At 72.4% G+C, this 56,132-nt stretch carries 56 protein-coding genes (1 of these 56 running past the window's edge); 17 read left to right on the plus strand and 39 right to left on the minus strand.

Features of this window, described 5'->3' with window-relative positions:
• The first annotated feature begins 251 nt into the window (after positions 1-251).
• The 5 genes from DMH12_RS08885 to DMH12_RS08905 are packed head-to-tail and all read left to right on the plus strand — an operon-like array spanning position 252 to position 6,004.
• Positions 252-1,427 carry an ADP-ribosylglycohydrolase family protein gene (locus DMH12_RS08885; protein WP_125491060.1) on the plus strand — a complete coding sequence of 392 codons (1,176 nt, stop codon included), beginning with the start codon at positions 252-254 and terminating at the stop codon, positions 1,425-1,427.
• The gene (locus tag DMH12_RS08890) at positions 1,424-2,587 is read left to right on the plus strand and encodes an ADP-ribosylglycohydrolase family protein (RefSeq protein WP_125491009.1); all 1,164 of its coding nucleotides are present in this window, start codon (positions 1,424-1,426) and stop codon (positions 2,585-2,587) included. Before DMH12_RS08885 ends, DMH12_RS08890 begins: the two co-directional genes overlap by 4 nt.
• Positions 2,587-3,969 carry an ADP-ribosylglycohydrolase family protein gene (locus tag DMH12_RS08895; RefSeq protein ID WP_125491010.1) on the plus strand — a complete coding sequence of 461 codons (1,383 nt, stop codon included), beginning with the start codon at positions 2,587-2,589 and terminating at the stop codon, positions 3,967-3,969. Before DMH12_RS08890 ends, DMH12_RS08895 begins: the two co-directional genes overlap by 1 nt.
• On the plus strand, positions 3,951-5,183 hold the full coding sequence (locus DMH12_RS08900; RefSeq protein WP_125491011.1) for a CaiB/BaiF CoA-transferase family protein: 1,233 nt from the start codon (positions 3,951-3,953) through the stop codon (positions 5,181-5,183). Before DMH12_RS08895 ends, DMH12_RS08900 begins: the two co-directional genes overlap by 19 nt.
• Positions 5,180-6,004, plus strand: a complete 825-nt coding sequence (locus DMH12_RS08905; RefSeq protein ID WP_125491012.1) for a CoA ester lyase — start codon at positions 5,180-5,182, stop codon at positions 6,002-6,004. The genes DMH12_RS08900 and DMH12_RS08905 overlap by 4 nt, the downstream gene beginning before the upstream one ends.
• Before the next feature lie 61 nt (positions 6,005-6,065).
• Here the strand turns inward: DMH12_RS08905 and lgt are convergent, their stop codons facing one another.
• From lgt to hisI, 11 genes are all read right to left on the minus strand, one after another.
• Entirely contained in the window at positions 6,066-7,082 is a 1,017-nt protein-coding gene (gene lgt, locus DMH12_RS08910; RefSeq protein WP_125491013.1) for a prolipoprotein diacylglyceryl transferase, read from the minus strand.
• 109 nt (positions 7,083-7,191) lie between these two features.
• On the minus strand, positions 7,192-7,965 hold the full coding sequence (locus tag DMH12_RS08915; protein WP_185832211.1) for a thioredoxin domain-containing protein: 774 nt from the start codon (positions 7,963-7,965) through the stop codon (positions 7,192-7,194).
• Positions 7,966-8,051: 86 nt separating this feature from the next.
• Entirely contained in the window at positions 8,052-8,867 is an 816-nt protein-coding gene (gene trpA, locus DMH12_RS08920; protein WP_125491015.1) for a tryptophan synthase subunit alpha, read from the minus strand.
• On the minus strand, positions 8,864-10,150 hold the full coding sequence (gene trpB / locus DMH12_RS08925; RefSeq protein WP_125491016.1) for a tryptophan synthase subunit beta: 1,287 nt from the start codon (positions 10,148-10,150) through the stop codon (positions 8,864-8,866). Before trpB ends, trpA begins: the two co-directional genes overlap by 4 nt.
• Before the next feature lie 107 nt (positions 10,151-10,257).
• Positions 10,258-10,425, minus strand: coding sequence for a tryptophan biosynthesis modulator TrpM (gene trpM / locus DMH12_RS08930; protein ID WP_125491017.1), 168 nt, complete (start codon positions 10,423-10,425; stop codon positions 10,258-10,260).
• 21 nt (positions 10,426-10,446) lie between these two features.
• Positions 10,447-11,256 (minus strand): indole-3-glycerol phosphate synthase TrpC, encoded by an 810-nt coding sequence (gene trpC, locus DMH12_RS08935; protein WP_052841514.1) that lies wholly within the window; start codon positions 11,254-11,256, stop codon positions 10,447-10,449.
• Positions 11,257-11,373: 117 nt separating this feature from the next.
• A complete protein-coding gene (locus tag DMH12_RS08940) occupies positions 11,374-11,826 on the minus strand; it encodes a DUF2752 domain-containing protein (RefSeq protein ID WP_125491018.1) in 453 nt (150 codons plus the stop codon).
• 93 nt (positions 11,827-11,919) lie between these two features.
• Positions 11,920-12,171: an HGxxPAAW family protein gene (locus DMH12_RS08945; RefSeq protein WP_122614899.1), complete on the minus strand. Its 252-nt coding sequence runs from the start codon at positions 12,169-12,171 to the stop codon at positions 11,920-11,922.
• Positions 12,172-12,279: 108 nt separating this feature from the next.
• Complete coding sequence (locus tag DMH12_RS08950) at positions 12,280-12,921, minus strand: TIGR02234 family membrane protein (RefSeq protein ID WP_125491019.1); 642 nt, start codon at positions 12,919-12,921, stop codon at positions 12,280-12,282.
• 84 nt (positions 12,922-13,005) lie between these two features.
• Positions 13,006-14,496, minus strand: coding sequence for an anthranilate synthase component I (locus DMH12_RS08955; RefSeq protein WP_185832214.1), 1,491 nt, complete (start codon positions 14,494-14,496; stop codon positions 13,006-13,008).
• 20 nt (positions 14,497-14,516) lie between these two features.
• A complete protein-coding gene (gene hisI, locus DMH12_RS08960; protein WP_125491021.1) occupies positions 14,517-14,936 on the minus strand; it encodes a phosphoribosyl-AMP cyclohydrolase in 420 nt (139 codons plus the stop codon).
• Positions 14,937-15,017: 81 nt separating this feature from the next.
• Here hisI and DMH12_RS08965 point away from each other — a divergent pair, with 81 nt between their 5' ends.
• Positions 15,018-15,653, plus strand: a complete 636-nt coding sequence (locus DMH12_RS08965; protein WP_125491022.1) for a TIGR03085 family metal-binding protein — start codon at positions 15,018-15,020, stop codon at positions 15,651-15,653.
• A 7-nt stretch (positions 15,654-15,660) separates the two neighbouring features.
• Here DMH12_RS08965 and DMH12_RS08970 read toward each other — a convergent pair whose 3' ends face one another.
• From DMH12_RS08970 to hisD, 11 genes are all read right to left on the minus strand, one after another.
• Positions 15,661-16,815 carry an MFS transporter gene (locus DMH12_RS08970; protein ID WP_260474149.1) on the minus strand — a complete coding sequence of 385 codons (1,155 nt, stop codon included), beginning with the start codon at positions 16,813-16,815 and terminating at the stop codon, positions 15,661-15,663.
• A 112-nt stretch (positions 16,816-16,927) separates the two neighbouring features.
• Entirely contained in the window at positions 16,928-17,302 is a 375-nt protein-coding gene (locus tag DMH12_RS08975) for a hypothetical protein (protein ID WP_125491023.1), read from the minus strand.
• A complete protein-coding gene (locus tag DMH12_RS08980; RefSeq protein WP_125491024.1) occupies positions 17,299-17,517 on the minus strand; it encodes a hypothetical protein in 219 nt (72 codons plus the stop codon). The genes DMH12_RS08975 and DMH12_RS08980 overlap by 4 nt, the downstream gene beginning before the upstream one ends.
• A 67-nt stretch (positions 17,518-17,584) precedes the next feature.
• Positions 17,585-18,340 carry an imidazole glycerol phosphate synthase subunit HisF gene (hisF, locus tag DMH12_RS08985; RefSeq protein WP_125491025.1) on the minus strand — a complete coding sequence of 252 codons (756 nt, stop codon included), beginning with the start codon at positions 18,338-18,340 and terminating at the stop codon, positions 17,585-17,587.
• A gap of 16 nt (positions 18,341-18,356) precedes the next feature.
• On the minus strand, positions 18,357-18,752 hold the full coding sequence (locus DMH12_RS08990) for a RidA family protein (RefSeq protein WP_125491026.1): 396 nt from the start codon (positions 18,750-18,752) through the stop codon (positions 18,357-18,359).
• Entirely contained in the window at positions 18,749-19,474 is a 726-nt protein-coding gene (priA, locus tag DMH12_RS08995) for a bifunctional 1-(5-phosphoribosyl)-5-((5-phosphoribosylamino)methylideneamino)imidazole-4-carboxamide isomerase/phosphoribosylanthranilate isomerase PriA (protein ID WP_125491062.1), read from the minus strand. The genes DMH12_RS08990 and priA overlap by 4 nt, the downstream gene beginning before the upstream one ends.
• Before the next feature lie 17 nt (positions 19,475-19,491).
• Positions 19,492-20,142, minus strand: a complete 651-nt coding sequence (hisH, locus tag DMH12_RS09000; protein ID WP_125491027.1) for an imidazole glycerol phosphate synthase subunit HisH — start codon at positions 20,140-20,142, stop codon at positions 19,492-19,494.
• Positions 20,133-20,297 carry a hypothetical protein gene (locus DMH12_RS38980; protein WP_163015643.1) on the minus strand — a complete coding sequence of 55 codons (165 nt, stop codon included), beginning with the start codon at positions 20,295-20,297 and terminating at the stop codon, positions 20,133-20,135. Before DMH12_RS38980 ends, hisH begins: the two co-directional genes overlap by 10 nt.
• Before the next feature lie 3 nt (positions 20,298-20,300).
• On the minus strand, positions 20,301-20,894 hold the full coding sequence (gene hisB / locus DMH12_RS09005) for an imidazoleglycerol-phosphate dehydratase HisB (RefSeq protein WP_055416452.1): 594 nt from the start codon (positions 20,892-20,894) through the stop codon (positions 20,301-20,303).
• Positions 20,891-22,000, minus strand: coding sequence for a histidinol-phosphate transaminase (locus tag DMH12_RS09010; protein WP_125491028.1), 1,110 nt, complete (start codon positions 21,998-22,000; stop codon positions 20,891-20,893). Before DMH12_RS09010 ends, hisB begins: the two co-directional genes overlap by 4 nt.
• A complete protein-coding gene (gene hisD / locus DMH12_RS09015; protein WP_125491029.1) occupies positions 21,997-23,322 on the minus strand; it encodes a histidinol dehydrogenase in 1,326 nt (441 codons plus the stop codon). The genes DMH12_RS09010 and hisD overlap by 4 nt, the downstream gene beginning before the upstream one ends.
• 201 nt (positions 23,323-23,523) lie before the next feature.
• On the opposite strand from hisD, the gene DMH12_RS09020 reads away from it, so the two are divergent.
• From DMH12_RS09020 to ybaK, 4 genes are all read left to right on the plus strand, one after another.
• The gene (locus DMH12_RS09020) at positions 23,524-25,101 is read left to right on the plus strand and encodes an oxidoreductase (RefSeq protein ID WP_125491030.1); all 1,578 of its coding nucleotides are present in this window, start codon (positions 23,524-23,526) and stop codon (positions 25,099-25,101) included.
• Positions 25,102-25,393: 292 nt separating this feature from the next.
• The gene (locus tag DMH12_RS09025) at positions 25,394-26,440 is read left to right on the plus strand and encodes a hypothetical protein (RefSeq protein WP_125491063.1); all 1,047 of its coding nucleotides are present in this window, start codon (positions 25,394-25,396) and stop codon (positions 26,438-26,440) included.
• A gap of 11 nt (positions 26,441-26,451) precedes the next feature.
• Complete coding sequence (locus DMH12_RS09030) at positions 26,452-27,192, plus strand: LON peptidase substrate-binding domain-containing protein (RefSeq protein ID WP_125491031.1); 741 nt, start codon at positions 26,452-26,454, stop codon at positions 27,190-27,192.
• Between the two features lie 13 nt (positions 27,193-27,205).
• Positions 27,206-27,706 carry a Cys-tRNA(Pro) deacylase gene (gene ybaK / locus DMH12_RS09035; RefSeq protein WP_125491032.1) on the plus strand — a complete coding sequence of 167 codons (501 nt, stop codon included), beginning with the start codon at positions 27,206-27,208 and terminating at the stop codon, positions 27,704-27,706.
• Between the two features lie 151 nt (positions 27,707-27,857).
• On the opposite strand, the gene DMH12_RS09040 is transcribed toward ybaK, so the two are convergent.
• From DMH12_RS09040 to DMH12_RS09055, 4 genes are all read right to left on the minus strand, one after another.
• On the minus strand, positions 27,858-28,544 hold the full coding sequence (locus tag DMH12_RS09040; RefSeq protein WP_125491033.1) for an AAA family ATPase: 687 nt from the start codon (positions 28,542-28,544) through the stop codon (positions 27,858-27,860).
• 34 nt (positions 28,545-28,578) lie between these two features.
• Entirely contained in the window at positions 28,579-29,394 is an 816-nt protein-coding gene (locus DMH12_RS09045; RefSeq protein WP_125491034.1) for an ABC transporter permease, read from the minus strand.
• An 89-nt stretch (positions 29,395-29,483) separates the two neighbouring features.
• Positions 29,484-30,458 (minus strand): ABC transporter ATP-binding protein, encoded by a 975-nt coding sequence (locus tag DMH12_RS09050; RefSeq protein WP_125491064.1) that lies wholly within the window; start codon positions 30,456-30,458, stop codon positions 29,484-29,486.
• Positions 30,459-30,591: 133 nt separating this feature from the next.
• Positions 30,592-31,803 (minus strand): NYN domain-containing protein, encoded by a 1,212-nt coding sequence (locus DMH12_RS09055; protein ID WP_125491035.1) that lies wholly within the window; start codon positions 31,801-31,803, stop codon positions 30,592-30,594.
• A 224-nt stretch (positions 31,804-32,027) separates the two neighbouring features.
• Between DMH12_RS09055 and DMH12_RS09060 the strand changes: the two genes are divergently transcribed.
• Positions 32,028-32,195, plus strand: coding sequence for a hypothetical protein (locus DMH12_RS09060; RefSeq protein ID WP_125491036.1), 168 nt, complete (start codon positions 32,028-32,030; stop codon positions 32,193-32,195).
• 80 nt (positions 32,196-32,275) lie between these two features.
• Here the strand turns inward: DMH12_RS09060 and dnaE are convergent, their stop codons facing one another.
• Complete coding sequence (gene dnaE, locus DMH12_RS09065; protein ID WP_125491037.1) at positions 32,276-35,815, minus strand: DNA polymerase III subunit alpha; 3,540 nt, start codon at positions 35,813-35,815, stop codon at positions 32,276-32,278.
• 202 nt (positions 35,816-36,017) lie between these two features.
• On the opposite strand from dnaE, the gene DMH12_RS09070 reads away from it, so the two are divergent.
• The 4 genes from DMH12_RS09070 (at position 36,018) to DMH12_RS09085 (ending at position 40,823) form a co-directional block, all read left to right on the plus strand.
• Complete coding sequence (locus DMH12_RS09070) at positions 36,018-37,358, plus strand: DUF2252 domain-containing protein (protein WP_125491038.1); 1,341 nt, start codon at positions 36,018-36,020, stop codon at positions 37,356-37,358.
• Between the two features lie 69 nt (positions 37,359-37,427).
• Positions 37,428-38,135 (plus strand): hypothetical protein, encoded by a 708-nt coding sequence (locus DMH12_RS09075; protein WP_125491039.1) that lies wholly within the window; start codon positions 37,428-37,430, stop codon positions 38,133-38,135.
• A gap of 87 nt (positions 38,136-38,222) precedes the next feature.
• Positions 38,223-39,023 carry a DsbA family protein gene (locus tag DMH12_RS09080; protein WP_125491040.1) on the plus strand — a complete coding sequence of 267 codons (801 nt, stop codon included), beginning with the start codon at positions 38,223-38,225 and terminating at the stop codon, positions 39,021-39,023.
• A gap of 114 nt (positions 39,024-39,137) precedes the next feature.
• A complete protein-coding gene (locus DMH12_RS09085; protein ID WP_125491041.1) occupies positions 39,138-40,823 on the plus strand; it encodes an alkaline phosphatase in 1,686 nt (561 codons plus the stop codon).
• On the opposite strand, the gene DMH12_RS09090 is transcribed toward DMH12_RS09085, so the two are convergent.
• The gene (locus tag DMH12_RS09090) at positions 40,808-41,449 is read right to left on the minus strand and encodes a dienelactone hydrolase family protein (protein WP_386934579.1); all 642 of its coding nucleotides are present in this window, start codon (positions 41,447-41,449) and stop codon (positions 40,808-40,810) included. The two genes, DMH12_RS09085 and DMH12_RS09090, sit on opposite strands and share 16 nt — an antisense overlap.
• A gap of 61 nt (positions 41,450-41,510) precedes the next feature.
• Between DMH12_RS09090 and DMH12_RS09095 the strand changes: the two genes are divergently transcribed.
• Positions 41,511-42,635, plus strand: coding sequence for a mechanosensitive ion channel family protein (locus DMH12_RS09095; protein WP_125491043.1), 1,125 nt, complete (start codon positions 41,511-41,513; stop codon positions 42,633-42,635).
• Between the two features lie 22 nt (positions 42,636-42,657).
• Here DMH12_RS09095 and DMH12_RS09100 read toward each other — a convergent pair whose 3' ends face one another.
• The 5 genes from DMH12_RS09100 to DMH12_RS09120 form a co-directional block, all read right to left on the minus strand.
• Positions 42,658-44,244, minus strand: coding sequence for a Na+/H+ antiporter (locus DMH12_RS09100; protein WP_125491044.1), 1,587 nt, complete (start codon positions 44,242-44,244; stop codon positions 42,658-42,660).
• 90 nt (positions 44,245-44,334) lie between these two features.
• The gene (locus tag DMH12_RS09105) at positions 44,335-44,781 is read right to left on the minus strand and encodes a GNAT family N-acetyltransferase (RefSeq protein WP_125491045.1); all 447 of its coding nucleotides are present in this window, start codon (positions 44,779-44,781) and stop codon (positions 44,335-44,337) included.
• Positions 44,778-45,722, minus strand: coding sequence for an RluA family pseudouridine synthase (locus tag DMH12_RS09110; protein ID WP_125491046.1), 945 nt, complete (start codon positions 45,720-45,722; stop codon positions 44,778-44,780). Before DMH12_RS09110 ends, DMH12_RS09105 begins: the two co-directional genes overlap by 4 nt.
• A gap of 43 nt (positions 45,723-45,765) precedes the next feature.
• Positions 45,766-46,359 (minus strand): signal peptidase II, encoded by a 594-nt coding sequence (lspA, locus tag DMH12_RS09115; protein ID WP_125491047.1) that lies wholly within the window; start codon positions 46,357-46,359, stop codon positions 45,766-45,768.
• A 100-nt stretch (positions 46,360-46,459) separates the two neighbouring features.
• Positions 46,460-47,215 (minus strand): TraR/DksA family transcriptional regulator, encoded by a 756-nt coding sequence (locus DMH12_RS09120; protein ID WP_125491048.1) that lies wholly within the window; start codon positions 47,213-47,215, stop codon positions 46,460-46,462.
• A gap of 596 nt (positions 47,216-47,811) precedes the next feature.
• Here DMH12_RS09120 and ileS point away from each other — a divergent pair.
• Complete coding sequence (gene ileS, locus DMH12_RS09130; protein WP_185832213.1) at positions 47,812-50,958, plus strand: isoleucine--tRNA ligase; 3,147 nt, start codon at positions 47,812-47,814, stop codon at positions 50,956-50,958.
• 169 nt (positions 50,959-51,127) lie between these two features.
• On the opposite strand, the gene divIVA is transcribed toward ileS, so the two are convergent.
• The 6 genes from divIVA to ftsZ all read right to left on the minus strand — a co-directional run.
• On the minus strand, positions 51,128-52,333 hold the full coding sequence (divIVA, locus tag DMH12_RS09135) for an apical growth/hyphal branching protein DivIVA (RefSeq protein ID WP_125491050.1): 1,206 nt from the start codon (positions 52,331-52,333) through the stop codon (positions 51,128-51,130).
• A 55-nt stretch (positions 52,334-52,388) separates the two neighbouring features.
• Positions 52,389-52,673, minus strand: coding sequence for a YggT family protein (locus tag DMH12_RS09140; RefSeq protein WP_122614930.1), 285 nt, complete (start codon positions 52,671-52,673; stop codon positions 52,389-52,391).
• Positions 52,674-52,754: 81 nt separating this feature from the next.
• Positions 52,755-53,396 carry a cell division protein SepF gene (locus tag DMH12_RS09145; protein ID WP_064727422.1) on the minus strand — a complete coding sequence of 214 codons (642 nt, stop codon included), beginning with the start codon at positions 53,394-53,396 and terminating at the stop codon, positions 52,755-52,757.
• A gap of 129 nt (positions 53,397-53,525) precedes the next feature.
• Positions 53,526-54,245: a YggS family pyridoxal phosphate-dependent enzyme gene (locus DMH12_RS09150; protein ID WP_125491051.1), complete on the minus strand. Its 720-nt coding sequence runs from the start codon at positions 54,243-54,245 to the stop codon at positions 53,526-53,528.
• 6 nt (positions 54,246-54,251) lie between these two features.
• On the minus strand, positions 54,252-54,980 hold the full coding sequence (gene pgeF / locus DMH12_RS09155) for a peptidoglycan editing factor PgeF (RefSeq protein ID WP_125491052.1): 729 nt from the start codon (positions 54,978-54,980) through the stop codon (positions 54,252-54,254).
• A protein-coding gene (ftsZ, locus tag DMH12_RS09160; RefSeq protein WP_125491053.1) for a cell division protein FtsZ crosses the window boundary here: on the minus strand, positions 54,977-56,132 show its 3' portion. Its footprint extends 47 nt past the window's final position; only the last 1,156 of its 1,203 coding nucleotides appear in the window; its start codon lies beyond the right edge, outside the window; its stop codon occupies positions 54,977-54,979. The genes pgeF and ftsZ overlap by 4 nt, the downstream gene beginning before the upstream one ends.

A 56,132-nucleotide genomic window follows, 5' to 3' on the forward strand; every position in this document is an offset into this window, starting at 1 on the left:
CCCGGCGACACCCCGCTCCCCGGCGACCGGCCCTCGCCGGAGCCCGTCACGACCCCGCCTGCGCCGGGCGGCCAAGCCGCCGACGCACTCCGGACACCGCAAGCCGCACCGCTCGCGAGCCCGCCCGACCAGGGCACCCTCGTGCCCGGGGCGGGCACGGAGGTGTGGCCGTGAGCGGGGTCCGGCCCGGCGTGGAGACGACGGTGACCACCGCGTACGTCGAGGCGCCCGGGGAGTCGGCGCCCGCCGGGATGGGCCAGCGCCCCGGGCCCGAGACCGAGGTCCCCCGTGCGGTGCCGGGCCGCGACCGGGTCGAGGGGCTGCTCCTCGGTCTGGCCGCCGGGGACGCGGCCGGCTGGCCCGCCGCCCGGCACCGGGCCGCCCGGATGCCGGAGTGGACGCGCCGCCTCACCCGCGAGCTGGACACCTTCGCCGAGCAGAACGCGACCACCACCCTCCCGGTCCCCATCGCCCTGAACCAGCCCCCCGAGCCCCTGCGCCTCGGCCCCTCGGACGACGCCGAGTGGGCGGCGTTCGCGGCCGAGGCACTGCTGCGGGCCGGCGACGACAGCGTGCTCGGCGACCTGAGCCGGGACCGCCGGATGCGCGCGGCGATCGACCTGACCTGGAACGCCGTCGCCAGCGAGGTGGCCGCGGCGACGGAACGCGCCCCGGAGGCCGAGTCGGCCGTACTGCCGCTGCGCGCCCGCATCTCGGTACGGGCCGGGCTCGGCAACCTCGCCGCGGGCCTGCGCCCGCCCGCCACCGGCCACGACAACCCGCACTACTTCGACGACGCCGCCTGCGTCCGGGCCTGCGTGCTCGCCGTCGCGCACCCGGGCGACCCGCGCCTCGCGGCGGACCTCGCCGAGTTCGACGCCCGCTACACCCAGGACGGCGACGGCGTGCACGGCGCGCGGGCGATGGCGGCGGCGCTGGCCGGCGCCCTCACCGGCGCCGACGTGGACACCTGTGTGGCGGCCGCCCTCGCCGAACTGCCCGAGGGGACGGAGATCGGCCGCAACGCCCGCCAGGCACTGGCCCTGGCGGCGGACGCCGAGAGCACCTTCGCCCTCGTCCCGCTCCTCGAGCACCAGATCGTCGACCACGTCTACAGCTACGGCATCGCCGCCGCCGAGACCGTCCCGGTCGCCCTCGCCCTGGCCACCGCCGCCCGGGGCGTCCTCGCGGAGGCGGTCCCGGCGGCGGCCTGTCTGTCCAGGGTCGCGGACTCCGCCCCCGCGCTGGCGGGCGCCCTCACCGGCGCGCTGGGCGGCGGCACCTCGGTGCCCGCGTCCTGGCGGGACACCTGCCGCACCCTCCCCGGCTGCGTACTGCCCAGGCTCACCGGCACCGACCTCGTCGAACTCGCCGGACTCCTGCACGCCACGCAGCCGACCCGACCCGAAGGAGGACGCACGACATGACAGCCCGCACCCCGCGGCCCGGCCCGGCGACCCTGGAGGAGCGCGTCACCGGCGCCCTCGTCGGCGCGGCCGTCGGCGACGCGCTCGGCGGCCCGGTCGAGGGCTACTCCCCCGAGCAGATCCTCGAACGCCACGGCGGCCGGATCCACGGCGTCGTCGGCCCCTGGAACGGCGACGCCTGGCGCACCGCCCGGCCCCTCGCGCCGTACCACAAAGGCGACGGCCACGTCACCGACGACACCCTGATGACCCACGCGCTGGTCCGCGTGTACGGCACGGTCCGCGACCACCTCGACGCGTACGCGGTCGCCGAGCACCTGGTCCCGGACCTGATGACGCACCCCCGCTGGATCCCGGAGCTGGAGACCGAGGCGCTCCCGCTCCAGCGGATCTTCCTCGCGGAGAAGTGGCTGGTGGCGCGGATCCACTACGGCCACGTGGACCCGCGCGAGGCGGGCACCGGCAACATCGTCAACTGCGGTGCCGCGATGTACATGGCGCCGGTCGGCCTGGTCAACGCCGCCCACCCGGCGGGGGCGTACGCCGAGGCCCTGGACGTCGCGGGCGCGCACCAGTCGTCGTACGGCAGGGAGGCGGCCGGTGTCTTCGCGGCGGCGGTGGCCGCGGCCTGCGCGCCGGGCGCGACGCCGGACTCCGTGGTGGCCGCCTGTCTGTCCCTGGCCAAGGACGGCACGCGGGCCGCGATCGAGGCGGTCTGCGACGTGGCCGCGCGGTACTCGGACTTCGAGTCGGCGCTGGCCCCGCTGCGGGAGGCGGTCACCCCGTACGACACGGTGGGCTCCGACTACCGCGCGCCCTCGCTGGGCGCCCGCCGCCCGTCCCGGCTGCACGCGATCGAGGAACTGCCCGTCGCCCTCGGCATGCTCCTCGTCTCCGGCGGCGACTGCCGGCACGCGGTGCTCGGCGCGGTCAACTACGGCCGCGACTGCGACTCCATCGCCACGATGGCGGGCGCGCTGGCCGGGGCGCTGGGCTCACCGGTCCCCGAGGAGTGGGCCAAGCGGGTCGCGGAGGCCAGTCGGCTCGACCTGTGGGAACCGGCCGCGACGCTGAGCGCGGTCGCCCGGGAGGTCTTCGAGCGGGACCTGGCGCGGCGCCGCGAGCACGAGCGGGCGTTCGGCGCGATCGGGGGTCCGTGATGCTCCGGCTGACCTGGGTGCAGCCCGAGGACCTGATCGGCCACGAGCTGCGCCAGGCGGCCCTGGAGGGCCGCGACGCGTCGGCGGTCGCCGCCCGCTGGGAGGCGGCGGGCGGCGACCCGGCCCCCGACCGCGCGGGCGCGTCGCCCCGGCCCGCCTCCCGCCGACTCCGGCTCCTGGCCGAGGAACTGCTGGACGACCTGGCCGGGCTGGCGAACCCGACCGCCGCCGCGGAACCGACCGACCTCGACCGGATCCGGGCCCTGTGCCCCGACTGGCCGGCACCGGCCGCCCCGCCGGCCTCGTCCTTGTCCCCGGCCCGGCTGGAGGCCGCCTGGCTGGGCCGGGCGGCGGGCTGCCTGCTCGGCAAACCCGTCGAGAAGCTCCCGCTGACCGGCATCCGCCGCATCGGCCGCGCCACCGGAAACTGGCCCCCGACCGGCTACTTCACCGCCCGGGGCCTCCCCGCGGACCTCGCGTCCGCCCACCCCTGGAACCGCCGCTCCGCCGCCACCTCCCTCGCCGAGAACATCGACGGGATGCCCGAGGACGACGACCTCAACTACCCCCTCCTCAACCTCCTGCTCCTCCAGCGTCACGGCAGGAACTTCAGCACCGCCGACGTGGCCCGCGTGTGGCTCGACGAGCTCCCCGCCGGCCGCACCTTCACCGCCGAGCGCGTCGCCTACCGCAACCTGCTCTCCGGCCTGGAACCCCCCGCCACCGCCCACCACCGCAACCCCTTCCGCGAGTGGATCGGCGCCCTGATCCGCGCCGACGTGCACGGCTGGACCAACCCCGGCGACCCGGCCGCCGCGGCCGACCAGGCCCACCGCGACGCCGCCCTGACCCACACCGCGAGCGGCGTCCACGCGGCCATGTTCGCCGCGGCCGTCATCGCCACCGCCGCCACCGGCACCCACGACGTGCACACCTGCCTGCGCACCGGCCTCGCGGTCGTCCCGCCCGGCTCCCGCCTGTCCGCGGCCGTGCGCCACGCCGTCCGCCTCGCCCAGGCGCACGCCGACTTCGACACGGTCGTGGACGAGCTGCACGCCCGCCACTCCCCCACCCACCACTGGGTGCACGCCGTGCCCAACACCGCCCTGATCGCCGCCGCCCTCACCCACGCGGACGGCGACTTCACCGGCTCGGTCTCCCGCGCGGTCTCCGGGGGCTGGGACACCGACTCCAACGGCGCCACCGTCGGCGGCGTCGCCGGACTCCTCGCCGGCTCCCCCGCCGCCCTGCCCGAGCACTGGACGGGCCCGCTGAAGAACCGCCTGGCCACGTCGGTCGGCGACTTCGACGGCACCGGCTTCGACACCCTCGCCCACCTCACCCACCGGGAGGCCACCCGCCCATGTCCCAGCCCGCCGTGAACGCCGTCCCCGGCTCCGTCACCACCGCCTCCGCCCCGCTCACCGGTCTGCGGGTGCTCGACCTCGCCACCCTCTTCGCGGGACCGCTCGCCGCCACCATGCTCGGCGACTTCGGCGCCGAGGTGGTCAAGGTCGAACACCCCTCCCGGCCCGACCCGTCCCGGGGCCACGGCCCGTCCAAGGACGGCATCGGCCTGTGGTGGAAGATCCTGGGCCGCAACAAGCGCACGATCACCCTGGACCTGTCGAAGCCCGCCGGGCGCACCACCCTGCTGCGCCTCGTCTCGACCGCGGACGTCGTCATCGAGAACTTCCGTCCCGGCACGCTGGAGAAGTGGGACCTGGGCTGGGACGAGCTGTCCGCCGTCAACCCCCGCCTGGTCCTCACCCGGGTCACCGGCTTCGGCCAGTTCGGCCCGTACGCCCGCCGCCCCGGCTTCGGCACCCTCGCCGAGGCCATGAGCGGCTTCGCCGCGATGACCGGCGAACCGGACGCCCCGCCGACGCTGCCCCCGTTCGGGCTCGCCGACTCGATCGCCGCGCTGGCGACGTCGTACGCCGTGATGACGGCGCTGGCCGCGCGCGAACGCACCGGCGAGGGGCAGGTCGTCGACATGGCGATCATCGAGCCGATCCTCACCGTCCTGGGCCCGCAGCCCACCTGGTACGACCAGCTCGGCCACGTCCAGCCGCGCACCGGCAACCGCTCGCAGAACAACGCCCCGCGCAACACCTACCGCACCGCCGACGGCACCTGGGTCGCCGTGTCCACCTCGGCCCAGTCGGTCGCCGAGCGGGTGATGCGCCTGGTGGGCCGTCCGGAGCTGATCGACGAGCCCTGGTTCGCGTCCGGTGCCGACCGGGCCCGCCACGCCGACGTCCTGGACGCGGCGGTCGGCGACTGGATCGCCCGGCACAGCCGTGCCGACGTGCTCGCCGCCTTCGAGAAGGCCGAAGCGGCCGTGGCCCCGATCCAGGACGTGCGGGACGTGATGACCGACCCGCAGTACCAGGCGCTCGACACCGTCACCACCGTCGACGATCCCGAGCTGGGCCCGCTGCGCATGCAGAACGTCCTCTTCCGGCTCTCCGCGACCCCGGGCGCCATCCGCTGGGCGGGCCGTCCGCACGGCGCGGACACGGAGGAGGTGCTGACCGAGCTGGGGCTGACCCCGGCGGACGTGAAAGAGCTGCGTGAGGAGGGCGTCGTATGACCGCACCCCCGCTGACCTGGCTGTACGCGCCCGGGGACCGGCCCCGGGTGGTCGCCAAGGCGCTGGCCGCCGGGGCCGACGTCGTGGTGGTCGACCTGGAGGACGCGGTCGCCCCGGACCGCAAGGCGTACGCCCGCGAGGCCACCGCGGAACTGCTCACCGAGCCGCAGCCGGTGCCGGTGCACGTCCGCGTCAACGCCCTGGACGGCCCGCTGGCCGCCGCGGACCTGCGGGCGCTGGCCGCGCTGCCGGGGCTGTCCGGCCTGCGGCTGCCCAAGGTGACGTCCCCCGAGCAGATCACCGGCGTGGCGGCGGCCACCGGCGGGCCGCCCCTGTACGCGCTGCTGGAGACCGCCCTGGGAGTGGAGCGGGCGTACCCGATCGCCGCGGCCCATCCGGCGCTGCGCGGCATCGCCCTCGGGGAGGCGGACCTCCGGGCCGACCTGGGCGTGCACGGGGACACCGGCCTCGACTGGTCGCGCTCCCGGGTGGTGGTGGCCGCGCGGGCGGCCGGCCTGGCGCCGCCGTCGCAGACGGTGCATCCGGACACCCGGGACCTGGAGGGCCTGGCGGCGTCCTGCGCGCACGGCCGCGCCCTGGGTTTCCTCGGCCGCGCCGCGATCCACCCCCGCCAGCTGCCGATCATCGAGCGGGCGTACCTGCCGACCGAGCGGGAGCTGGAGGAAGCGGAGACCGTCGTCAAGGCGGCCAGCGTCCAGCCGGGCGCGCAGGCACTGCCGGACGGCCGGTTCGTCGACGCGGCGGTGGTGGCGACGGCCCGGCGCACCCTGTCGCTGGCCCGGCGGCCCGTCCTGTCCTGACACGCGCCGAGGGCGCCCGGTGAAGATCCGGGCGCCCTCGGTGACGTCGTACGGCGGGCCGTCAGCCCTTCTTGGCGGAGTCGGCGCCGTCCTTCACGTCCCGCGCGTCGTCCGCGTCGCCGGCCGCCTCGTCCGGAGTCCCGGCGTCGTCCTCCGTGGCACCGGACCCGGCGTCCTCGTCGGTGGTGTCCGCGTCCGCCTTCGCGTCGTCCCCGGCGGAGCTTTCGGCCCCCTCGGCACCGTCGGCGCCGTCGGACGGCCCGGCACCCGGCTCGACCACGGCCTCCCGGCCCGGACGCGACCGCGCCGAGAGCACCATGTAGACCACGGCGAGCACGAAGACGAGCAACGCGGTCCAGTTGTTGAGCCGCAGGCCGAGGATGTGGTGGGCGTCGTCGACGCGCATGTACTCGATCCAGAACCGGCCCGCGCAGTAGGCGGCGACGTACAGGGCGAACGCCCGGCCGTGGCCCAGCTTGAAGCGGCGGTCGGCCCAGATGACGAGGGCGGCGACACCGATGCACCACAGCGACTCGTACAGGAACGTCGGGTGGTAGGTGCCCGGGACCCGCCCGTCGGTCGTCGAGGTGATCTCCACGGCCCACGGCAGGTCGGTCGCCTTGCCGTACAGCTCCTGGTTGAACCAGTTGCCCCAGCGGCCGATGGCCTGCGCGAGGGCGATGCCGGGGGCGACGGCGTCGGCGTACGCCGGCATCGGGATGCCCCGGCGGCGGGCGCCGATCCAGGCGCCCAGCGCGCCGAACGCGATCGCGCCCCAGATGCCGAGGCCGCCCTCCCAGATCTTGAAGGCGTCGACCCAGTCACGGCCCTCGCTGAAGTACAGCTGGTAGTCCGTGATCACGTGGTAGAGCCGGCCGCCGATCAGGCCGAAGGGCACGGCCCAGACCGCGATGTCGGCCACCGTGCCCGGCCGCCCGCCCCGGGCGATCCAGCGGCGGTTGCCGAGCCAGACGGCAACGAAGACACCGATGATGATGCAGAACGCGTAGCCGCGCAGCGGGATGGGACCGAGGTGCAGCACCCCGCGCGACGGGCTGGGAATGAAGGCAAGTTCCATGGCAGGGTCGACGCTACCGTGTCGGACGGGAGGCGCGGCGGGCAGCCCGGCTACGGGTCCGTAACGAGCGCGCGCGTCACGGCGCCGCGCCTGCCCACCGCCGCCCGCCCTACTTGTTGGCGTCCTCCACCATCTGCTTCAGCTTGGCCGGGGTCATCGACTGGTCCTGGTAGATGTTCGTGCCGTCGAGGAGCACGGTCGGGGTGCCGCTGAAGCCGCCGTTCTGGAAGGCCTTGTTGGACTTCTCCACCCAGCTGTTGTGCCTGCCGTTCTTCACGCACTCCTGGAACGGGGTGGTGTCGAGGCCGTCGACCTTGCCCGCCAGGTCGATCAGCCGGCCCTCGTCGGCGAAGGCGTCGTCGCTCTCGGGCGGCTGGTTGGTGAACAGCACGTCGTGGTACGGGGCGAACTTCCCGGCGTCCTGGGCGCAGGCGGCGGCATTGGCGGCCTTGCGGGAGCCGGTACCGCCCATGTTGCCGTCGATGATGGTCGCCAGGTGATACTCGACCTTGAGCTGTCCGGACTCGGTCAGCTCGTGGATCGTGTCGCGGTACGCCAGCTCGAAGCCCTTGCAGGCCGGACAACGGAAGTCTTCCCAGACGGTGAGCGTCGACTTGGCGCCGTCCTCACCGACGGGGATCGCGAGGGCGTCCTTGCCCTGCGCGCCCGAGGGCGCCACGACCGGTCCGGCCGAGTCGCTGCCGTCGTCCTTGCCCGCGTTCGCCGCGACGACGCCGATCACCGCCGCGAGCCCCAGGACGCAGACCACGCTCGCGCCGACGATCAGCGCGCGGCGGCGCCTGTCCCTGGACCTGTGCTTCTCGCGCTCGGCCGCCAGCTTCTCCCGGGCGGTGCGCTTTCCCTGTCGGTTCTTCTCGCTCACACCCCGCAGAACGAACCGGGGAGGCGCAGCGCGCCTCCCCGGTCGAAGGTCCACCCGTACGAGGGACCCTGGTCACGTGCCCGTCGTCACGCCTTTCCGCGTACGCCCTTCGCGAGGTCGGCGGCGAGGGCGCGGACGCCTTCCAGGCCGGCCGCGTCGTCGGGGGCGTCCAGCATGCGCTTGACGAACGCCGAGCCGACGATCACGCCGTCGGCGAAGCCCGCCACCTCGGCGGCCTGTGCCGCGTTGGAGACGCCGAGTCCGACGCAGACCGGGATGTCGGTGGTGGCGCGGGTGCGCCGCACCAGGTCCTCGGCCTGCGCGCCGACCGACTCACGGGTGCCGGTGACGCCCATGAGGGAGGCGGCGTAGACGAAGCCGCTGCCGGCCTCGGTGATCTCGGCGAGCCGCGTGTCCTTGCTGCTGGGCGCGACCACGAAGACGGTGGCGAGCCCGTGCTTCTCCGCGTGCTCCCTCCACAGCGCCGACTCCTGGACCGGCAGGTCGGGCAGGATGCACCCGGCGCCCCCGGCCTCGGCCAGCTCGGCGGTGAACCGCTCGACGCCGTAGCGGTCGATGGGGTTCCAGTACGTCATGACGAGGATCGGCTTGCCGGTGGCGGCGTGGGCCTCCCGGACCGTGCGCATCACGTCGGCGATGCGGACACCGCCCTTGAGGGCGATGTCGTCGGCGGTCTGGATGACCGGGCCGTCGAGCACCGGGTCGCTGTGCGGCAGGCCCACCTCGACGACGTCGGCGCCGCCGTCGAGCGCGGCCTTGATCGCCTCGATGCCGCCGTCGACGGTCGGGAACCCGGCCGGGAGGTAGGCGATGAGGGCGGCGCGGCCCTCGGACCTGGCGCCCGCGAGGGTGTCGTTCAGCAGCTGTACGTTCCCGCTCACTTGGCGTCCCCCTCGATCTCCGCGGTGGTGCCGGCCTCGTCGGCGGCGACCTCGGCGTCCGTGTCGTACAGCCCGAAGTAGCGGGCGGCGGTGTCCATGTCCTTGTCGCCGCGGCCGGACAGGTTGACGACGATCAGCCCGTCCTTGCCCAGCTCCTTGCCGACCTCCAGGGCGCCGGCCAGCGCGTGGGCGCTCTCGATGGCCGGGATGATGCCCTCGGTGCGCGAGAGCAGGCGCAGGGCCTGCATGGCGGCGTCGTCGGTGACCGCGCGGTACTCGCCGCGGCCGGAGTCCTTGAGGTAGGAGTGCTCGGGGCCGATGCCCGGGTAGTCCAGACCGGCCGAGATCGAGTACGGCTCGGTGATCTGGCCCTCGTCGTCCTGGAGGACGTAGGAACGGGAGCCGTGCAGGATGCCGGGTTCGCCCGCGGTCAGGGTGGCCGCGTGCTCGCCGGTCTCCACGCCGTGCCCGGCGGGCTCGCAGCCGATGAGGCGGACGTCCGCGTCGGGGATGAAGGCGTGGAAGAGACCGATGGCGTTGGAGCCGCCGCCGACGCAGGCGATCGCGGCGTCGGGGAGGCGTCCGGCCTGCTCCAGGAGCTGGCGGCGGGCCTCGACGCCGATGACGCGGTGGAAGTCGCGCACCATCGCCGGGAAGGGGTGCGGTCCGGCGACGGTGCCGAAGAGGTAGTGCGTGCGGTCGACGTTGGCGACCCAGTCGCGGAACGCCTCGTTGATGGCGTCCTTCAGGGTGCGGCTGCCGGACTTCACGGCGATGACCTCGGCGCCGAGCATCCGCATGCGGGCCACGTTCAGGGCCTGGCGCTGGGTGTCGATCTCGCCCATGTAGATGGTGCAGTCGAGGCCGAAGAGGGCGCAGGCGGTGGCGGTGGCGACGCCGTGCTGTCCGGCGCCGGTCTCGGCGATCACCCGGGTCTTGCCCATGCGCTTGGTGAGCAGGGCCTGGCCGAGCACGTTGTTGATCTTGTGCGAGCCGGTGTGGTTCAGGTCCTCGCGCTTGAGGAAGACGCGGGCACCTCCGGCGTGCTCGGCGAAGCGGGGAACCTCGGTGAGGGAGCTGGGGCGGCCGGTGTAGTGGACGAGGAGGTCGTCCAGTTCGCGGGCGAACTCCGGGTCGGACTTGGCCTTGTCGTACTCGACGGCGACCTCGTCGACCGCCGCGACGAGGGCCTCGGGGATGAACTTGCCGCCGAACGCGCCGAAGTAGCCCTCGGCGGAGGGAACTTGACCCTCGGAGTCGGGAATGAAGAAGGTGCTGGGCATGCGGAAGCCTCACGGTGAGTGTCTGGTGATGACTGATCGCCGTGGGGGCGAGGACAAGTGGTCGGGCTGCCGGCCGTGGACGGCTGGTCGTGCAGTTCCCCGCGCCCCTATGGGACGCGCTGCCATCGCATGCCGTTGACCTGCCCGGGCTCGTCGCCGATGACGTACCGCACCCGGCGGCCGTGCACCCTGCGGGCGGGTGCGCGGCAGCCTCGGGGACGGCAGCCGCGCGCGAGGCGGGCGTACCGGTCCACGGGGGTCATGGTGGCAGTCATCGAGGGTCAGCCTAGCGAAGGTCAGCCGCGGCCGTGGCGCAATGCCGGGTGTTCGCCGGCGGCGACCAGGTCGGAGACCGCGGTCTTCGGGTCGCGGCCGGTGACCAGGGACTCGCCGACCAGAACGGCGTCGGCGCCCTCGTTGGCGTAGGCGATGAGGTCGTGCGGGCCGCGGACGCCGGACTCGGCGACCTTGACGATGTGCGCGGGGATCTCCGGGGCGACCCTTTCGAAGGTGCCGCGGTCGACCTCCAGGGTCTTCAGGTTGCGCGCGTTGACGCCGATGACCTTGGCGCCGGCGTCCACCGCGCGCTCGACCTCGTCCTCGTCGTGCACCTCGACGAGCGGGGTGAGGCCGATGGACTCGGCGCGCTCGATCAAGGACTCCAGAGCCGGCTGGTCGAGCGCCGCGACGATCAGCAGCACGAGGTCGGCGCCGTGCGCGCGGGCCTCCCACAGCTGGTACGAGGTGACGACGAAGTCCTTGCGCAGCACGGGGATGTCCACTCGGGCGCGGACGGAGTCCAGGTCGGCCAGCGAGCCGCCGAAGCGGCGCTCCTCGGTGAGGACGGAGATGACGGCGGCGCCGCCCGCCTCGTAGTCCGCGGCGAGTCCGGCGGGGTCGGCGATGGCGGCCAGCGCGCCCTTGGACGGGCTGGAGCGCTTGACCTCGCAGATGACCTTGACGCCGTCGCCGCGCAGGGCGGCCACACCGTCCTTCGCGGGGCGGGCCTTGGCCGCGCGCTCCTTGAGCTCGTCGAGGCTGACGCGCGCCTGCCGCTCCGCGAGGTCGGCACGGACTCCGTCGATGATCTCGTCGAGCACACTCACGCGAGCGGCCCCCTTTCAGACGGCGAAACCGGTGGTCACTGTGATGGTATCCGGAGCGGGGCACAGGGCTCGCATCCGGCCGCCGCCGGTCCCATTACCTGGACATTCATCGGATGATCAAGGACGGAGCCAGCCACCGAACGGCAGGTTCCGGACAACCGTGAAGACCAGCAGCAACGTCCCGAGCGCCCACAGGTGGACCGGCCCCAGTTCGACCCGCAGCGGCCGGCCGCGTGCCGCTCGGACCACCCAGACGGTCCACAGGACGGCGAACCCCAGATAGCCCAGGACCGCCGTCGCGTTGGCCTGCAGCGCGGCGAGCACGTCCCCGTGGACGAAGGCGTGGGCGCTGCGCAGGCCGCCGCAGCCGGGGCAGAGGATCCCCGTGAAGCGCAGCAGGGGGCAGACGGGGTAGTGCCCGGGTTCGTTGGGGTCCACGGCACCCACGTACGCGAAGGCTCCCGCGACGGACGCGAGTACCGCGGCCGGGACGGCGAGGCGGGCGGACCGGCCCTTCGGTACGGCACCGGTCGGGGTCGGCTGTGCGGTCTCGGCGTCCACGCCCCGCATTCTGCCCCCGGTGGTCCCCACGCGCACGTGAGGGGCGGTCCCGGCACCTTGTGCCGCTCCGCCCCTCCGGTGGGTCCGTGACGCCGTGCGGGGTCAGCCCTTGGCGTCGGCCGTGGCGCGCTCGCCGGCGACCTGGTGCACGGGGTGGCTGTGCTTCGGCTGGCCGAGGCCCATCATCCGCATGATGTAGCCCACCACACCACCGAGGGCGACGACCGCGAGGCCGGCCCAGAAGCCCGCCGGCTGGGCCGCCACCATGAACAGGCCCGCGATGCAGAAACCGATGAAGGCGATGATGACACCGGTCCAGGCGGCCGGGGTGTGACCGTGGCTGCTGCCCGCCATTGCTTGCTCCTCGTTGCTGTGTGCCGTGTCTGAGCAGGACGCTCGTACCCATTGTCCCGCACCCCCGCACGCGCCGTGAGCGGGGGTGCTCCGCAGGGGGGCGGCGCGTCAGGCGCTGGTGGGGTCCTCGCCGCGGTCGATGGCCTTCCAGAGGTCCTCGGGACGGTCCGGGTCCACGGTCTGCGGCTTGCGGCGCGGGCGCGGGGTGCCGTCGCGCTCGTAGCGGCCGGACATCGCGGGCCACTGGCGGCCGTAGCGCAGCGCGAGCAGCCCGGCGAGCAGCAGCAGGGCGCCGCCCACGGCCGCGACGTACGGCCAGGCGGTGTGCGAGAGGACGTCCACGGTGGCCGAGGTGTCGCCGGCGGCCTTCGCGGCCTGGTCGTCCAGCGCGGAGCTGTCGGAGGCGCCGGCCAGAGCGGCGGCGATGGTGCCCGCGCCGCTCAGCGCGAGCAGGCCGGCCACCGCGAAGCGGCCCGCGCGGCGGACGGCGAACACGGCGACGAGCGCGGCGAGCCCCACTATGGCCAGCGCCGCGGGCACGCCCGTGACGTCGCTGCCCTTGGCGGTCAGGGGAAACGCGCCGCCGGCCACCGTCGCGGTGCCCTCCGCCCACTCCTGCCGGGTGGCGAGCAGGGCGACGGCGGCGCCGAGCGCACCGCACAGCAGGGCGACGGCGAGGCTCCGCCGGCCGGCCCGGGCGGGTCCTGCGGCTGGGGTACGGGGGTGAGGAACGGCTGTCACGTACTCCACTATCACCCGAACCCCGGGCGAACCGTCACCCGGGGTTCGGATTGGCCGGCGTGAGAATCGCCCCACCGCTCCGGCGGGTTGGCCCTATTGCGCCAGCCGGTTGGCCGTGTGTACGGCGCGCAGCACCGCCGCCGCCTTGTTGCGGCACTCGGTGTCCTCGGCGAGGGGGTCGGAGTCGGCGACGATGCCGGCGCCCGCCTGGACGTAGGCGGTGCCGTCGCGCAGCAGCGCGGTGCGGATGGCGATGGCGGTGTCGGAGTCGCCCGCGAAGTCGAGGTAGCCGACGCAGCCGCCGTACAGGCCGCGCCGGGAGGGTTCGAGTTCGTCGATGATCTGGAGGGCGCGCGGCTTGGGGGCGCCGGAGAGGGTGCCGGCCGGGAAGCAGGCGGTGAGGACGTCGAAGGCGGTGCGGCCGGGGGCGACCCGTCCGGTGACCGTCGAGACGATGTGCATGACGTGCGAGTACCGCTCGACGGACATGAAGTCGACGACCTCGACGGAGCCGGGCTCGCAGACCCGGCCGAGGTCGTTGCGTCCGAGGTCGACGAGCATCAGGTGCTCGGCCCGCTCCTTGGGGTCGGCGAGCAGTTCGTCGGCGAGGGCCTGGTCCTCCTGCGGGGTGGCGCCGCGGGGCCGGGTGCCGGCGATGGGGTGCACCATGGCGCGGCCGTCCTCGACCTTGACCAGGGCCTCGGGCGACGACCCGACGACGTCGAAGCCGTCCAGGCGGAGCAGGTACATGTACGGGGAGGGGTTGGTGGCCCGCAGCACCCGGTACACGTCCAGCGCGCTCGCGGTGCAGGGCGTCTCGAACCGCTGGGAGGGGACGACCTGGAAGGCCTCCCCCGCGCGGATGCGCTCCTTGATGTCCTCGACGGCCTCCTGGAAGTCGGGGCCGCCCCACAGCGCGGTGTACTCGGGCAGCTCGGACGGCGGCAGCGCGGCCGGGGGCTGGGCGACCGCGCGCGTGAGGTCGGCCTCCATGACGTCCAGACGGGCGATCGCGTCGGCGTAGGCCTCGTCGACGCCGGTCTCCAGGTCGTTGTGGTTGATCGCGTTGGCGATCAGCAGGACCGAGCCCTCCCAGTGGTCCATGACGGCGAGGTCGCTGGTGAGGAGCATGGTCAGCTCGGGGAGCTTCAGGTCGTCCCGCTCCCCCGGGCCGACCTTTTCCAGGCGGCGCACGATGTCGTAGCCGAGGTAGCCGACCATGCCGCCGGTGAAGGGCGGCAGGCCCAGGTCGTGGGCGAGGTCGCGGGGGGTGTGCAGGGCCTCGACGGTGGCGCGCAGCGCGGCGAGCGGGTCCCCGTCGGTGGGGACGCCGACGGGCGGGGTGCCCTGCCAGTGCGTCTGCCCGTCCTTCTCGGTGAGGGTGGCGGCGCTGCGGACGCCGACGAAGGAGTACCGGGACCAGGATCGTCCGTTCTCGGCGGACTCCAGCAGGAAGGTGCCGGGGCGCTCGGCCGCCAGCTTGCGGTACAGCGCCACGGGGGTGTCGCCGTCGGCGAGGAGCTTGCGGCTCACCGGGATCACGCGGCGGTCGGCGGCCAGCTTGCGGAAGGTCGGGAGATCCATGTCGTCCATGGCGGCAGACCCTACTGACCCGCGGCGGGCTCGCCGGAACCCGCGCCGTCGGTGCCCTCGGCCGCCTCGGCGAGGAGCACGTCGGCGTCGAAGCAGGTGCGGGCGCCGGTGTGGCAGGCGGCGCCGACCTGGTCGACCTTGACCAGGACGGTGTCGGCGTCGCAGTCCAGGGCGACGGACTTCACCCACTGGAAGTGCCCGGAGGTGTCGCCCTTGATCCAGTACTCCCGCCTGCTGCGCGACCAGTAGGTGCAGCGTCCCGTGGTCAGCGTGCGGTGCAGTGCCTCGTCGTCCATCCAGCCGAGCATCAGCACCTCTCCGGTGTCGTACTGCTGGGCGATGGCGGGCAGGAGGCCGTCGGCGCTGCGCTTGAGGCGGGCCGCGATCTCCGGGGCGAGCGGGCTGGGCGGCCGGGGGGAGCTGCTGGTCATGCGCCCATTGTGCCGCGCGGGTCGGACACACCCCGGGGCTGTCCATTGGGCGGACCCGTCCCGGCGCCGTAGGCTGGCCGCATGTCGACTTTCGCCAAGCGTGAACGACTTCTGCTCGCGGACCTGTTGGAGACGGCGGGCCCGGACGCGCCGACCCTGTGCGAGGGCTGGCGGACCCGCGACCTCGCCGCGCACGTGGTGGTGCGCGAGCGCCGGCCGGACGCCGCCGGGGGCACCCTGATCAAGCAGCTGGCGTCCCGGCTCGACCGGGTGATGGAGGAGTACGGGGCGAAGCCGTACGAGGAGCTGCTCCAGCTGATCCGCACCGGCCCGCCCAGGTTCTCGCCGTTCCAGCTCAAGCAGGTGGACGAGGCGGCGAACACGGTGGAGTTCTACGTCCACACCGAGGACGTCCGCCGGGCCCGGCCCGACTGGTCGCCGCGCGAGCTGGACCCGGTCTTCCAGGACGCCCTGTGGTCCCGCCTGGAGCGCGCCGCCCGGCTGATGGGCCGGGGCGTCCCGACGGGCCTCGTCCTGCGCCGCCCCAACGGCCAGACGACCGTCGCCCACCGGGGCACGCCGGTGGTGACGGCCACCGGCGAGCCGTCCGAACTGCTGCTGTTCGCGTACGGCCGTCAGGAGGCGGCGAACGTGGAACTGGAGGGCGAGAAGTCCGCGATCGCGAGGCTGCGGGAGACGAGGCAGCTCGGCATCTGATCCGCGCTCACCTCGGCAGTTCGGCGCGCCGCAGGCCCGGCGTGCACAGGGCGACCGCTCCGCCCAGGGCGCAGACCAGCGCGCTGACGGCGAAGACCGGACCGGTGCCCCAGACGCCGACGGCGGCGGCGGACAGCGGCATGCTCAGGGGCGCGATCCCGAGGCTGACGATGCCGGCCACGGCCGTGACGCGCCCCAGGTAGGCGGGGTCCGTCTGCGTCTGCAGCAGGGCCCCGCACATGGCGCCGCTGAGGCCGGTGAGCAGCCCCACGAGCACGGCGACGCCGACGGCCGCGGAGAGGGCGGACACCTGGGCGAGGGCGGCGATGGCGGCGGCACCGGGGATGATGGCCCCGGCGGTGACCAGCCCTGCGCGCGGGACGCGTCCGCGCACCGCCAGCAGCAGCGCGGCCGCCCCCGCACCGGTGCCGAAGCCGCCGAGCACCCAGCCCATCCCGGAGGCGCCCCAGCCGCGCTCGTCCGCGAGCAGGGTGAGGCCGACGTTGAGCGGGCCGACGAAGCCGAGGTCACCCAGGGCGATGGTGATCATCAGCGGGGCGAGGACGCGGTGCCGGCGGATGTGGCGGAGGCCGGCCCGCAGGTCGCGCCAGGCGGTGGTGTCGTTCCGGGCGGTGGTCTCGTCGGGCGGCAGCTCGCGTACCCGTACGGAGACCAGCAGCGGCACGGAGAGGGCGATCAGCAGCCCCGCGCACGCGAAGGCGGCGGCCGAACCGCCCACCGCCACCCCGAGCCCGCCGAGCGGGGCGCCCACCACGGCGGCGAAGCGGATGCCGAGGCCGCGCATGCCCTGCACCCGGGCGAGCTGGTCCTTGGTGGTCATCCGGGCCGGGAGCGCGCCGACCGCGGGCAGGAACACGGCGTCGACGGTGCCGAAGACGACGGCGAGCAGCGCGAGCAGCCAGAGCCCGGGATCGGTCACGAAGAGCACGGCGGCCACCGCGAGGACCGTGCCGCACCGTACGGCGTCGCTGCCGATGACGACCCGGCGCGGTCCGAACCGGTCGGCGACCACGCCGCCGCCCAGCATGAGCAGCGCCCGCGGCACCGCGCTCACGGCGGTGACGATCCCGGCCTGCGCGGCGGTGCCGTTCTGCACGGCGGCCCACGACAGCGCGAGGTAGAAGACCATGTCGCCGACCATGGAGAGCGTGTAGGCGGCGACCCAGCGCAGGACGTTGGGGTCGCGGTGGGCGGGGCGCCCCGTCGCGAGGGACGCCCCGCGGTCGGGTATGTCCGTGAGGTCGGTCACCGGTTCATTCAGCCCAGTCGCGGAGCAGGCGGGCGGTCTCGGGGAGGTCGGCCTCGTCGCTGCGGATGTCGGAGACGAGCTTGGCCCAGTCGCCGGGCCTTGGATCGAGCGGCGTCCCCGAGGCCTCCATGTACGCGCGGATGCAGCCGATGCCGATCGACGCGTTGTAGTCCGTGAACGGCCTGAGTCTCAGAGCGGTGTGCAGGAACGTCGCAGCCCGGCTCGGGATCTCTTCGTAATAAGGCTCCCCCGCCACCCGCTCATACCTGTGCCTCTCGGCCATACAGTGCAACGCGCCCCAGTCCCGGATGGGCGTGTTCGACGGTGAGACCTCCACCTGAACGCAGAGGACCCATCCTGCATCGACGTAGAGCGTCACCGAAGTCCCACCGGGAAGCGCTCCTCGAAGTCGGCCATGATCTCGCGGGCGTACTTGGAGGCCCCCTCCACGAACCGCTGCTTCTGCCGCCGACGCACCACGTCCTCGGTCAGTATGTCGTGCGCCAGCCGCTTGATCGCGACGCCCTGCTCCTTGGCCTCCGCGCGCAGCTCGGCCAGCTCTTCCTCGGTGAACTCGATCGTGATCCCAGGCATATGAGCACGTTAGCCAACTCGGAACCATGATCACTACCGCGCTCACTACCAGGAGCTACACCCCGAACTACCGAACGGGATGCCCCGCCCCGCGCAGCGTGTCCTTCACCTGGCCGATCCGCAGGTCGCCGAAGTGGAAGACGGATGCCGCCAGGACCGCGTCCGCGCCCGCCGCCACGGCGGGCGGAAAGTCGGTGAGGCGGCCCGCGCCGCCGGAGGCGATCACCGGGACGGACACGTGCTTGCGCACCGCCTCGATCATCTCCAGGTCGTAGCCGTCCTTGGTGCCGTCCGCGTCCATCGAGTTCAGCAGGATCTCCCCCGCGCCCAGCTCCGCGGCCCGGTGCGCCCACTCCACCGCGTCGATGCCGGTGCCGCGCCGGCCGCCGTGGGTGGTCACCTCGAAGGTGCCCGCCTCGGTGCGCCGCGCGTCCACCGACAGCACGAGGACCTGGCGGCCGAACCGCTCGGCGATCTCGCGGATCAGGTCGGGCCGCGCGATGGCGGCCGTGTTCACGCCCACCTTGTCCGCGCCGGCCCGCAGCAGCTTGTCGACGTCGTCGGCGGTGCGCACGCCGCCGCCGACGGTCAGCGGGATGAACACCTGCTCGGCGGTGCGCCGCACCACGTCGTAGGTCGTCTCCCGGTTGCCCGACGAGGCGGTGATGTCCAGGAACGTCAGCTCGTCGGCGCCCTCGGCGTCGTACACCTTGGCCATCTCGACGGGGTCGCCGGCGTCGCGCAGGTTCTGGAAGTTCACGCCCTTGACGACCCGGCCGTCGTCCACGTCCAGGCAGGGGATGACTCGGACCGCCAGGGTCATGAATCCACGGCTCCTCTTACTGTCCTCTGAATGCTTCCAGTTCCACCGACACCAGCACCCGCGAGTCGATGAAGCCCTCGACGACCAGCAGGGTCGTCACCGGGCGTACGGCGTCGAACAGCTCCTTGTGGGCGCGGCCCACCGCATCGACGTCGCGCGAATGTGCCAGGCACACACGCGTCCGGATCACGGACTCGATGCCGAGCCCGAACTCACCGATCGCCTCGACCGCGGTGGCGAAGGCCACCTTGGTCTGTTCGTACGGGTCGCCGTCGCCATACAGCACGTCGCCCCTGAAGGCGGTCGTGCCGGCCACGATGACATGATCACCCGCCGCCACGGCCCGTGCGAAACCGAAGGACTCTTCCCAGGGACTTCCGCTCTGCACACGCCGTACGGCTTCGGATGTCATGGCGACACAGCCTCCAAGGCTTCTTCCAGGGTGAACGCCTTCGCGTACAGGGCCTTCCCGACGATGGCCCCCTCGACACCGGCCGGGACGAGACCGGCGATGGCGCGCAGGTCGTCCAGGGAGGAGACGCCGCCGGAGGCGACGACCGGGCGGTCGGTGGCCGCGCAGACGTTCTTCAGGAGCTCCAGGTTGGGGCCCTGGAGGGTACCGTCCTTGGCGATGTCGGTGACGACGTACCGGGCGCAGCCCTCCTTGTCGAGGCGGGCCAGCGTCTCGTAGAGGTCGCCGCCGTCGCGGGTCCAGCCGCGGCCGCGCAGCGTGGTGCCGCGTACGTCGAGACCGACGGCGATCTTGTCGCCGTGCTCGGCGATGATCCCGGCGACCCACTCGGGGGTCTCCAGGGCGGCCGTGCCCAGGTTCACCCGCGTGCAGCCGGTGGCGAGCGCGGCGGCGAGCGTGTCGTCGTCGCGGATGCCGCCGGACAGCTCGACCTTGATGTCCATGGCCTTCGCGACCTCGGCGATCAGCGCACGGTTGTCCCCGGTGCCGAACGCGGCGTCCAGGTCGACGAGGTGCAGCCACTCGGCGCCGGAGCGCTGCCAGGCGAGGGCCGCCTCCAGCGGGGAGCCGTAGGAGGTCTCGGTGCCGGACTCGCCGTGCACGAGGCGGACGGCCTGGCCGTCGCGGACGTCGACGGCGGGGAGGAGTTCGAGCTTGCTCATCTCTACCGGGCTCATCTCTACAGGGTCTCGATCCAGTTGGTGAGGAGCTGCGCTCCCGCGTCACCGGACTTCTCGGGGTGGAACTGCGTGGCCCACAGGGCGCCGTTCTCCACGGCGGCCACGAAGGGCTTGCCGTGCGTGGACCAGGTGACCTTGGGCGGGGCGATCAGCGGGTTGAGCGACTCCTGGGTCCAGTCGTGGACGGCGTAGGAGTGCACGAAGTAGAAGCGGGCGTCCGCGTCCAGGCCCGCGAAGAGCTGGGAGTCGGCCGGCGCGTCGACGGTGTTCCAGCCCATGTGGGGCACGATGTCGGCCTGGAGCGGGCCGACGGTGCCGGGCCACTCGTCCAGGCCCTCGGCCTCCACGCCGTGCTCGATACCGCGCGCGAACAGGATCTGCATGCCCACGCAGATGCCCATCACCGGGCGGCCGCCCGACAGCCTGCGGTCCACGACCCAGTCGCCGCGGGCCGCCTTGAGGCCGTCCATGCAGGCGGCGAAGGCGCCGACGCCGGGGACCAGCAGGCCGTCGGCGTTCATGGCCTTGTCGTAGTCACGGGTGATCTCGACGTCGGCGCCCGCGCGCGCGAGGGCGCGCTCGGCGGAACGGATGTTGCCGAAGCCGTAGTCGAAGACGACGACCCGCTTGGCGGGGGAGGTCAATTCCACACCTCCAGGCGCAGCACGCCCGCGAACAGACACATCGCGGCACCGATGGAGAGCAGCACGATCAGGCCCTTGGGCATCTGCTGCTTGGCGAAGGAGATGATGCCGCCGATGAAGAACAGGCCGACGACGATCAGCGCGGTGGACGTACCGTTCATGGGTTAGAGCGCGCCCTTCGTGGAAGGCAGGATGCCGGCCGCGCGCGGGTCGCGCTCGCTGGCGTAGCGCAGGGCCCGGGCCAGCGCCTTGAACTGGCACTCCACGATGTGGTGCGCGTTGCGCCCGTAGGGCACGTGCACGTGCAGCGCGACCTGGGCCTGGGCGACGAAGGACTCCAGGATGTGCCGGGTCATCGTGGTGTCGTACTCGCCGATCATCGGCGCCATCTTCTCGGGCTCGGTGTGCACGAGGTAGGGGCGCCCGGAGAGGTCCACGGTGACCTGGGCGAGGGACTCGTCCAGCGGGACCGTGCAGTTGCCGAAGCGGTAGATGCCCACCTTGTCGCCGAGGGCCTGCTTGAAGGCGGCGCCCAGCGCGAGGGCGGTGTCCTCGATGGTGTGGTGGGAGTCGATGTGCAGGTCGCCGTCGGTCTTCACGGTCAGGTCGAACAGACCGTGGCGGCCGAGCTGGTCGAGCATGTGGTCGTAGAAGCCGACGCCGGTGGCGATGTCGGTCTTCCCGGTGCCGTCGAGGTCGATCTCGACGAGGACCGAGGTCTCCTTGGTCGTACGCTCCACGCGTCCCACGCGGCTCATGTGTTCTGCTCCTTCTTGACTTCACGTACCGCGTCGAGGAACGCGTCGTTCTCCTCCGGAGTTCCGGCGGTGACCCGCAGCCACCCCGGTACGCCGTTGTCCCGGACCAGCACGCCCCGGTCGAGGATCTTCCGCCAGGCCTCATGGGAGTCCGCGAACCGCCCGAACTGGACGAAGTTGGCGTCGGACTCGGTCACCTCGTAGCCGGTGGCGCGCAGTTCGGCGACCAGCCGGTCCCGCTCGGTCTTGAGCTGCTCGACGTACTTCAGCAGCGTGTCCGTGTGTTCCAGGGCGGCCAGCGCGGTCGCCTGGGTCACGGCCGAGAGGTGGTACGGCAGCCGTACGAGCTGGACGGCGTCGACGACGGCCGGGTGCGCGGCGAGGTAACCCAGGCGCAGGCCCGCCGCGCCGAACGCCTTCGACATGGTGCGGGAGATCACGAGGTGGGGCCGGCCGTCCAGCAGCGGCAGCAGCGAGGCGCCGTGGCTGAACTCGATGTAGGCCTCGTCCACGACGACCATCGAGGGCTTCGCCGCCTGGGCGGCCTCGTACAGGGCGAGGACGGTCTCGGCCGGGACGGCGTTGCCGGTGGGGTTGTTGGGGGTGGTGATGAAGACCACGTCCGGGCGGTGCTCGGCGAGGGCGCGCTCGGCGGCGGGCACGTCGATGGTGAAGTCGTCGTGGCGCGGCCCGGAGATCCAGCCCGTGCCGGTGCCGCGCGCGATGAGGCCGTGCATCGAGTACGAGGGTTCGAAGCCGATCGCGGTGCGGCCCGGGCCGCCGAAGGTCTGCAGCAGCTGCTGGATGACCTCGTTGGAGCCGTTGGCCGCCCAGACGTTGCCCGTGTCCAGCGGGTGGCCGGAGGTCTTCGTCAGGTACTCGGCGAGCCCGGTGCGCAGCTCGACCGCGTCCCGGTCCGGATAGCGGTTGAGGTCGCGGGCGGCCTCGCGGACCCGCTCGGTGATCCGCTCGACCAGCGCCTCGGGCAGCGGGTAGGGGTTCTCGTTGGTGTTCAGCCGTACCGGCACGTCCAGTTGGGGCGCGCCGTAGGGGGACTTGCCGCGCAGCTCGTCCCGTACGGGGAGGTCGTCGATTCCGAACGTCACTTGCTCTCCGGGACCTTCCACTCGAACCTCGCCTTGATCGCCGCCCCGTGCGCGGGCAGGTCCTCGGCCTCCGCCAGCGTCACCACGTGGTGCGCGACCTCGGCGAGCGCGTCGCGCGTGTAGTCGACGATGTGGATGCCGCGCAGGAAGGACTGCACGGACAGGCCCGAGGAGTGGCAGGCGCAGCCGCCGGTGGGCAGGACGTGGTTGGACCCGGCCGCGTAGTCACCGAGGGAGACGGGCGCCCAGGGGCCGACGAAGACCGCGCCGGCGTTCTTCACCCGGTCGGCGAGGGCGGCGGCGTCGGCGGCCTGGATCTCCAGGTGCTCGGCGCCGTAGGCGTTCACGACGCGCAGGCCCTCGTCCAGGCCGTCGACCAGGACGATCGCGGACTGGCGGCCCTTCAGGGCGGGGACGATCCGGTCGTCGATGTGCTTGGTGGCCTCGACCTGCGGCTGGAGTTCCTTCTCGACCGCGTCCGCCAGCTCCACGGAGTCGGTGACCAGGACGGCGGCGGCCAGCGGGTCGTGCTCGGCCTGGCTGATCAGGTCGGAGGCGACGTGCACCGGGTCGGCGGTGGCGTCGGCGAGGACCGCGATCTCGGTCGGGCCGGCCTCGGCGTCGATGCCGATCTTTCCGGTGAAGTAGCGCTTGGCGGCGGCGACCCAGATGTTGCCGGGGCCGGTGACCATCATGGCGGGCGGGCAGGACTCGGTGCCGTACGCGAACATCGCGACGGCGGTGGCGCCGCCCGCCGCGTACACCTCGTCGACGCCGAGCAGGGCGCAGGCGGCGAGGATGGTCGGGTGCGGCAGGCCGTCGAACTCGGCCTGGGCGGGCGAGGCGAGGGCGACCGACTCGACGCCCGCCTCCTGCGCGGGGACCACGTTCATGATCACGGACGACGGATAGACCGACCGGCCGCCGGGTGCGTAGAGCCCGACCCGCTCGACCGGCACCCACTTCTCGGTGACCGAGCCGCCGGGCACGACCTGCGTGGTGTGGGTGGTGCGGCGCTGCTCGCGGTGGACGAGCCGGGCGCGGCGGATGGACTCCTCCAGGGCCGCGCGCACGGCCGGGTCCAGCTCCTCCAGCGCGCGCGTGAGCGCGGCCGCCGGGACCCTGACCTGGTCCAGCCGGACCCCGTCGAACTGCTCGGCGAAGTCGATCAGCGCCGCGTCGCCCCGATGATGCACGGCCTCGCAGATCGGACGCACCTTCTCCAGGGCGGCCGAGACGTCGAAGTCGGCTCGGGGCAGCAGGTCGCGCAGAGCGGGGCCCTCGGGGAGGGCGTCGCCGCGCAGATCGATTCGGGAGATCACGGAACCAATTCTCTCAGACCCGCGTCGGGCACGGTTCGCGCGTATCAATGGCTGATACAGAACGCGGCGGCCCCGCGCGGCCCACGGGCAACTCACCCGAATCGGTGCTCACTTTGAGTGTTCGGAGTGTCACCCAGTGGGCATGAACGGTTGTACGAAGAGTGAGCGACCGACGAGTAGCCGGGGAGGGAGTGAAGTGCCGTGACCGTAGTGGTGGGTCCCCGTGACGGAGAGCTGCCGGACGACCTGACCGCCGCCGAGGCCGGCATGTGGCAGGCCTTCCGCAACGGCAGCGTGTACGACCTCAGCAGCGGCGACGCGCTCGTCGACGACCCGCACGGCGGGCACCCGTGGGGACCGGAGCGGAGCGTGCGGGCCCGCATCGTGTGCTGGCTGCTGCTGGACGGTCCGCCGGCGCTCGCGGGCCGGGTGGCCTCGCTCCAGCTGACCGGCGTGCGGATCAGCGGCACGATGGACCTGGCCGGCGGCACCGTGGAGCCGTACGTGGAGCTGCGGGGCTGCCGGTTCGAGCGGGAGGTGCTGCTGCCGGAGACCCGGTTCACGACCGTGCGCCTGGTGGACTGCTGGGTGCCACGGCTCGAGGCGGCCCGGCTGCACACCGAGGGCGACCTGCACCTGCCCCGCTCCCGCTTCCCCGGCGGCATCCGGCTGACGGACGCCCGGATAGGCACCGACCTGCTGCTCAACCAGGCGATCGTGCACCGCGACCGGCACGGCCGCTCCATCGCCGCCGACGGCATGACGGTCGGGCAGGACCTCCAGGCCGAGATGCTGGAGTCGCACGGCGAGGTGAGCCTGCGCAGCGCCCAGGTCGGCGTGTCGCTGAGCCTGCGCGGCGCCCGGCTCCTCAACCCGTACACGCGGCACGCGCTCAACGCCCCGCAGCTGACGGTGGAGCGCACCCTGTACCTGACACCGGCGGGGCTCGGCAGCCCGCTGCTGCGGGGCACCACGCCGGCGCAGGGCACGCGGATCCAGCGCTTCGAGTGCGAGGGCGGGGTGCGGCTGGACGACGGGCGGTTCGGCGACGCCCTCGACTTCGAGCACGCCCGCTTCACGTTCACCGACGAGCAGGAGCTGTCGCTGCGCCGGGTGCAGACACCCGAGCTGCGGTTCCTGGGCGAGCGGCCGGCGCGCGGCCGGGTGGTGCTGTCGGGGGCGCGGGTCGTCAACCTGATGGACCGGGCGGACAGCTGGCCGGGACCCGGCCGCCTGCACATGGGCGGTTTCGCCTACGAGAACCTGGTGCCGCGCGGGCCGTTCCCGCTGGAGAAGCGGCTGCGCTGGGTGGGCGCCGCGACCGCCGAGTACAACCCGGAGCCGTACGAGCGCCTCGCCGCCGTGCTGCGGGCCGGCGGCGAGGACGAGGTCGCCCGCGAGGTGCTGCTCGCCAAGCACCGCCGGCGCCGCGAGAGCCTGCCGATCGCCGCGAAGCTCGTGGGGTACGCCCAGGACTGGACGGTCGCCTACGGCTACCGGCCGGGGCGGGCCGCGGTGTGGATGGCGGTGCTGTGGGCGGCGGGCACGCTCGCCTTCGCCCGTGCCGAGCCGCCCCCGCTGAAGACCGGCGAGCACCCGGACTGGAACCCTGCCCTCTTCGCCCTCGACCTGCTCCTGCCGGTCATCGACCTGGGCCAGGCCGGCTTCTGGCAGCTCCACGACGCCTGGCAGTGGCTGGCGACGGCCCTGATCCTGCTGGGCTGGATCCTGGCGACGACGGTGGCGGCGGGCGCGACCCGCCTGCTGCGCAGAAGCTGAGCCCTCCGGGGGTGGAGCGGCAGCACGTCCGACGCCCGGCCGCGGCCGCCTGCACCCGACCACGAATGCCGCACGAGCAGCGCGCGACCTCCGCGTGCGGGGCCGCTCCACCTCCGACGCCCCAAAACCAGCGGCCGCCGACGGCGAGAGGCCCCACAAGGGCCACCCGCACCCGACGACGAAAGCTGTACGGGTGGTGCGGGTGGGAACACAATCGGCCGAAGGCGAAGACGAGGCCGAATCCGGACCCACCCCGCACAACCATCCCGCCCGGTCGACCGTCGTAGACACCATGCTGCGCGCGTTCCTCCGGACCGCGGCCGCCCGGGCCCGCGCCCGGAGCACCCGGCCCGACCAAGACGACGACGTGCTCCTCGACGCCCCCGACGACCGCCTCGCCCCCGCCCTCCTCGCGGCGGCCCGCGGCGAGCACACCCCGGCGGCCGGCCTCCTCACCGGCACCCGGGAGCGGGCGGAGTGGGAGCACCGCGACCGGTACACCACGCGTCTCGCCGCCTTCTCCCGCTCCCGTTCCGAGTGGCTCGACACCTGGCGCGCCACCGCCCCGGAGGACCCCGGCGCCCCGCTGGTCGCGGCGCGCCTGGCGGTGGCCCGCCACTGGGACTCACCGGACCGTGCCGAGCTGCTGCGCGGGCTCGTGCCCGCGGTGACCGCGGCGGCCGAGGCAGCCGGACCCGACCCGGTGCCGTGGCGCACGGCGCTGGACGCGGCGCGGGGCGCCGGTGCCGGACACGCCGAGTTCGAGCGGCTGTGGGGACAGGCGGTCCGCCGCTCCCCGCACCACTACGGCTGCCACGTCGCCGCCCTGGAATACCTCGCCGCCGCCTCACCCGGCGCCCACCGCGAATGCCTGGACTTCGCCGAGACGGCCGCGCAGGACGCCCCCGAGGACGCCCTGGTCCGGGCGCTGCCGCTGCGGGCGGCCTTCACCTGTCTGCGGGCCGCCGGCGCCGACGTCGGCGCCGCGACCGGCGCACCCCCGCGTGACCTCCGTGTCCGCCTGGACGCGGCCGCCGACCGCGCGATCGCCCTGTCGGCGGCCCACCCGGCGGCCGACCCGTGGGCGGCGGAGCTGCGGAACCTGCTGGCGTACGTCCTCGTGCGCCTGGACCGGCTCGCGGACGCGGCGGAACAGCTGCGGCTGACCGGCCCGTACGTCACGTCCTTCCCGTGGGACCGGGAGACGGACGATCCGCTCGGCCGCTTCCTCCAGGTGCGCGCCGATGTCCGCGCGGCCGTGGACGCCGCGCCGCGGAGGACGGGTTCGGGCCATCCACGAAGTGGGCGGGGCGGGCACGCCGGTCGCGGCGACCATTAGGCTTCTGCGTCGTGACCACCGTCCGGCTCCCCCTCTTCCCCTTGAACTCCGTCCTGTTCCCGGGGCTGGTGCTCCCCCTCAACATCTTCGAGGAGCGCTATCGCGCCATGATGCGCGAACTGCTGAAGACCTCCGAGGACGAACCCCGCCGGTTCGCCGTCGTGGCGATCCGCGACGGCTACGAGGTGGCCCAGAGCGCTCCCGGCCTGCCCGACCCGACGGCCACGCCGGAACGCGGGCCGGCGGCCGGGTTCGGCTCCGATCCGCTGAAGGCGTTCCACAAGGTGGGCTGCATCGCGGACGCGGCGACGATCCGCGAGCGGGCCGACGGCACCTTCGAGGTGCTGGCGACCGGCACGAACCGGGTGCGCCTGGTATCGGTGGACGCGTCGGGCCCCTTCCTGACGGCGGAGCTGGAACCGCTGCCGGAGGAACCGGGCGACGAGGCCGGCGCGCTGGCCGAGGGCGTCCTGCGGTCCTTCCGGCAGTACCAGAAGCGGCTGGCGGGGGCGCGCGAGCGGTCGCTGGCCACCGGCGCCGAGCTGCCGGACGAACCGGGTGTGGTCTCGTACCTGGTCGCCGCCGCGATGATGCTCGACACACCGACGAAGCAGCGTCTGCTCCAGGCTCCGGACACCGCGTCCCGTCTGAGGGACGAGCTGAAACTCCTTCGCTCCGAGACCGCCGTCATCCGTACGCTGCCGTCCCTGCCCGCGTCGGAACTGACGCGCGGCCCGACGAGTCTCAACTGAGGTACCGGCCCGTATGGCGAAGAAGTCGAAGAAGCAGCAGTCCGGCGGCACCCCCGCGACGGTGGCACTCACGGCGGCCGGGGTGACGTACACCGTGCACGCCTACGAGCACGACCCCGCGCACCCGTCCTACGGCGAGGAGGCGGCCGAGGCGATGGGCGTCTCCCCGGAGCGGGTCTTCAAGACGCTGGTGGCGGACGTCGACGGCGCCCTGACGGTCGCGGTGGTGCCGGTGGCGGGCCAGCTGGACCTGAAGGCCCTGGCGGCCGCGGTGGGCGGCAAGCGCGCGGCGATGGCCGATCCGGCGCTGGCCGAGCGCACCACGGGCTATGTGCGGGGCGGCATCTCGCCCCTGGGCCAGCGCAAGCGGCTCGCGACGGTCCTGGACGCGTCGGCCTCGGAGCACGCCACGATCTGCGTCTCGGCGGGCCGCCGCGGCCTGGAGGTCGAGCTGTCCCCGGACGACCTCGCCAAGCTGACCGACGCGGTCCGCGCGCCGATCGGCCGCGCGTAACCACTCGACGAGGGCGCCGTTCTCGGCTGATCAGACAGAACATGTCGAAGAGCACCCGCAAACGCGGGTGGCGCACCAGGAGGGGACGGGCGGACCACGGCCGCCGCCCCGCCTGGACCGGGCGACGGCAGGAGAGCCGGCTCGGCGGGAGCTACGCCGGCTTGTCCCCGTACGGCGCGGGCCAGGGATCCGGCTCCGGGTCCCTGGGGCCGAACAGTCCCGTCAGTCCCAGGTGGACGACGAGCGCCGCCAGCGACCAGGCCAGCAGCGCGCCCTTCGCGCCCAGCTTCAGCGGCGCGTCGAACGTCACGCCCTTGCCCACGTCCTTCGCGTGCGCGATCACGTCCTGTGCGGGGCCGAGCCACACGCCGACCCGCCACGCCAGGAGCGAGCCGAGCAGTCCGCCGACGCCCAGCGCCACCACCAGCGGCACGCCGCCGCGCCGCCGCAGCAGGAAGGCCACGAGTCCGCTGAGCGCCCCGAACGCCAGCGCGAGCAGCGTGAACGTTCCGTCGACGCCGATCGCCTGCTCGCCCTCGGACTCCTTGAGGAAGACCACCCAGCGCTCGTCGACCACGTCGCCGACCAGCGGCACGGTCGGGGCCAGCTTCCACCACAGCACGCCCAGCAGCGCACCGGAGAGCGCGATCGCCAGCACCGCCACGGCGGCCTGCCGCACTTCGGTCAGCATCCCGGGGCCGTCCTGTTCGCCGTGGTGGTCGTACGGTGCGCCGGGCGCGGTCCCCACCGCGTGCGCGCCGACGGGCGGCGGCACCGGCCCGCCCCGGTACGGCGGGCGTTCGTTCGGCGGGGGTGGCGGATTCAGAGGAGCGGTCACCGTGCCATCGTGCCAAACCCGCCGGTGCGGCACATCACCGGACGGCCGCCCTGCGGTACGCCCAGGTGGCGACGGCCAGGGAGATCACACCGACCCCGGCGCACACCGCGAGGTCCCCGAGGACGAAGGCCCAGTTCGGCCGCGCCCCGAAGGTGCGCGCGAACGCCTCCACGCCGTACGTCGAGGGCAGCAGGTCCCGGACCAGCCGGACCGCCTCCGGCATCCGCTCGGCCGGCAGCACGCCCAGCAGCAGCGCCGCCGACATGCCCAGCTGGCCCAGCAGGGTGGCGAACTCGGGCCGGGGCGCGAGCAGGCCGAGGGCCGCGCCCAGTCCGGCGAGGGCGGCGCCCGCCAGTGGGATCACCGCCACCAGCACCCACAGATGCGTCATCGGCAGCCCGTACAGCACACAGCCGAACACCGCCGTCACGACGGTCCCGGGCACCGTGAAGGACGCGTACGCGCCCGCCGCGCCCAGCACCACGGCGGCCGGCGGCACCGGCAGCGTCGCGTAGTGGTCGAGGCCGCCGCTGGCCCGCAGCTGCCCGAAGTACTGGGCGAGCAGGTTCAGCGCCACGAAGGCCACGACGAGCACCGCCGAACCGGCGACCACGGCCCGGGCCTCGCCGCCGCCGTCCACCACGCCGCGCATCAGGATCATGATGCCGACCGACTGGAAGGTGGCCACGAAGAGCAGCGGGATGCGCGCGACCCGCGCCCGGGACAGCTGCGCCCGGTACACGGCCACCAGGCACGGCCACAGCCGCGCCCTGGGTCCCAGCTCGGCCGCGTCCTGCTCCTCGACGGCCAGGACGCCACCCGGCAGGACATCGGCGGATACGACACTCACGTCGCGCTGCTCCCCTTCGTTGGGGTCGTTGGAGACGGTCGCCCTGACGGGTACGGATGCGGCGGCCGATGTGCTCACCGTGCGTGCGCTCAAGCCCTCACCAGCCCCTGCCGCGCCGCGCCGCCCAGTGCCAGGTACACGTCCTCCAGGCTGGGCGTCGCGAGGGTGAAGTCGTCGAGCGCGGCGAAGGCGGCACCGCCGGTGACGGTGGCGACGACCGCGCGGGCCTCCTCGGGGGCCAGGCGCAGCGTCCAGCGCCGCCCCGACTCGACGACGCGGTCGCGCAGGGCGGCGACCTCCGGGACGTGCAGCGGGGCCGTCTCGCGCCACACCAGGTCCACCCGGACCTCGCCGGCGACCTTCTCCTTGAGCCCGGAGGGCGTGTCGCAGGCGATGACGCGCCCCCGGTCGAGGACGGCGACCCGGTCGAGGACGGTCTCCGCCTCGATGACGTTGTGGGTGACGAGCAGGACGGTGGTGCCGCGCTCCGCCCGCCGCCGGTCGACGGCCGCCCACACCGCGCGCCGGGCCACCGGGTCCATGCCGGTGGTCGGCTCGTCCAGCACGAGCAGCGGGCGCTCCCCCACCAGCGCGGCGGCGAAGCAGGCGAGGCGGCGCTGGCCGCCGGAGAGCTTCTTGATCGGGCGGGCGGCGAGGGGGGTCAGGCCCAGCTCGTCGAGGACCGCGTCCCGCTCGGCGCGCGCCTGTCGCACCTCCAGGCCGCGCAGCCGCCCGGTGGTCTCGGCGGCGAGCGACACGGTCAGCTCGTCCAGGGCGCTGGACTCCTGCCCGAGGTAGGCGAGGATCCGGGCGGCCCGCTCGGGGTGGCGCACGACGTCGTGCCCGAGGATCTCCACGCTGCCGCGGTCGGGCCGCATCAGGCCGGTGAGCTGGCGGACCAGGGTGGACTTGCCCGCGCCGTTGGGTCCGAGCAGGCCGAAGATCTCACCGCGGCGGATGTCCAGGCTCACGTCGTCGGTGGCCCGCACCTCGGGGGTGGCGGGAACGCCGCGCCTGCCGCGCTGGGCCGGATAGGTCTTGGTCAGTCCGCGCACCGCGCACACGGCACCGCCACCGGGTCGTAGTGCCTGTGCCGCGCGCGTACTCACAAGGGACGAGACTACGGGGTCCGTCCCCCCGTCCCGCTCCCGGGTCCGCCCATAAGTGTCGATTCAGCCGGGGAGGCGCCGGAGCGCCTCACTCCGCCGCGGGGGTGCGTTCGGTCGCCGTGCGCACGTCGATCTCCCGCCAGAACCCGGCCCGGATCGCGTACCGGTCGTGCTCGTCGATCTGGTCGTCCTTGTGGGCCAGCAGCCCGAAGCGGGCCGCGTAGCGCAGCAGCTCCCCGTCGACGCGGTGCGGGATGCGCGGGTACATCCCGGAGAGCTTCTGCAGGTGGCCGTGGTCGCCGAGGCGCTCCAGCCAGCGGCGGGCGAAGACCTGACCGACCTCGTACGGGTCGCCGCCGACCGTGGTGATGTCCTCCTCGCGGTCGGCCCAGCGCTGCTCGGCCGTGGTGAGCTGGGCCAGCGTCGGCAGGGAGGCGGCCTCGGACGGCTCCGCGGCGGGCCGGTCGACCCAGCCCTTGTCGGAGGACCAGCGCAGGGTGGCGGTGGTCGGCTGCGGGGCAGGAGGGGCGCCGGGGGCGCGCAGGGCGGCCAGGTCCTTGGGGGTGGGCACGCCCTTGGCGGGCGGTACGCGCTCCTCCGCCCCGTTGTGCCCGGCGGCCGTCGTGGGGTGCTCGGGCTCCTGCGCGGGCCGTTCGGCGGTCGCCGAGAGGGCCGATTCGGGCAGCGGTGCGGAGAGGATCGCGGCGATCTCGGGGCGGGGCACGGGCGGCGGCGCGCAGATCCCGCCGAGTTCCTTGGCGCGTACCGCCTTGGTGATCCACGTACGGTCCAGGACGCGGCGTTCGTCGGCCTCGGCGACCAGGTCCTCGGACTGGTTGTAGTCGCCGTCGGCGGCCTGTACGGCCCACAGGTGGACGGCGACGCCGTGCTCCTTGGCGGCCATCATGCCGGGCAGCAGGTCGCCGTCGCCGGTCACCAGGACGACGTCGGAGCAGGCGCGGTTGCGGGCCAGCTCGGTCAGCTCGGCGTGCATGGCGGCGTCGACGCCCTTCTGCGCCCAGCGGCCGTCACTGCGCGTGAGGGCACCCAGCCGGACGGTGACCCGGGGCATCACGCGCAGCCGGCGGTGCTCGGGCTGCGGGACGCGGTCGGGGGCGCCGTCGAACCAGTAGATGCGCAGCAGGGGCTGCCCGGTGTCGGACTCGGCGCGGTCGCGCAGCCCCTGGATGAGGGCGGCGTGGTCGACGGTGATGCGCGAGCGTGAGGGCTCCCCGGCGAGCAGACTCGCGGCGGCCCCCAGCAGATACCCGGCGTCCACCAGGACGATGCAGCGGTCCACGCGATCCACCCTCTTTCCGGGAGGTTTGCTTCGGGCTTCCTTCGAGTCTGCCCGACGGCGCGGAGGTTAACGGCCCGAACTCGATCTTCGGCGTGGCGTTTCGGCGGACGGGACCCCGACCAGCCGTGTCACGCACGGTAATTGCCCGATATGCGTTCTTTATCGGCCTATGTGAATCTGGTTGCGTCGTTGGCCCCTAGATCCCCCTCAGGAGGTAGATCACCATGGCCAAGAACAAGAACAACCGTGACCGTAAGCAGCCCCACGCCGAGCGCGCCCCGCGGGCCGCCGAGTCGAACGTGCTGGAGCGCGAGGAGCAGCACTCCCCGCAGCTGACGACCCCCGGCGACGCCGCGTCCCGCAAGCGGGGGAAGCGCTTCGGCCACAACTGAGCAACACCACAGCCGCAACTGGCTTGGGGCGCGCCCGGCAACCGGGAGCGCCCCTCGCCCGCTTTCGGGCAGAGCCCCCGTCAGCCCGCCAGGCAGGACGGCCCGAGCAGCACCTTCAGGTCGCCGAAGAGCGCCGGATCGGGCTTGACCCGGTGCCGGTCCAGCCGGAGCACCGTCGTCTTCGTCGGGCCCTGGAGCTTGATCCGCACCTCGCTGTCGCCCCGGTGGTGGGTGAGGATCTCGCCGAGACGGCTGACCATCGGCGGCGTGATGCGGGTGGCCGGGATGGTGAGGACCACGGGCGCGTTGGTGCCCGCGTTGGACAGGTCGGGGACCTGGAGCTCCATCGCGACCAGCCGCGGCACGTCCTCCCGCTTGTCCAGCCTGCCCTTGACGAAGACCACGGCGTCTTCGACGAGTTGGGTGGACACCAGCTGGTAGGTCGCCGGGAAGAACATGCACTCCAGGGAGCCGGCCAGGTCCTCGACGGTGGCGATGGCCCAGGCGTTGCCCTGCTTGGTCATCTTGCGCTGGAGGCCGGAGATGATGCCGCCGATGGTGACGACCGCGCCGTCCCCGAAGTCACCGCCGGTGAGCTGGGAGATGCCCGCGTCGGCCTTGTCGGACAGCACGTGCTCCAGGCCGAAGAGCGGGTGGTCGGAGACGTAGAGACCGAGCATCTCCCGCTCCTGGGCGAGCAGATAGGTCTTGTCCCACTCGTCCTCGCCGAAGACGACGTCGAGTCCGAACCCCGGCTCGTCGGTCTGCTCGTCGCCCATGCCGCCGAAGAGGTCGAACTGCCCCTCGGCCTCCTTGCGCTTGACCGCGACCACGTTGTCGATCATCGGCTCGTACTGCGCGGTGAGGCCCTTGCGGGTGTGCCCCATCTCGTCGAAGGCGCCGGCCTTGATCAGCGACTCGGTGGTCCGCTTGTTGCAGACGACCGCCTCGACCTTGTCCAGGTAGTCGGGGAAGGAGGCGTACTTTCCCTTCGCCTTGCGGCACCTGATGATCGACTCGACGACGTTGGTGCCGACGTTGCGGACGGCGGAGAGGCCGAAGAGGATCACGTCGTCGCCCTGGGCGGCGAAGTTCGACATGGACTCGTTGACGTTGGGCGGCAGCACCTTGATGCCCATGCGCCGGCACTCGTTGAGGTAGACGGCCGACTTGTCCTTGTCGTCCTTGACCGAGGTGAGCAGGGCCGCCATGTACTCGGCCGGGTAGTTGGCCTTGAGGTACGCCGTCCAGTACGAGACCAGGCCGTACGCGGCGGAGTGCGCCTTGTTGAACGCGTAGCCGGCGAAGGGGACCAGGACGTCCCACAGGGCCTGGATGGCCTCGTCGCTGTAGCCCTTCTTGCGGGCGCCCTCCTGGAAGAGGACGAAGTTCTTCGCCAGTTCGTCGGGCTTCTTCTTGCCCATCACGCGGCGCAGGATGTCGGCCTCGCCGAGCGAGTAGCCCGCGATGATCTGGGCGGCCTTCTGCACCTGCTCCTGGTACACGATCAGGCCGTAGGTGACCGCGAGGACCTCCTGGAGGGGCTCCTCCAGCTCCTTGTGGATCGGCGTGATCTCCTGGAGGTTGTTCTTGCGCAGCGCGTAGTTGGTGTGCGAGTCCATGCCCATCGGGCCGGGACGGTAGAGCGCGGACACGGCGGAGATGTCTTCGAAGTTGTCGGGCTTCATCAGCCGCAGCAGCGAGCGCATCGGACCGCCGTCGAACTGGAAGACGCCGAGCGTGTCGCCGCGCTGGAGCAGGTCGAAGGTGGTCGGGTCGTCCAGCGGCAGGGAGAGCAGGTCGAGGTCGACGCCCTTGTTGGACTTCACCATCTTGACGGCGTCGTCCATGATCGTGAGGTTGCGCAGGCCGAGGAAGTCCATCTTCAGCAGGCCGAGCGACTCGCACTGCGGGTAGTCCCACTGCGTGATGGTCACGCCGTCCGTGTGCCGCACCCAGATGGGGGCGTGGTCGACGATCGGCTCGCTGGACATGATCACGCCGGCCGCGTGGACGCCCATCTGCCGGACCAGGCCCTCGACGCCCTTGGCGGTGTCGATGACCTTCTTGACGTCCGGCTCGTTCTCGTACATCGAGCGGATCTCGCCCGCCTCGCTGTAGCGGGGGTGAGCCGGGTCCGTGATGCCGTTGAGGTCGATGCCCTTGCCGAGGACGTCGGCGGGCATCGCCTTGGTGAGCCGGTCGCCCATCGCGTACGGGTAGCCCAGGACGCGCGCGGAGTCCTTGATGGCGTTCTTCGCCTTGATCTTGCCGTAGGTGCCGATCATGGCGACCTTGTCGGCGCCGTACTTCTCCGTCACGTACCTGATCACCTCGACGCGCCTGCGCTCGTCGAAGTCGATGTCGACGTCGGGCATGGACACGCGCTCGGGGTTCAGGAACCGCTCGAAGATCAGGCCGTGCGGGATGGGGTCGAGGTCGGTGATGCCCATGGCGTAGGCCACGATCGAACCGGCGGCGGAGCCTCGGCCGGGGCCGACCGCGATGCCCTGGTTCTTGGCCCACATGATGAAGTCGGCGACCACGAGGAAGTAGCCCGGGAACCCCATCTGGATGATGACGTCCATCTCGTACTCGGCCTGCTTCTGGCGGTCCTCGGGGACCTGGCCCGCGAAGCGGCGCTCCATGCCGCGGCGGACCTCCTCCTGGAACCAGGTGACCTCGGTGAAGCCGTCGGGGATGTCGAACTTCGGCATGAGGTCGCGCTTCTCGAACATGCCGGTGGTGTCGATCATCTCGGCGATCAGGCGCGTGTTGGCGCAGCCCTCCTGCCAGGCGTCGGAGGAGTCGATGGCGTACATCTCGTCCGTCGACTTCAGGTAGTAGCCGGTGCCGTCGAAGCGGAAGCGGTCCGGGTCGGAGAGATTCTTGCCGGTCTGGATGCACAGCAGCGCGTCGTGGGCGGTCGCCTCGTGCGCGTAGGTGTAGTGCGAGTCGTTGGTGACCAGGGGCGGGATGCCGAGCTTGCGGCCGATCTCCAGCAGGCCGTCGCGGACCCGGTGCTCGATCTCGATGCCGTGGTCCATCAGCTCCAGGAAGTAGCGGTCCTTGCCGAAGATGTCCTGGTAGTCGGCGGCCGCCTTCAGCGCCTCGTCGAAGTGGCCGAGGCGCAGCCGGGTCTGGACCTCGCCGGAGGGGCAGCCGGTGGAGGCGACGATGCCCTCGGACCACTGGGAGATGGTCTCCTTGTCCATCCGGGGCCACTTCTGCAGCCAGCCCTCGGCGTAGGCGTCCGAGGAGAGCTTGAAGAGGTTGTGCAGTCCCGTCCGGTTGGTCGCCCACATCGTCTTGTGGGTGTAGCCACCGGAACCGGAGACGTCGTCCCGCTTCTGGTGCGGCTGGCCCCACTGGATCTTGCGCTTGTTCCGCCGCGACTCGGGGGCGACGTACGCCTCGATGCCGATGATCGGGGTGACCCCGGCCTTCTTCGCGGAGTGGAAGAAGTCGTACGCCCCGTGCAGGTTGCCGTGGTCGGACATGGCGATGTGCGACATGCCCATCTCGTTGCAGGCCTCGAACATGTCCTTGAGCCGCGCGGCACCGTCCAGCAGTGAGTACTGGGTGTGGACGTGCAGGTGCGTGAACGGCGGCTTGGACACGTGCGGCCTCCTGGGAAAACTGTTGGCGACGGGCTGCGGTCAGTCCGGGGGTCAGCGTCGAAGTCTATGCCTCGGGACTGACACTCCGAGGCCCCCCACGCGTACCTTCGTGGGCGGGCACTCCCGCACCCCCTCGGACGTTGGGCCGGGGGGAGATCAGCTCCACCCGTCAGGCACCACCCCGCACCAGGAGGCACCAGGCATGTCGGTCCCGCAGCTCAACGAGGAGCACCGCGGCGAGGAGATCCTCGCCGTCTTCGACACCGCCTTCGGCCGGCTGCTGGCCGCGGACCCGGCGGCGTTCCGCGTGAAGTTCCGGAAGATGGCGGCCTCGGCCTTCGCGTTCTACCGGGGCACGGCATGCCTCTTTTACCACGATTTGACCGTGGACCGGGAGTTCGGTGCGCAGGACGGTGGCGCCTACCTGGACGAGCGGACCTCCCGGGTGTGGATCCACGGCGACCTGCACGCCGAGAACTTCGGCACCTACATGGACTCCACCGGCCGGCTGATCTTCAACGTCAACGACTTCGACGAGGCCTACGTCGGTCCCTTCACCTGGGACCTCAAGCGCTTCGCCGCCTCCATCGCGCTGATCGGGTACGCGAAGGCGTTCAGCGACGAGCAGATCACCGAGCTGGTCCGGGTGTACGCGGGCGCGTACCGCGAGCGGATCCACGCCCTGGCCACCGGTGCCAAGAGCGACGAGGTGCCGCCCTTCACGCTGGACTCCGCGGAGGGGCCGCTGCTGGGCGCGCTGCGGGTGGCCCGCTCCCTGACCCGCTTCGGGCTGCTGGACTCGATGACCGAGATCCGCGACTTCGAGCGCCGCTTCGCCCCCGGCGGCGGTGCCGTCGAGCTGGACGCCGCCACCCGCTACAAGGTGCTCGCGGCCTTCGACGGCTACCTGGAGACACTCCCGGAGTCCTCCCTGGCCCGCCCCGACTCCTACCGCGTGAAGGACGTCGTGGGCCGCCGGGGCATCGGCATCGGCTCGGCCGGCCTGCCCTCGTACAACATCCTCCTGGAGGGCAACAGCGACGCCCTGGAGAACGACGTCGTGATCTACATCAAGCAGGCCCAGACCCCGGCGGTCTCACGGCACATCACCGACCCGGCGATCCGGGACTACTTCCAGCACGAGGGCCACCGCACGGTGATCTCCCAGCGCGCCCTGCAGGCGCACGCCGACCCGTGGCTGGGCTGGACCGAGCTGGACGGCTCCGGCCAGCTGGTCGCCGAGGTCTCGCCGTACGCCGTCGACCTGGACTGGGGCGACATCGACGACCCGGAGGAGATCGCCGAGGTCGTCGCCGACCTGGGCCGGGCCACGGCCACCATGCACGCGGCGGCCGACGACCAGTCCGGCGAGTCGCTGGTGCCGTTCTCCACCGAACGGGCCATCGACGCGGCGATCGCGGCCGACGAGGAGAATTTCGCCCCCCTGCTGACCGACTTCGCGCACCGGTACGGCGCACGCGCGCGTGCCGACCACCAGACCTTCGTCGACCTGTTCCGCAACGGCCGCATTCCGGGTCTGTAACCGTCGGCACTCTCACAGGAACCCTTTAGGGGTCCCTTACCGGACCCCGTGACACACTCTTCTACTGCTATGGACATATCCGGAACCCCGCTCAGAGCCGTACGCGCGGCGCTGTTCACGGCACTCGTCGTGACCCTCAGCACCGCGTCGCACGTGCTGCTGTCCGGGGTTCCGCTGCCGCTGCCCACGGTGGCCGCCGTCGCCGCCGCCGTGTTCCTGATCGCGTACGCCCTGGCCGGGCGGCGCGAGCGCGGCTTCGGGCGGATCGCCGCCCTGCTGATCCCGCTGGAGCTGGCCGCCGACACGGTCTTCACCACCGGCCAGCACGTCTGCTACGGCCGGGCGGGCGGTCCCGTCGCGGGTCCGTTGCGCTCCGTCGGCTTCGACGTGCTGTGCGGCGACGGCACCGGCCTCCACGCGGGCGTGACCGCGCCGCTGACCCGGGTGACCGGCGCCGAGACCGACCGGATGGCGGCGCTGCTCGCCGACGCCGATCCCGGCACCGCCTGGCTGCTGCTCGGCGCGCACGTCGGGGTCGGACTGCTCGCCGCGGCCTGGCTGCGGCGGGGCGAGAAGGCACTGGCCCAGCTGCTCGGCGCGGTGGCCGCGACCACCTTCCGGCCGCTGCTGCTCGCGGTCGCGGCCGTACGCGTCCGCCGCGCCCCGGCGGCGCGCCGCCCGGTCGTCGCGGCCGGCCGCACCACCGGCGCCCGCGAGCGGATCCTCACGCACTCCCTGGGACGTCGCGGACCGCCGTGCGCGGCCGCCCTCGTGTGAACCGTCACCGGACCTCACCGAGCACCGCAGCCCCCCGTACGAGTTTCCGCACACCCCTGTGTGCGCGTCCCCGGAGAGATCACCATCATGAGCAAGCGGAACAGCCAGGCGGCGAAGACGGCGGCCCGTGAGCGCCTGCGCCAGGAGCGCGAGCGTCAGGCCAAGCGCGACAAGGTCAAGCGGCAGGGCATCGTGGCCGCCGCCATCGTCGGCGTGCTGGCGATAGCCGGCGGCATCAGCTACGCCGTCGTCCAGGGCAACCAGCCCTCGAAGTGGGAGGCGGCCGCCGACGCCAAGGTGGTGGCCCCGGCCAACACCTCGGGCAAGGACGGCACCACGGTCACCATCGGCGAGTCCAAGACCGACAACACCGTCCACCTCTACGAGGACCCGCGCTGCCCGGCCTGCGCCTCCTTCGAGCAGAACATCGGCGAGAACGTCAACAAGGGCATGGAGGACGGCGACTACAAGCTCTCCTTCACCATCGGCACCTTCCTCGACGGCAACCTGAGCGGCGAGGGTTCGAAGAACGCGCTCAGCGCGCTCGGCGCCGCGCTGAACGTCAGCCCCGAGGCGTTCCTCGACTACAAGACCGCCCTGTTCTCCTCCGAGTACCACCCGGAGGAGTCCAGCGACGAGTTCGCCAAGGACGACTACCTGGTCAAGGTGGCGAACTCGGTCGACGCCCTGAAGGGCAACAAGAAGTTCCAGGACGCCGTGGAGAAGGGCACCTACGACGCCTGGGCGATGCGGATGAGCAAGTCCTTCGACACCGCCGAGGGCGTCCAGTCGACCCCGACCATCAAGATCAACGACAAGGTGATCGAGAACCCCAGCTCGGTCGCCGACTGGGAGAAGGCGCTCAAGGACGCCAAGGTCACCAAGTGACCCCCGCGTGACCCCCGCACGGGGGTGACGCCGCACCGACGCAGGACGAACGAGCGGGCGAACTTTTACGAGTTCGCCCGCTCGCGCGCATACCGATCAGTAACCTGATCGTCCGTGACCAGTCGACACAGATCGTCCGAGATTCCCGTCCCGTCGCCCGCCGAGCCCGCGGGCGCCCGAACTCCGAGCCGCCGTACGGTCGTCAAGGCCGCGGCGGCCGGCGCCGTCCTGGCCGCCCCGCTCGCCGCCGCCCTGCCCGCGGGCGCCGCCGACACCGCCCCCGCCTTCCTGCACGGCGTCGCCTCCGGGGACCCGCTGCCCGACGGCGTCCTGCTCTGGACCCGCGTGACGCCGGTGCCCGAGGCCATACCGGGCTCGGGAGCCGGTCCCGACACCCCGGTGAGCTGGGTCGTCGCCACCGACAAGGCCCTCACGAACATCGTCGCCAAGGGCTCCGTCACCGCGACCGCGGGCTCCGACCACACCGTGAAGGCGGACGTCCGCGGTCTCGCCCCCGCCACGGACTACTGGTTCCGCTTCTCCGCGGGCCCCACCGACTCCCCCGTCGCCCGTACCCGCACCGCGCCGGCGGCCGACGCGGCCGTCCCGGGGCTGCGGTTCGGCGTGGTCTCCTGCGCCAACTGGGAGGCCGGGTACTTCTCGTCGTACCGCCATCTCGCGGCCCGCGGCGACCTGGACGCCTGGCTGCACCTGGGCGACTACATCTACGAGTACGGCACCGGCGAGTACGGCACCCGGGACACCGTCGTACGGCCGCACGCCCCGGCCCACGAGATCCTCACCCTCGCCGACTACCGCGTACGGCACGGCCGGTACAAGACCGACCCCGACCTCCAGGCGCTGCACGCCACCGCTCCGGTCGTGGCCATCTGGGACGACCACGAGATCGCCAACGACACCTGGTCGGGCGGCGCCGAGAACCACACCGAGGGCGCCGAGGGGGCCTGGACGGCGCGTCAGACCGCCGCCAAGCAGGCCTACTTCGAGTGGATGCCGGTGCGCCCGGCGATCGCCGGCACCACCTACCGGCGGCTGCGCTTCGGCAAGCTGGCCGACCTGTCGCTGCTGGACCTGCGCACCTACCGCTCGCAGCAGGTGGGCATCGGCGAGGGCGAGGTCGACGACCCGGACCGCACCGTGACCGGCCGGGCCCAGCTGGACTGGCTCAAGTCCGGCCTCGCCGCCTCGGACACCGCCTGGCGGCTGGTCGGCAACCCGGTGATGATGTCGCCGTTCGCGATCGGCTCGCTCTCCGCCGAGCTGCTCAAGCCGCTCGCCGAGCTGCTCGGCCTGCCCAGGGAGGGCCTCGCCCTCAACACCGACCAGTGGGACGGCTACACCGACGACCGCCGGGAACTGCTGGCCCACCTGCGCGCGAACGCCGTCCGCAACACCGTGTTCCTCACCGGCGACATCCACATGGCGTGGGCCAACGACGTGCCCTACAACGCCGGCACGTACCCGCTGTCCGCCTCCGCGGCCACGGAGTTCGTCGTCACCTCGGTGACCTCCGACAACCTCGACGACATCGTGAAGGTCCCCGAGGGCACCGTCTCGGCGATCGCGGCACCGGTCATCCGGGCCGCGAACCGGCACGTCCACTGGGTCGACACCGACCGGCACGGATACGGCGTGCTGGACATCACGGCGGAGCGCGCGCAGATGGACTACTACGCCGTCTCCGACCGCACCGACCCGGACGCCACGTCCCGGTGGGTCCGCTCCTACCGCACCCGCAGCGGCACCCAGCGGGTGGAGCGCGTCTACTCGCCCGCCTGAGCCGTCTCCTCCCCGAGCGAGTCGAGGAAGCCGAGCGCCACCCGCCAGGTGGCCTCGGCCGCCTCCTCGTCGTAGTCCGGCAGCTCGGGGTCGGTGTAGAGGTGGCCCGCCCCCGGGTACCGGTGGACCTCCACGTCGGCGCCGATCCGGCCCATCTGGAGATACCAGGCGCTGAGCCAGTCGTCCGTCTCGAAGGCGTCCGGCTCGGCCACGTGCAGCTGGACCGGCAGGTCGTCGACCGCGGCGTTGGCCGCGATGTCCGAGGTGCCGTGCAGCAGGAGCAGTCCGCGCGCCCGGTGGTCGCCGAGGGCGAGGGTCTGGGCGATGGACGCGCCGAGCGAGAACCCGGCGTACACCAGTCCTCGCTCGGAATACGGGGCTGCGGCCAGCACGGCCCGCTTGAGCAGCTCCTCCCGGCCGATCCCGTCCTGGTGGGCCATGCCCTCCTCGACCGTGTCGAAGGTCCGGCCCTCGTAGAGGTCCGGGGTCCAGACCTGGTGCCCGGCGTCGCGCAGCCGGTCGGCGGCCTGCCGCACCGCGGGCCGCGGGCCGAGGGTCGAGTGAAAGAGCACGATGTTCATGAGGCCATGGTGCCAGCCGGGTGTGACAGCGCGATGCGCGGAGATTCCCCGGGCGGGACGGAAGTCACAGGTTCACGGCACGCCGCGGGCGGTTACGTTCGAGGGCATGGAGACGATACTCCGCCCCCTGATCGTGGTCGGCGGCTCCGTCCTGCTGACGCTGGTCATCGGCTGGGCCACCGACCTGTTGCTGCGCAAGGCCGACGGACGGCACCCCGAGACGCCGCTGTGGGGTCTGCTGCGCCGGGCCCGCATCCCGTACCAGGTGATGCTGTGCGCCGCCCTGCTGAGAGGGTCGTACGTCGAGGCCCAGGTGTTTCCCGACCACCGGTCGGCCGTCGGCCGGCTGCTGACGCTGCTGCTGATCGGCTCGGTGGCCTGGCTGGTGATCCGGATCGCCGCCGCCGTCGTCGAGACGTCGTACTCCCGCTACGCGCACGCCCACTCCCAGCGGAACCCCGCCCGGGTCCGCCGGGTGCGCACCCAGGTGTCGCTGATCATGCGGGTGGTCACGGCGGTCGTCGGCGTGGTCGCCGTGGCCTCGATGCTCCTCACCTTCCCCGCCATGCGCGCGGCGGGGGCCTCGCTGCTGGCCTCGGCCGGGCTGCTCGGCATCGTGGCCGGCATAGCCGCGCAGTCGACGCTCAGCAACATGTTCGCCGGGTTCCAGATCGCCTTCGGCGACATGGTGCGCATGGGCGACACGGTCGTGGTGGACGGCGAGTGGGGCACCGTCGAGGAGATCACGCTGACGTACCTGACGGTGCGCACCTGGGACGAGCGCCGGATCACCATGCCGGTGTCGTACTTCACCTCCAAGCCGTTCGAGAACTGGTCGCGCGGCACCCCGCAGATGACCGGGACGGTCTTCTGGCACCTCGACCACACGGCGCCCCTGGACCGGATGCGCGAGCGGCTGCGCGACCTGCTGCGCGAGTGCCCGGCCTGGGACGGACGGGACTACAACCTGACGGTCACCGAGACGACCCAGAACACCATGCAGGTGCGGGCCCTGGTGACGGCGAAGGACGCGGACGACATCTGGACGGTGCGGGTCACCGTCCGTGAGGGGATGATCCGCTGGCTGGCCGAGGAGCACCCCTACGCCCTGCCGCGGGTCAACACCGCGGACGCGGCCCCGCGACCGTCCCGCGACGGCGTCCACCGGCCCCGCCGCTCCTCCGACGGGGGCATCCGCCGCTTCCCGGAGCACCCCACCAAGAGCCTGTGACCGCCGCGCGGCCGGGCGGGGCTCAGCGCAGGCTGCGCACGTCCAGGTGGCGCAGCACCCGGTCCACGATCTCCGGGTCGGAGCCGGGTTCGCTGCGCGCTGCGAGGATCTCGTGCCGGGCGGCGCTGAGCATCTCGCCCTGGATGCGCCGGACCCGCTTGATCCGCCGTGCCCGCTGCTCCTGCGCCTCCCGGCGCTCCTCGTCCCCGAGGTCGGGGCTGATCCGCACCCCGATGTCGTAGGCGCGGCGCAGCATCTGCTCGGCCAGCTCGTCCGGCAGTTCCTCCACGGCCTCGATCTCCTTGAGCCGCTGCTTGGCCGCCTTGGCCGCCCGCAGGCCCAGCTCCTTCTCGTAGGCCTGCTCCCGCTCGGTGTCCGCCCGTACGCCGAGCCGGCCCACCAGCCAGGGCAGGGTCAGTCCCTGGAGCAGCAGAGTGACCATGATCACCCCGAAGGCGATGAAGATGATCTCCTCCCGGTTGGGGAAGGCCGCTCCGTCCTCCGTCTCCAGCGGGATCGCGAGGGCCAGCGCGACCGAGGCCACGCCGCGCATCCCGGCCCACCACATGACGACGGTCTCCCGCCAGCTCGTCGGGATGTCCTCGTCCTGGTCGCGTCTGGCGTGCAGCCGCTGGGTGAGCCAGGTGGCGGGCAGCAGCCACAGCAGCCGGACCAGGATGACGACGGCGCTGACCGCCGCCGCCCAGCCCAGCAGCTCCGCCCACCGGCCGGAGGCGGTGCGGATCGCGTTGTGCAGTTCGAGACCGATCAGCCCGAAGGCCACGCCGGTGACCAGGGTGTCGACGACGTCCCACACCGTGTGCCCGGCGAGCCTGGTCATCACGTCGTCCGCGTCCGAGGCGTACTCGGCGAGGAACATCGCGGTGGTGAGCACGGCGAGCACCCCCGAGCCGTGCAGTTCGTCGGCGGCCACGTAGCTCACGAACGGCACCAGCAGGGTCAGGCCGATCTGCAGCGTCGGATCTTCCAGGAGGCTCATCAGCCTGTTGGAACCCCAGCCCAGCGCGAGTCCCACGGCGACGGCGACGACGGCCGACAGCACCAGGTCGAGTCCCGCCTCCCAGGCCGAGAAGGTGCCGCTGACGGCCGCGGCGATGGCCACGTGGTAGAGAACGATCGCCGTGACGTCGTTGAACAGCCCCTCGCCCTCCAGGATGGACACCAGGCGGCGCGGCAGCCCCAGCTGCCCGGCGACGGCGGTCGCCGCGACCGGGTCGGGCGGCGCCACCAGGGCGCCCAGCGCGAAGGCGGCGGCGATCGGCAGCCCCGGGACGATCGCGTGGGCGACGGTGGCCACACAGGCCATGGTGACGAAGACCAGCGCGACCGCCAGCAGGAAGATCGGGCGCTTGTTGGCCGCGAACTGCCGCCAGGACGTGCGCCGCACGGCCGCGTACAGCAGCGGCGGCAGGAGCGCGGGCAGGATGAGTTCGGGCGGGATGTCGACGTTGGGCACGAAGTCGAGCAGGGCGAGGACGATCCCGAGGACCGTCATCAGGACCGGTGCCGGCAGCCCGAGCCGGGCACCGAGGGGGACGCTCAGCAGGGCCCCGAGCAACAGCATGAACAACAGGGCCAACTGATCCACGGTCACCGCTCCGGTGGGGTCTCGGTATGCGCACGGCGGACCTCAAGCCTGCCACGCCACCGGCCCCACCAGCCTGTTCCGCGCCTCCGGTTACAGGGCGCGCCGCATCGCGCGGTGGGGGATGCCGGCGTCGGGAAACTCGGGTCCGTACGCCACGTACCCCAGCCGCTCGTAGAAACCCAGGGCGTGGGTCTGCGCGTGCAGGTCCATCGCGGTGAGCCCACGCGCGCGTGCCGCGTCCTCCACGGCCCGCACCAGCGCCGCGCCGACGCCCAGCCCGCGGGCCGCCGCGGTCACCGCCAGCCGGCCGAGCGAGCCGACGGCCGGGCCGTGCAGAAGCCGGCCGGTGCCCAGGGCCTCGCCGTCCTCCCGGACCGCGAGGAGGTGCAGGGCGTGCGCGTCGTCGGCGTCGTACTCGATGTCCTCGGGGACCTTCTGCTCGGCGACGAACACGTCCTTGCGCACCGCGAAGCAGGCCTCCCGGTCGGCCGGGTCCTCGGCGACGCGCACCACGTAGGCCGGGGCCGGGCCGCTCATCCGTAGGTCTCCTCGCGGACCAGGTCGAGGGCCAGCTGGAGGTCCTCGGGGTAGTCGCTGGCGTACTCCACCCAGTCGCCGGTGCCGGGGTGCTCGAAGCCGAGCCGGACCGCGTGCAGCCACTGGCGGGTCAGGCGCAGCCGCTTGCCGAGCGTGGGGTCGGCGCCGTACGTCAGGTCGCCGACGCAGGGGTGGCGGTGGGCGGCCATGTGGACGCGGATCTGGTGGGTGCGGCCGGTCTCCAGCTTCACGTCGAGCAGGGAGGCGGCGCGGAAGGCCTCGATGAGGTCGTAGTGCGTGACGGAGGGCTTGCCCTCGGCGGTGACGGCCCACTTGTAGTCGTGCTGCGGGTGGCGGCCGATGGGGGCGTCGATGGTGCCGCTGGTCGGATCGGGGTGGCCCTGCACGAGCGTGTGGTAGCGCTTGTCGACCGTGCGCTCCTTGAACTGGCGCTTGAGCGAGGTGTACGCGCGCTCCGACTTGGCCACCGCCATCAGGCCGGAGGTGCCGACGTCGAGACGGTGCACGATGCCCTGGCGCTCGGCGGCGCCGGAGGTGGAGATGCGGTACCCGGCGGCGGCCAGTCCGCCGATGACGGTCGTCCCGCTCCAGCCCGGGGACGGGTGGGCCGCGACGCCGACGGGCTTGACGATCACGACCACGTCCTCGTCGTCGTGGACGATCTCCATGCCCTCGACGGGCTCGGCGACGATCTGCACGGGCGCGGGCGCCTGCGGCATCTCGACCTCCAGCCAGGCGCCGCCGTGCACCCGCTCGGACTTGCCGACCACCGATCCGTCGACCTGCACCTTGCCCGCCGCGGCGAGTTCCGCGGCCTTGGTACGGGAGAAGCCGAACATGCGGGAGATGGCGGCGTCGACGCGCTCGCCCTCCAGGCCGTCGGGCACGGGCAGGGTGCGGATCTCGGGAATCGTGCTCACCCGTCGAGTATGCCGGACGGGTCGGACACTCCCGAACGCGCGCTCAGTCCTTGTGGACGGTCCCGTCCGGGTCCAGCCCCCGGAAGGAGAGGATCACGATCAGGATGCCGCCGCAGACGATCGCCGAGTCGGCGAGGTTGAAGACGGCGAAGTGCTTGGGCGCGATGAAGTCCACGACCGCGCCCTTGAAGACGCCGGGCGAGCGGAAGATCCGGTCGGTGAGGTTGCCGAGGGCGCCGCCGAGCAGCAGACCGAGCGCGACCGCCCACGGCAGGCTGTAGAGCTTGCGCGCGAGGCGGGCGATCACGACGATCACGGCGGCCGCGATGACCGTGAAGATCACCGTGAAGGCCTCGCCGAAGCCGAAGGCCGCGCCCGCGTTGCGGATGGCCGCGAACCTCAGCCAGTCCCCGATGATCTCGATCGGTTCGTTGTGCTCCAGCTTGGCGACCACGATCATCTTGCTGACCAGGTCGAGCAGGTACGCGAACGCGGCGACCGCGAACAGCACGGCGATCCGCCGCCTGCCCCGGGGTCGCTCCGGAGCGCCCGCCTGATCGGCGTCGGGCCGTTCCTGCCCGTCCCCCGCCGCGTCCGGGGTGTCCGGCGTACCGATGATGCGCTCCGCCTCTGCCACGTGAGTCCCTCAGCCTAGGTACCTGACTGAGGACGAGGGTACGGCACACTTTCCGTCCCGTACGTGCTCAGGACCCATACCTGCGCGCGATGGCGGACGATCAGTACCGGCGCTCCTGCTTCTGCTTGCACTCGACGCAGAGGGTCGCCCTCGGGAATGCCTGCATGCGCGCCTTGCCGATGGGGTTGCCGCAGTTCTCGCACAGGCCGTAGGTGCCCGCGTCCAGGCGTTCCAGGGCGTGCTCGGTCTGAGTGAGCACCTCCCGCGCGGTGGCGGCCAGCGCCAGCTCGTGCTCGCGCGTGATGTTCTTGCTGCCGGTGTCGGCCTCGTCGTCGCCCGCGCCGTCGCCGGAGTCCCGCATCATGCCCTGCAGCGACCGCTCGGCGGAGTCGATCTCGGTGCGCAGCCGGCCGGCCTCCGACTCGAGCCCGCCGCGCGCCTCCTCGACCTCTTCCGGGGTCCAGGGCTCCTCACCGGGGCGTACCGCGAGGTCACCGGGGCCGGCGGCGGCGCCGCGTGCCTTGGGAACGGCGGTCTTGGCCGCCGTGGCCGTGCCAGGAGTCTTCTTCGCAACCACCGTCGTGGCTCCCGTCTGCTCCGCGGCCCGCGCCGCGCCCACCTTCTTGGCCGTGCTCTTCTTCGCCGTGCTCTTCTTGGCGGTGCTCTTCTTCGCCGCGGTCTTCTCCGCGGCGCTCGCCGTCCCATCCGCCGTGGTCTTCTTCGCAGCCGTCCTCTTGGCGGCTGTCTTCTTGGCGGCTGCCTTCTTGGCCGTCGTCTTCTTGGCCGTCGTCTTCTTGGCGGCGGTCTTCTCCGCAGCCGCCTCCGACTGCTCTTCGGCGGTCTTCTTCGCCACCATGGCCGCGGCCCCTTCACATATTGTGATCTTGCGCGCGAATCGTGCTGGGACGATAAATCGACTCGGGTCCCGCGGCAACGGGGCACGCCGCCCGATTCGCCGGCCCGCCGTGCGCCACGCGGCGAGCATGCATGCGTTGTGCCCAGCTCCCCGCCCGGTAATCCGCCCGGACGGCGTCCGGCCGTGCCGCCCGGACGCGGCACGCGCGCCGACGGCATTCGGGTCACGCCGGGCCCCACCGGGGCCGCCGCGGTGCCCACCGCTCCGGCCCCCGCGAAAACGGGTCGGCCGCGGTCCGCGCGGCGCCGTACACTGGGCGGAGCGAAAAGCGTGGATGGGGACGAGTAGCGGCGTCAGCAGCCCAGAGCGACCCGGGGACGGTGTGAGCCCGGGGGCGAGCGCGACGTGAAGATCACCCCGGAGCCGCCGGAAGAAAGCCGTGACCGACGAGCCGCGGCGAGTAGAACCGGCACGCGACCCCAATGAGGGGGCTGTCCGGCGCACACGACGCACCGGGGAGCCAAGGAGGGTGGTACCGCGGGAGCACGGCTCTCGTCCCTCCGACGGAAGGCAGCACGTCCGCCGGAGGAAGCTCGTTGAATACGCAGCCGCAGTACCGCCAGGTGCCCGCCCAGGTCGACCTGCCCGCGCTCGAACACGCGGTGCTCGACTTCTGGCGCGAGCAGAAGATCTTCGCCAAGAGCCTGGAGCAGTCCGAGGGCCGCCCCGAGTGGGTGTTCTACGAGGGCCCGCCCACCGCCAACGGCATGCCCGGCGCCCACCACATCGAGGCACGCGTCTTCAAGGACGTCTTCCCCCGGTTCCGCACCATGCGCGGCTACCACGTGGGCCGCAAGGCCGGCTGGGACTGCCACGGCCTCCCGGTGGAGCTGGCGGTGGAGAAGGAGCTGGGCTTCTCCGGCAAGCAGGACATCGAGGCGTACGGCATCGCCGAGTTCAACGCCAAGTGCCGCGAATCGGTGACCCGCCACACCGACGCCTTCGAGGAGCTCACGACCCGCATGGGTTACTGGGCCGACCTCCAGGACCCGTACCGCACGATGGATCCCGAGTACATCGAGTCCGTCTGGTGGTCGCTGAAGGAGATCTTCAACAAGGGCCTGCTGGTCCAGGACCACCGCGTCGCCCCCTGGTGCCCCCGCTGCGGCACCGGCCTGTCCGACCACGAGCTGGCGCAGGGCTACGAGACGGTCGTCGACCCGTCCGTCTACGTCCGCTTCCCGCTCACCTCCGGCCCGCTGGCCGGCGAGGCCGCCCTCCTGGTGTGGACGACCACACCCTGGACGCTGGTCTCGAACACCGCCGTGGCCGCGCACCCGGACGTCACCTACGTCGTCGCCACGAACGGCGAGGAGCGGGTCGTCGTCGCCGAGCCCCTGGTCGCCAAGGCGCTCGGCGAGGGCTGGGAGACCACCGGGCAGTCCTTCACCGGCGCCCAGATGGAGCGCTGGACGTACCAGCGCCCCTTCGAGCTGGTCGAGTTCCCCGAGCCGGCGCACTACGTCGTCAACGCCGACTACGTCACCACCGAGGACGGCACCGGTCTCGTCCACCAGTCCCCCGCCTTCGGTGAGGACGACCTCAAGGTCTGCCGCGCCTACGGCCTGCCGGTGGTCAATCCGGTCCGCCCCGACGGCACCTTCGAGGAGGACGTCCCGCTGGTCGGCGGCGTCTTCTTCAAGAAGGCCGACGAGAAGCTGACCGAGGACCTGGACAGCCGGGGCCTGCTCTTCCGCCACATCCCGTACGAGCACAGCTACCCGCACTGCTGGCGCTGCCACACCGCGCTGCTGTACTACGCGCAGCCCTCCTGGTACATCCGCACCACGGAGATCAAGGACCGCCTCCTGGAGGAGAACGAGCGGACCAACTGGTTCCCGGACTCCGTCAAGCACGGCCGCTACGGCGACTGGCTGAACAACAACATCGACTGGGCGCTCTCCCGCAACCGCTACTGGGGCACCCCGCTGCCCGTCTGGCGCTGCGAGGACGACCACCTCACCTGCGTGGGCTCGCGCGCCGAGCTGACCGAGCTGACCGGTGCCGACCAGTCCGGCCTCGACCCGCACCGCCCGTACATCGACGACGTCACCTTCGCGTGCCCGCAGGGCGGGTGCGGGAAGACGGCCACCCGCGTGCCCGAGGTCATCGACGCCTGGTACGACTCGGGTTCCATGCCGTTCGCGCAGTGGGGCTACCCGTACAAGAACAAGGAACTGTTCGAGTCCCGCTACCCGGCGCAGTTCATCAGCGAGGCCATCGACCAGACCCGCGGCTGGTTCTACACGCTGATGGCGGTCGGCACCCTGGTCTTCGACAAGTCCTCCTACGAGAACGTCGTCTGCCTCGGCCATATCCTCGCCGAGGACGGCCGCAAGATGTCCAAGCACCTGGGCAACATCCTCCAGCCGATCCCGCTGATGGACCAGCACGGCGCCGACGCGGTCCGCTGGTTCATGGCGGCCGGCGGCTCCCCCTGGGCGGCCCGCCGGGTCGGCCACGGCACGATCCAGGAGGTCGTCCGCAAGACGCTCCTCACCTACTGGAACACGGTCGCCTTCCAGGCCCTGTACGCCCGCACCTCGGGCTGGGCGCCGAGCGAGGCCGACCCGGCCCCGGCGGACCGCCCGGTCCTGGACCGCTGGCTCCTCTCCGAGCTGCACGCGCTGACCGACCAGGTCACCCAGGCGCTGGACGCGTACGACACCCAGCGCGCCGGCAAGCTGCTGTCCGCGTTCGTCGACGACCTGTCCAACTGGTACGTCCGCCGCTCCCGCCGCCGCTTCTGGCAGGGCGACAAGGCCGCGCTGCGCACGCTGCACGAGGTCGTCGAGACGGTGACCAGGCTGATGGCGCCGCTGACCCCCTTCATCACCGAACGGGTCTGGCAGGACCTGGTCGTGTCCGTCGACCCGGGCGCCCCGGAGTCGGTCCACCTGTCCTCCTGGCCGGAGGCAGACCTCTCGGCGATCGACCCCGAGCTGTCCAGGCAGATGGTCCTGGTCCGCCGCCTGGTCGAGCTGGGCCGCGCCACCCGCGCGGAGTCGGGCGTCAAGACCCGGCAGCCGCTCAGCCGTGCGCTGATCGCGGGCGCGGGCTTCGACACGCTCTCCCCCGAGCTGCACACCCAGATCACGGAGGAGCTGAACGTCGAGTCGCTCGCATCGCTGAGCGAGGTCGGCGGCTCCCTGGTCGACACGACCGCCAAGGCCAACTTCCGGGCGCTGGGCAAGCGGTTCGGCAAGCGGGTCCAGGACGTGGCGAAGGCCGTCGCGGCGGCGGACGCGGCCGCCCTCTCCCTCGCCCTGCGCGAGGGCACGGCCTCGGTCGAGGTCGACGGCGAGACCGTCACCCTCGCCCCCGACGAGGTGATCATCACCGAGACGCCCCGCGAGGGCTGGTCGGTCGCCTCCGACGCGGGTGCGACGGTGGCGCTCGACCTGGAGCTCACGGAGGAGCTGCGCCGCGCGGGCCTCGCCCGGGACGCCATCCGCCTGATCCAGGAGGCCCGCAAGAACAGCGGCCTCGACGTCGCCGACCGGATCGCCCTGCGCTGGACGGCCACCGACCCGGCGACGATCGCCGCGCTTACCGGCCACTCGGGGCTGATCGCCGACGAGGTCCTCGCCACGGACTTCGCCCAGGGCGAGGCGGACGACACGTACGGGACGCCGTTCACGGACGAGGGCCTGTCCCTGACGTTCCGCCTGCGCAAGCAGTAGCAAGGAGAACGACGAGGGCCCGCCTCCCCTGCCGGGGAGGCGGGCCCTCGTCGTCGTACCGCTGGACGGCATCAGGCGAAAGGGCGGGCCCCGGGTCAGAAACCCGGGGCCCGCCCTGAACGCTGCCGACTGCTACGCCGTACTACCTACCGGACGTCGGTGCGCCGGCTCAGTTGTCGTCCTCGTCGATCAGGAACCCGCGCATCGGCGAGGGCGCCTGACCCATCGGCGACGGGCCCTGCGGCCGCACCGGCGCCATCGGCTGGGTCATCGCCGGCGACATCTGCTGCTGGCCGCCGCCGTAGGACGGACCGGACTGGCCCGGCCCACCGCCCATCGACTGGTTGCCGCCGTAGGACGGCGCACTCGCGCCGGCCGGTGCCATCGAGGGCGCCGGGGACGGCGGCAGAGAGGCCGTCGCGGGCGTACGCGGCGGGGCGAGCGAGTCGTCCGCCTGGGTCTCCAGCTGACGCAGCTGCGACTCCAGGTACGACTTCAGTCGCGTCCGGTACTCGCGCTCGAAGCCGCGCAGGTCCTCGACCTTGCGCTCCAGCGTGGCGCGTGCGGACTCCAGGGAGCCCATCGCGACACGGTGCTTCTCCTGCGCGTCCCGCTCCAGGGCGTCGGCCTTGGCACGAGCGTCCCGCTCCAGGCCCTCGGCACGCGAACGCGCCTCGCCGACGATCTTGTTGGCCTCGGAACGGGCCTCGGCGATCGCCTGGTCGGCGGTCTGCTGGGCCAGCGACAGCACCCGGGCGGCGCTGTCGCCACCGGGGCCACCCTGGCCGGGCATGCCGGGGCCACCGGGGCCCTGCGGGCCGCCCATGGGGCCGCCCATCGGACCGGGACCCATCTGGCCCTGCATCGGACCCGGGCCCTGGCCCATCGGCCCGGGACCCTGACCCATCGGGCCGGGGCCCTGCGGGCCACCCTGTCCGCCGGGGCCGGCGGGCAGCTGCGGGGCACCGCTCGGCAGCTGGGGCGGGCCACCCATGGGGCCACCCATCTGCTGCTGCGGCGGGCCCGATATGCCGGCGGGCACCGGAGCGCCGGGACCTCGCATGCCCTGCTGGGGCATACCGCCCTGCTGCGGCATCCCACCCTGCTGGGGCATGCCGCCCTGCTGCGGTGGGTGCTGCCCGTGCTGCTGGTCCTGCGGGGGTTCCGGAGGCTTGCGCATGTTCTGCTGGTTCTGCGCGGCCGCACGCGTCGCCGCGGCCAGCTTGGCGCGCAGGTCCTCGTTCTCGCGCAGCAGGCGGGTCAGTTCGGCTTCGACCTCATCGAGGAAGGCATCGACCTCGTCCTCGTCATAGCCTTCTCGGAGGCGGACGGTCGTGAACTGCTTGTTCCGCACGTCCTCGGGGGTCAACGGCATCTCTTCACCTCAACGTTGTCGTCGGCATTCGGCAAGCCCGTATCTCTCTCATCGTTCACAGCCGGCTCACGATGTGGATCAGGATGTAGACGATGATCATCAGTACGAAGAAGGACAGGTCGAGCGCCACGCCCCCGAGACGCAGCGGCGGGATGAACCGCCGCAGAAGCTTCAACGGTGGATCGGTGACAGTGTAGGTGGCCTCCAGAACGACCACCATCGCCTTGCCGGGTTGCCACGAGCGGGCGAACTGGAAGACGTAGTCCATGACCAACCGGAAGATGAGCACGATGAGGAAGCACATCAGCGCGATGTAGACGACATCCAGGACCACGCTCATGACTGGTGCTTCCCTCTCCCCTGAACCATCTCTCGGAACCGTCCTCGGATCCGTGCTCTTGCTCTGTACCGGTGGTGCGTCTCAGCTCTGGTTGAAGAACCCGCCCTCTGCGATGCGGGCCTTGTCCTCCGCCGTGACATCGACGTTAGCAGGAGACAGCAGGAACACCTTCTGCGTCACCCGCTCGATACTGCCGTGAAGACCAAACACCAAACCAGCCGCAAAGTCGACAAGTCGCTTCGCATCTGTGTCATCCATCTCAGTGAGATTCATGATCACCGGAGTGCCCTCACGGAAGTGTTCCCCGATGGTACGGGCCTCGTTGTACGTCCGGGGGTGAAGCGTGGTGATGCGGTAGGGCTCTCGTTCGGACACGACCTTGGGCATGATGACCGGTGCGCTCTTTTCCAGGCTTGCGCGTTCTTGTGTGATGGACGCCACGGGCGCGATCCGCGCCGGGCGCCCGGATTCCGCCGCGAGCGAAGTGGCACGGGGCATCGGCTCGCGCTGCGCGGGCGGTTGCACGACTCGTACCTCTTCGTCCCTTTGGGGCTGATGTGAACCGTGCGACTGATGTGCCGGTTCGTGTCGCCGGTGGTCCCGCTCGGGCTCCGGGTCCAGTTCCGGTTCGAAGTCGTCGTCGGGGTCGAACCCCCGGCCGTCGTAACCATCGTCCTCCACGAGGCCGAGGTAGACCGCCATCTTGCGCATCGCGCCGGCCATGCTCTGAGTCCTCCGCTCTGTGGTGGATCGGCTGACGACTGCCAAGTGCCTGCGATCCACGAGGTCGTTGCGTCCGCCTTTCGGCGGTAATGACCATATTTTCTGCTGTGGTCCGACTTCTTGGCGACGTTACCCGAGCCTGGGGCGGACTCCGAGTACCGCAGTGCCGACGCGTACATGTGTCGCTCCGGCGGCCACGGCCTGTTCGAGGTCCGCACTCATGCCTGCGGAGACCATGTTCGCAGTCGGATGGGCTCGGCGCACGCAGGTCGACAAATCCATGAGGCGCTCGAACGCCGCCTGTTGGCGGCCCGCGTACTCGCCGGTGAGCGGGGCCACCGTCATCAGCCCGTCGAGCCGCAGCCCCTCGGCCCCCGCGACGAGGTCGGCCAACTCCTCGACCCCGGCGGGCGAGACGCCGCCGCGCTCACCGCGCTCGCTCTCCCCCGCGTCGAGCGCCACCTGGAGGAGGCAGCCCACCTCGCGGCCGGCCCGCACGGCCTCCTTCGACAGGGCCGTGACGAGCCGGGCCCGGTCGATGGACTGCACCACATCCGCGTACCCGACCACGGAACGCACCTTGTTGGTCTGCAACTGGCCGACGAAATGCCAGGAAAGCGGCAGATCCGCACAGGAGGCGGCCTTCGGTGCCGCGTCCTGGTCGCGGTTCTCGGCGACGTGCCGCACACCGAGTCCGGAGAGAATGCGCACATCGTCCGCCGGATAGGTCTTGGTGACCACGATGAGGGTGACCTCGTCGCGTGGGCGGCCGGCGGCCGCACAGGCGGCGCCGATACGCTCCTCCACTTTCGCCAGATTGGCGGCGATTTCGTGCTTACGGTCCGTCATGCCCCATCAGTCCAGCCAGACATAGCTCGCGAGCCGCCCGGTGGTGCGGTCGCGTCGGTACGAGAAGTGGTCCCGCGACTCCCGGGTGCACACCGGCGACCCCACCAGGTCGCGCACCCCCAGCCGTTCGAGCTGCGCGTGCACGCCCGCGGCCACGTCGACCGCCGGGGTGCCCCAGCTCGTCTCGGCGTGCGCGGCCGGCTCGGCGGCGGCCACCTCGGCCCGCATCTCCTCGGGCACCTCGTAGCACCGGCCGCACACGGCGGGTCCGGTACGGGCGACGATCCGGGCGGGGTCCGCGCCGAGTCCGGCCATCGCCCTTACGGCCGCGGGGACGACCCCGGCGACCAGGCCGGGGCGGCCCGCGTGGGCCGCGGCGGCCACACCGGCGACCGAATCGGCGAGCAGGACGGGCACGCAGTCGGCGGTGAGGACGGCGAGGGCGAGACCGCGTTCGGCGGTGACGACCGCGTCGACCCGCGGGACCGGGCCCTGACCCCAGGGACCGTCGACGACGGCGACGTCGGCGCCGTGCACCTGGTTCATCCAGACCACCCGGTCCGGGTCCACGCCCAGCGACTTGGCGGCCAGCTCCCGGTTGGCCGTGACGGCGCCGGGGTCGTCGCCCACCGCGCCGCCGAGATTGAGCTCCTCGTACGGAACGGCGCTCACTCCGCCCCACCGGTCGGTGAAGCCGAAGTGCGCGCCGTTCACGGTGGAGCGCTGTCCTATCACTTCAGGAAGTCCGGTACGTCCAGTTCCTCGGCCGCGCTGTCCGAGTAGGTCCGCGACGGCGGGACCGGCGGCGGGGAGACCTGCGGCAGGTCGGCGACCGGCTCGGGCGCGGGCGCCTGCTCCGGCTCCTCCTTCGGCTTGACGCTGCCGAGCGAACCGAAGGACGGACGGCTGTCGGTCTGCCGTGCCGGGGTGGGCTCCTCGCGCTTGGCCGAGGAGGAGCCGAGGACGTTGTCCCGCTTGGACGGCGGCTGGCCCCCGTCGAAGCCGGCCGCGATCACGGTGACCCGCACCTCGTCGCCGAGCGCGTCGTCGATGACCGCGCCGAAGATGATGTTGGCCTCGGGGTGGGCGGCCTCGCTGACCAGCTGGGCGGCCTCGTTGATCTCGAACAGGCCGAGGTCGGAACCGCCGGAGATGGAGAGCAGGACGCCGCGGGCGCCGTCGATGGACGCCTCCAGGAGCGGCGAGGAGATCGCCATCTCGGCGGCGGCCACCGCGCGGTCGTCGCCGCGGGCCGAGCCGATGCCCATGAGGGCGGAGCCGGCCTCGGACATGACCGACTTGACGTCGGCGAAGTCGAGGTTGATCAGGCCGGGCGTGGTGATCAGGTCGGTGATGCCCTGCACACCGGAGAGCAGCACCTGGTCGGCGGACTTGAACGCGTCGAGCACGCTGACCTGGCGGTCCGAGATGGACAGCAGCCGGTCGTTGGGGATGACGATGAGGGTGTCGACCTCTTCGCGGAGTTCGGCGATGCCGTCCTCGGCCTGGTTGGCCCGGCGCCGTCCCTCGAAGGTGAAGGGGCGGGTGACCACGCCGATGGTGAGGGCGCCCAGCGAGCGGGCGATGTTGGCCACGACGGGCGCGCCGCCGGTGCCGGTGCCGCCGCCTTCTCCGGCTGTCACGAAGACCATGTCGGCCCCCTTGAGGACCTCCTCGATCTCCTCGCGGTGGTCCTCGGCGGCCTTGCGGCCGACGGCCGGGTTGGCTCCGGCACCGAGTCCGCGGGTGAGTTCGCGGCCGACGTCGAGCTTGACGTCGGCGTCGCTCATCAACAGCGCCTGCGCGTCGGTGTTGATGGCGATGAACTCGACGCCCTTGAGACCGACCTCGATCATCCGGTTGATGGCATTGACACCACCGCCGCCG

This window comes from Streptomyces sp. WAC 04229 (assembly GCF_003947455.1).
Taxonomy (GTDB): Bacteria; Actinomycetota; Actinomycetes; order Streptomycetales; family Streptomycetaceae; genus Streptomyces.

Excerpts from the sequence above, each read along its gene's own strand:
- DMH12_RS08885 (WP_125491060.1), top strand. The coding sequence starts at position 252 with ATGGGCCAGCGCCCCGGGCCCGAGACCGAGGTCCCCCGTGCGGTGCCG.
- DMH12_RS08890 (WP_125491009.1), top strand. The coding sequence starts at position 1,424 with ATGACAGCCCGCACCCCGCGGCCCGGCCCGGCGACCCTGGAGGAGCGC.
- DMH12_RS08895 (WP_125491010.1), top strand. The coding sequence starts at position 2,587 with ATGCTCCGGCTGACCTGGGTGCAGCCCGAGGACCTGATCGGCCACGAG.
- DMH12_RS08900 (WP_125491011.1), top strand. The coding sequence starts at position 3,951 with ATGTCCCAGCCCGCCGTGAACGCCGTCCCCGGCTCCGTCACCACCGCC.
- DMH12_RS08905 (WP_125491012.1), top strand. The coding sequence starts at position 5,180 with ATGACCGCACCCCCGCTGACCTGGCTGTACGCGCCCGGGGACCGGCCC.
- lgt (WP_125491013.1), bottom strand. The coding sequence starts at position 7,082 with ATGGAACTTGCCTTCATTCCCAGCCCGTCGCGCGGGGTGCTGCACCTC.
- trpB (WP_125491016.1), bottom strand. The coding sequence starts at position 10,150 with ATGCCCAGCACCTTCTTCATTCCCGACTCCGAGGGTCAAGTTCCCTCC.
- trpM (WP_125491017.1), bottom strand. The coding sequence starts at position 10,425 with ATGACTGCCACCATGACCCCCGTGGACCGGTACGCCCGCCTCGCGCGC.
- DMH12_RS08940 (WP_125491018.1), bottom strand. The coding sequence starts at position 11,826 with ATGCGGGGCGTGGACGCCGAGACCGCACAGCCGACCCCGACCGGTGCC.
- DMH12_RS08945 (WP_122614899.1), bottom strand. The coding sequence starts at position 12,171 with ATGGCGGGCAGCAGCCACGGTCACACCCCGGCCGCCTGGACCGGTGTC.
- DMH12_RS08955 (WP_185832214.1), bottom strand. The coding sequence starts at position 14,496 with ATGGATCTCCCGACCTTCCGCAAGCTGGCCGCCGACCGCCGCGTGATC.
- hisI (WP_125491021.1), bottom strand. The coding sequence starts at position 14,936 with ATGACCAGCAGCTCCCCCCGGCCGCCCAGCCCGCTCGCCCCGGAGATC.
- DMH12_RS08965 (WP_125491022.1), top strand. The coding sequence starts at position 15,018 with ATGTCGACTTTCGCCAAGCGTGAACGACTTCTGCTCGCGGACCTGTTG.
- DMH12_RS08970 (WP_260474149.1), bottom strand. The coding sequence starts at position 16,815 with ATGGTCGGCGACATGGTCTTCTACCTCGCGCTGTCGTGGGCCGCCGTG.
- DMH12_RS08980 (WP_125491024.1), bottom strand. The coding sequence starts at position 17,517 with ATGCCTGGGATCACGATCGAGTTCACCGAGGAAGAGCTGGCCGAGCTG.
- hisF (WP_125491025.1), bottom strand. The coding sequence starts at position 18,340 with ATGACCCTGGCGGTCCGAGTCATCCCCTGCCTGGACGTGGACGACGGC.
- DMH12_RS08990 (WP_125491026.1), bottom strand. The coding sequence starts at position 18,752 with ATGACATCCGAAGCCGTACGGCGTGTGCAGAGCGGAAGTCCCTGGGAA.
- priA (WP_125491062.1), bottom strand. The coding sequence starts at position 19,474 with ATGAGCAAGCTCGAACTCCTCCCCGCCGTCGACGTCCGCGACGGCCAG.
- DMH12_RS38980 (WP_163015643.1), bottom strand. The coding sequence starts at position 20,297 with ATGAACGGTACGTCCACCGCGCTGATCGTCGTCGGCCTGTTCTTCATC.
- hisB (WP_055416452.1), bottom strand. The coding sequence starts at position 20,894 with ATGAGCCGCGTGGGACGCGTGGAGCGTACGACCAAGGAGACCTCGGTC.
- DMH12_RS09025 (WP_125491063.1), top strand. The coding sequence starts at position 25,394 with ATGCTGCGCGCGTTCCTCCGGACCGCGGCCGCCCGGGCCCGCGCCCGG.
- ybaK (WP_125491032.1), top strand. The coding sequence starts at position 27,206 with ATGGCGAAGAAGTCGAAGAAGCAGCAGTCCGGCGGCACCCCCGCGACG.
- DMH12_RS09060 (WP_125491036.1), top strand. The coding sequence starts at position 32,028 with ATGGCCAAGAACAAGAACAACCGTGACCGTAAGCAGCCCCACGCCGAG.
- DMH12_RS09070 (WP_125491038.1), top strand. The coding sequence starts at position 36,018 with ATGTCGGTCCCGCAGCTCAACGAGGAGCACCGCGGCGAGGAGATCCTC.
- DMH12_RS09075 (WP_125491039.1), top strand. The coding sequence starts at position 37,428 with ATGGACATATCCGGAACCCCGCTCAGAGCCGTACGCGCGGCGCTGTTC.
- DMH12_RS09080 (WP_125491040.1), top strand. The coding sequence starts at position 38,223 with ATGAGCAAGCGGAACAGCCAGGCGGCGAAGACGGCGGCCCGTGAGCGC.
- DMH12_RS09095 (WP_125491043.1), top strand. The coding sequence starts at position 41,511 with ATGGAGACGATACTCCGCCCCCTGATCGTGGTCGGCGGCTCCGTCCTG.
- DMH12_RS09105 (WP_125491045.1), bottom strand. The coding sequence starts at position 44,781 with ATGAGCGGCCCGGCCCCGGCCTACGTGGTGCGCGTCGCCGAGGACCCG.
- DMH12_RS09120 (WP_125491048.1), bottom strand. The coding sequence starts at position 47,215 with ATGGTGGCGAAGAAGACCGCCGAAGAGCAGTCGGAGGCGGCTGCGGAG.
- divIVA (WP_125491050.1), bottom strand. The coding sequence starts at position 52,333 with ATGCCGTTGACCCCCGAGGACGTGCGGAACAAGCAGTTCACGACCGTC.
- DMH12_RS09140 (WP_122614930.1), bottom strand. The coding sequence starts at position 52,673 with ATGAGCGTGGTCCTGGATGTCGTCTACATCGCGCTGATGTGCTTCCTC.
- DMH12_RS09145 (WP_064727422.1), bottom strand. The coding sequence starts at position 53,396 with ATGGCCGGCGCGATGCGCAAGATGGCGGTCTACCTCGGCCTCGTGGAG.
- DMH12_RS09150 (WP_125491051.1), bottom strand. The coding sequence starts at position 54,245 with ATGACGGACCGTAAGCACGAAATCGCCGCCAATCTGGCGAAAGTGGAG.